The 52,980-nt window shown below is 38.2% G+C and carries 45 protein-coding genes, 1 pseudogene and 3 riboswitches (1 of these 49 cut by a window edge); of the genes and pseudogenes, 12 read left to right on the top strand and 34 right to left on the bottom strand.

Translation table 11 applies throughout. The features are described from left to right. Window positions 1–529 precede the first annotated feature (529 nt). Window positions 530–1,213 (bottom strand): MerR family DNA-binding transcriptional regulator, encoded by a 684-nt coding sequence (locus SAY88_RS10900; RefSeq protein WP_332631760.1) that lies wholly within the window; start codon window positions 1,211–1,213, stop codon window positions 530–532. Between the two features lie 138 nt (window positions 1,214–1,351). On the opposite strand from SAY88_RS10900, the gene SAY88_RS10895 reads away from it, so the two are divergent. Next, complete coding sequence (locus SAY88_RS10895; protein ID WP_332631758.1) at window positions 1,352–1,837, top strand: DUF6022 family protein; 486 nt, start codon at window positions 1,352–1,354, stop codon at window positions 1,835–1,837. A gap of 285 nt (window positions 1,838–2,122) precedes the next feature. Here SAY88_RS10895 and SAY88_RS10890 read toward each other — a convergent pair whose 3' ends face one another. The 8 genes from SAY88_RS10890 to SAY88_RS10855 all read right to left on the bottom strand — a co-directional run bounded on the left by SAY88_RS10890 (window position 2,123) and on the right by SAY88_RS10855 (window position 10,803). Further along, window positions 2,123–3,127 (bottom strand): tRNA dihydrouridine synthase, encoded by a 1,005-nt coding sequence (locus tag SAY88_RS10890; protein WP_332631757.1) that lies wholly within the window; start codon window positions 3,125–3,127, stop codon window positions 2,123–2,125. Between the two features lie 340 nt (window positions 3,128–3,467). After that, window positions 3,468–4,187 carry a DUF421 domain-containing protein gene (locus tag SAY88_RS10885; protein ID WP_332631755.1) on the bottom strand — a complete coding sequence of 240 codons (720 nt, stop codon included), beginning with the start codon at window positions 4,185–4,187 and terminating at the stop codon, window positions 3,468–3,470. A gap of 467 nt (window positions 4,188–4,654) precedes the next feature. Further along, window positions 4,655–5,761, bottom strand: coding sequence for an ABC transporter permease (locus SAY88_RS10880; protein ID WP_332631753.1), 1,107 nt, complete (start codon window positions 5,759–5,761; stop codon window positions 4,655–4,657). Further along, window positions 5,762–7,060 (bottom strand): ABC transporter permease, encoded by a 1,299-nt coding sequence (locus SAY88_RS10875; protein ID WP_332631751.1) that lies wholly within the window; start codon window positions 7,058–7,060, stop codon window positions 5,762–5,764. Window positions 7,061–7,070: 10 nt separating this feature from the next. Beyond that, on the bottom strand, window positions 7,071–8,003 hold the full coding sequence (locus SAY88_RS10870; RefSeq protein ID WP_332631750.1) for an ABC transporter ATP-binding protein: 933 nt from the start codon (window positions 8,001–8,003) through the stop codon (window positions 7,071–7,073). 210 nt (window positions 8,004–8,213) lie between these two features. Next, window positions 8,214–8,849 carry a response regulator transcription factor gene (locus SAY88_RS10865; RefSeq protein ID WP_332631748.1) on the bottom strand — a complete coding sequence of 212 codons (636 nt, stop codon included), beginning with the start codon at window positions 8,847–8,849 and terminating at the stop codon, window positions 8,214–8,216. Beyond that, a complete protein-coding gene (locus SAY88_RS10860) occupies window positions 8,846–9,994 on the bottom strand; it encodes a sensor histidine kinase (RefSeq protein ID WP_332631746.1) in 1,149 nt (382 codons plus the stop codon). Before SAY88_RS10860 ends, SAY88_RS10865 begins: the two co-directional genes overlap by 4 nt. A gap of 509 nt (window positions 9,995–10,503) precedes the next feature. Beyond that, entirely contained in the window at window positions 10,504–10,803 is a 300-nt protein-coding gene (locus SAY88_RS10855; protein WP_332631745.1) for a DUF3055 domain-containing protein, read from the bottom strand. An 88-nt stretch (window positions 10,804–10,891) separates the two neighbouring features. Here SAY88_RS10855 and SAY88_RS10850 point away from each other — a divergent pair. Next, window positions 10,892–11,405, top strand: a pseudogene (locus tag SAY88_RS10850) (ATP-binding protein); the annotation flags it as partial. A 691-nt stretch (window positions 11,406–12,096) separates the two neighbouring features. Here SAY88_RS10850 and SAY88_RS10845 read toward each other — a convergent pair. Both SAY88_RS10845 and SAY88_RS10840 read right to left on the bottom strand, forming a co-directional pair. Further along, window positions 12,097–12,231 carry a hypothetical protein gene (locus tag SAY88_RS10845; RefSeq protein WP_332631743.1) on the bottom strand — a complete coding sequence of 45 codons (135 nt, stop codon included), beginning with the start codon at window positions 12,229–12,231 and terminating at the stop codon, window positions 12,097–12,099. A gap of 147 nt (window positions 12,232–12,378) precedes the next feature. Further along, window positions 12,379–12,750 carry an iron chelate uptake ABC transporter family permease subunit gene (locus SAY88_RS10840; protein ID WP_332631741.1) on the bottom strand — a complete coding sequence of 124 codons (372 nt, stop codon included), beginning with the start codon at window positions 12,748–12,750 and terminating at the stop codon, window positions 12,379–12,381. Between the two features lie 128 nt (window positions 12,751–12,878). Further along, window positions 12,879–12,979: riboswitch (glycine riboswitch) on the top strand. Window positions 12,980–12,981: 2 nt separating this feature from the next. Further along, window positions 12,982–13,040, top strand: a riboswitch (glycine riboswitch). 291 nt (window positions 13,041–13,331) lie between these two features. On the opposite strand from SAY88_RS10840, the gene SAY88_RS10835 reads away from it, so the two are divergent. Continuing rightward, on the top strand, window positions 13,332–14,756 hold the full coding sequence (locus tag SAY88_RS10835; RefSeq protein ID WP_332631740.1) for an alanine/glycine:cation symporter family protein: 1,425 nt from the start codon (window positions 13,332–13,334) through the stop codon (window positions 14,754–14,756). 410 nt (window positions 14,757–15,166) lie between these two features. On the opposite strand, the gene purU is transcribed toward SAY88_RS10835, so the two are convergent. The 15 genes from purU to SAY88_RS10760 form a co-directional block, all read right to left on the bottom strand. After that, window positions 15,167–16,036 carry a formyltetrahydrofolate deformylase gene (gene purU, locus SAY88_RS10830; protein WP_332631739.1) on the bottom strand — a complete coding sequence of 290 codons (870 nt, stop codon included), beginning with the start codon at window positions 16,034–16,036 and terminating at the stop codon, window positions 15,167–15,169. Between the two features lie 90 nt (window positions 16,037–16,126). Then, entirely contained in the window at window positions 16,127–17,527 is a 1,401-nt protein-coding gene (gene lpdA / locus SAY88_RS10825; RefSeq protein ID WP_332631737.1) for a dihydrolipoyl dehydrogenase, read from the bottom strand. Window positions 17,528–17,607: 80 nt separating this feature from the next. Further along, the gene (pdxS, locus tag SAY88_RS10820) at window positions 17,608–18,492 is read right to left on the bottom strand and encodes a pyridoxal 5'-phosphate synthase lyase subunit PdxS (RefSeq protein ID WP_332631735.1); all 885 of its coding nucleotides are present in this window, start codon (window positions 18,490–18,492) and stop codon (window positions 17,608–17,610) included. Window positions 18,493–18,506: 14 nt separating this feature from the next. Then, window positions 18,507–18,812, bottom strand: a complete 306-nt coding sequence (locus SAY88_RS10815) for a HesB/IscA family protein (protein WP_332631734.1) — start codon at window positions 18,810–18,812, stop codon at window positions 18,507–18,509. Between the two features lie 46 nt (window positions 18,813–18,858). Beyond that, the gene (lipA, locus tag SAY88_RS10810; protein ID WP_332631733.1) at window positions 18,859–19,731 is read right to left on the bottom strand and encodes a lipoyl synthase; all 873 of its coding nucleotides are present in this window, start codon (window positions 19,729–19,731) and stop codon (window positions 18,859–18,861) included. Between the two features lie 130 nt (window positions 19,732–19,861). Then, window positions 19,862–21,346, bottom strand: a complete 1,485-nt coding sequence (gene gcvPB, locus SAY88_RS10805; protein WP_332631732.1) for an aminomethyl-transferring glycine dehydrogenase subunit GcvPB — start codon at window positions 21,344–21,346, stop codon at window positions 19,862–19,864. Beyond that, complete coding sequence (gene gcvPA / locus SAY88_RS10800) at window positions 21,333–22,691, bottom strand: aminomethyl-transferring glycine dehydrogenase subunit GcvPA (RefSeq protein WP_332631731.1); 1,359 nt, start codon at window positions 22,689–22,691, stop codon at window positions 21,333–21,335. Before gcvPA ends, gcvPB begins: the two co-directional genes overlap by 14 nt. A 1-nt stretch (window position 22,692) precedes the next feature. Next, window positions 22,693–23,088 carry a glycine cleavage system protein GcvH gene (gene gcvH, locus SAY88_RS10795; protein WP_332631730.1) on the bottom strand — a complete coding sequence of 132 codons (396 nt, stop codon included), beginning with the start codon at window positions 23,086–23,088 and terminating at the stop codon, window positions 22,693–22,695. A 184-nt stretch (window positions 23,089–23,272) separates the two neighbouring features. Continuing rightward, window positions 23,273–24,373, bottom strand: coding sequence for a glycine cleavage system aminomethyltransferase GcvT (gcvT, locus tag SAY88_RS10790; protein WP_332631767.1), 1,101 nt, complete (start codon window positions 24,371–24,373; stop codon window positions 23,273–23,275). 31 nt (window positions 24,374–24,404) lie between these two features. After that, complete coding sequence (gene sdaAA / locus SAY88_RS10785) at window positions 24,405–25,286, bottom strand: L-serine ammonia-lyase, iron-sulfur-dependent, subunit alpha (RefSeq protein ID WP_332631766.1); 882 nt, start codon at window positions 25,284–25,286, stop codon at window positions 24,405–24,407. Further along, the gene (locus SAY88_RS10780) at window positions 25,286–25,807 is read right to left on the bottom strand and encodes a serine dehydratase beta chain (protein ID WP_332631729.1); all 522 of its coding nucleotides are present in this window, start codon (window positions 25,805–25,807) and stop codon (window positions 25,286–25,288) included. Before SAY88_RS10780 ends, sdaAA begins: the two co-directional genes overlap by 1 nt. A gap of 17 nt (window positions 25,808–25,824) precedes the next feature. Then, window positions 25,825–27,075: a serine hydroxymethyltransferase gene (gene glyA, locus SAY88_RS10775; protein ID WP_332631727.1), complete on the bottom strand. Its 1,251-nt coding sequence runs from the start codon at window positions 27,073–27,075 to the stop codon at window positions 25,825–25,827. Between the two features lie 277 nt (window positions 27,076–27,352). Then, window positions 27,353–27,454, bottom strand: a riboswitch (glycine riboswitch). 119 nt (window positions 27,455–27,573) lie between these two features. Next, a complete protein-coding gene (locus SAY88_RS10770) occupies window positions 27,574–28,788 on the bottom strand; it encodes an amidohydrolase (RefSeq protein WP_332631725.1) in 1,215 nt (404 codons plus the stop codon). 114 nt (window positions 28,789–28,902) lie between these two features. Next, window positions 28,903–29,607, bottom strand: a complete 705-nt coding sequence (locus SAY88_RS10765; RefSeq protein ID WP_332631723.1) for a small-conductance mechanosensitive channel — start codon at window positions 29,605–29,607, stop codon at window positions 28,903–28,905. Between the two features lie 17 nt (window positions 29,608–29,624). Further along, a complete protein-coding gene (locus SAY88_RS10760; protein ID WP_332631721.1) occupies window positions 29,625–30,338 on the bottom strand; it encodes a DUF5058 family protein in 714 nt (237 codons plus the stop codon). 560 nt (window positions 30,339–30,898) lie between these two features. On the opposite strand from SAY88_RS10760, the gene SAY88_RS10755 reads away from it, so the two are divergent. Further along, window positions 30,899–33,004 (top strand): helix-turn-helix domain-containing protein, encoded by a 2,106-nt coding sequence (locus SAY88_RS10755; RefSeq protein WP_332631719.1) that lies wholly within the window; start codon window positions 30,899–30,901, stop codon window positions 33,002–33,004. Between the two features lie 374 nt (window positions 33,005–33,378). On the opposite strand, the gene SAY88_RS10750 is transcribed toward SAY88_RS10755, so the two are convergent. Together SAY88_RS10750 and SAY88_RS10745 are read right to left on the bottom strand one after the other, a co-directional pair. After that, the gene (locus tag SAY88_RS10750; RefSeq protein WP_332631717.1) at window positions 33,379–33,873 is read right to left on the bottom strand and encodes a hypothetical protein; all 495 of its coding nucleotides are present in this window, start codon (window positions 33,871–33,873) and stop codon (window positions 33,379–33,381) included. Window positions 33,874–34,028: 155 nt separating this feature from the next. Further along, window positions 34,029–37,220 (bottom strand): DEAD/DEAH box helicase, encoded by a 3,192-nt coding sequence (locus tag SAY88_RS10745; RefSeq protein WP_332631715.1) that lies wholly within the window; start codon window positions 37,218–37,220, stop codon window positions 34,029–34,031. Between the two features lie 255 nt (window positions 37,221–37,475). On the opposite strand from SAY88_RS10745, the gene ilvA reads away from it, so the two are divergent. Next, the gene (gene ilvA, locus SAY88_RS10740; protein ID WP_332631713.1) at window positions 37,476–38,681 is read left to right on the top strand and encodes a threonine ammonia-lyase; all 1,206 of its coding nucleotides are present in this window, start codon (window positions 37,476–37,478) and stop codon (window positions 38,679–38,681) included. Window positions 38,682–38,898: 217 nt separating this feature from the next. On the opposite strand, the gene SAY88_RS10735 is transcribed toward ilvA, so the two are convergent. Beyond that, entirely contained in the window at window positions 38,899–39,153 is a 255-nt protein-coding gene (locus SAY88_RS10735) for a biotin/lipoyl attachment domain-containing protein (protein ID WP_332631711.1), read from the bottom strand. Between the two features lie 595 nt (window positions 39,154–39,748). Here SAY88_RS10735 and SAY88_RS10730 point away from each other — a divergent pair. The 4 genes from SAY88_RS10730 (at window position 39,749) to SAY88_RS10715 (ending at window position 44,163) form a co-directional block, all read left to right on the top strand. After that, the gene (locus SAY88_RS10730; RefSeq protein WP_332631709.1) at window positions 39,749–40,858 is read left to right on the top strand and encodes a spore germination protein; all 1,110 of its coding nucleotides are present in this window, start codon (window positions 39,749–39,751) and stop codon (window positions 40,856–40,858) included. A 218-nt stretch (window positions 40,859–41,076) separates the two neighbouring features. Beyond that, window positions 41,077–41,202, top strand: a complete 126-nt coding sequence (locus SAY88_RS10725) for a hypothetical protein (protein ID WP_332631707.1) — start codon at window positions 41,077–41,079, stop codon at window positions 41,200–41,202. Then, entirely contained in the window at window positions 41,202–42,776 is a 1,575-nt protein-coding gene (locus SAY88_RS10720; protein ID WP_431308857.1) for a spore germination protein, read from the top strand. The genes SAY88_RS10725 and SAY88_RS10720 overlap by 1 nt, the downstream gene beginning before the upstream one ends. Before the next feature lie 169 nt (window positions 42,777–42,945). Further along, window positions 42,946–44,163 carry a Ger(x)C family spore germination protein gene (locus SAY88_RS10715; RefSeq protein WP_332631703.1) on the top strand — a complete coding sequence of 406 codons (1,218 nt, stop codon included), beginning with the start codon at window positions 42,946–42,948 and terminating at the stop codon, window positions 44,161–44,163. A 182-nt stretch (window positions 44,164–44,345) separates the two neighbouring features. On the opposite strand, the gene SAY88_RS10710 is transcribed toward SAY88_RS10715, so the two are convergent. The 3 genes from SAY88_RS10710 to SAY88_RS10700 all read right to left on the bottom strand — a co-directional run bounded on the left by SAY88_RS10710 (window position 44,346) and on the right by SAY88_RS10700 (window position 47,288). Then, entirely contained in the window at window positions 44,346–45,623 is a 1,278-nt protein-coding gene (locus tag SAY88_RS10710) for a Glu/Leu/Phe/Val family dehydrogenase (RefSeq protein WP_332631701.1), read from the bottom strand. Window positions 45,624–45,686: 63 nt separating this feature from the next. Further along, window positions 45,687–46,643 carry a glutaminase gene (locus SAY88_RS10705; RefSeq protein WP_332631764.1) on the bottom strand — a complete coding sequence of 319 codons (957 nt, stop codon included), beginning with the start codon at window positions 46,641–46,643 and terminating at the stop codon, window positions 45,687–45,689. Between the two features lie 306 nt (window positions 46,644–46,949). Next, the gene (locus tag SAY88_RS10700; protein WP_332631699.1) at window positions 46,950–47,288 is read right to left on the bottom strand and encodes a helix-turn-helix domain-containing protein; all 339 of its coding nucleotides are present in this window, start codon (window positions 47,286–47,288) and stop codon (window positions 46,950–46,952) included. A 247-nt stretch (window positions 47,289–47,535) separates the two neighbouring features. On the opposite strand from SAY88_RS10700, the gene SAY88_RS10695 reads away from it, so the two are divergent. Then, window positions 47,536–48,540, top strand: coding sequence for an asparaginase (locus SAY88_RS10695; RefSeq protein WP_332631697.1), 1,005 nt, complete (start codon window positions 47,536–47,538; stop codon window positions 48,538–48,540). 206 nt (window positions 48,541–48,746) lie between these two features. On the opposite strand, the gene SAY88_RS10690 is transcribed toward SAY88_RS10695, so the two are convergent. Further along, entirely contained in the window at window positions 48,747–50,165 is a 1,419-nt protein-coding gene (locus SAY88_RS10690; RefSeq protein WP_332631696.1) for an alanine/glycine:cation symporter family protein, read from the bottom strand. 425 nt (window positions 50,166–50,590) lie between these two features. Here SAY88_RS10690 and SAY88_RS10685 point away from each other — a divergent pair, with 425 nt between their 5' ends. Together SAY88_RS10685 and SAY88_RS10680 are read left to right on the top strand one after the other, a co-directional pair. After that, complete coding sequence (locus tag SAY88_RS10685) at window positions 50,591–51,853, top strand: sensor histidine kinase (protein WP_431308858.1); 1,263 nt, start codon at window positions 50,591–50,593, stop codon at window positions 51,851–51,853. After that, window positions 51,850–52,773, top strand: a complete 924-nt coding sequence (locus tag SAY88_RS10680) for a response regulator (RefSeq protein WP_332631693.1) — start codon at window positions 51,850–51,852, stop codon at window positions 52,771–52,773. The genes SAY88_RS10685 and SAY88_RS10680 overlap by 4 nt, the downstream gene beginning before the upstream one ends. A gap of 57 nt (window positions 52,774–52,830) precedes the next feature. Here SAY88_RS10680 and SAY88_RS10675 read toward each other — a convergent pair whose 3' ends face one another. Beyond that, window positions 52,831–52,980 carry the 3' portion of a TRAP transporter large permease subunit gene (locus SAY88_RS10675; RefSeq protein WP_332631691.1) on the bottom strand. The gene runs 36 nt beyond the window's last position, so only the last 150 of its 186 coding nucleotides appear in the window; its start codon lies beyond the right edge, outside the window; its stop codon occupies window positions 52,831–52,833.

The raw sequence follows: 52,980 nt of genomic DNA, 5'->3' as shown, positions 1-52,980 counted from the left end.
TTAGGGATTTTTTTGATTGTAGTTAAATCAATTTCCAATTTTCTAGTTTTAGGGTGTTGACATATTACCGCTGTGCTTTAAAAAATTGTTAACACTTAACCCCAAAGCTATAATTAAGAAACCTGCTCATTCGTACAATAACTTCAACAGAAAAAGCGCTAACCCTCTATTGGATTAACGCTACCCGTTACTTGAAGATGCTGTTATCTCAACAAGAATAATTCATAGTGGTTTGTATGAAGTACTTTTCTCCATGCTATTTTTGTCTGTTTGGGTCTTCATCGGCTTTATGAAGACTTTTTCCCCTGCTTTTTTATCTGGTTAGGTCTTCATCAGCTTTATGAAGATCTTTTCCCATGCTTTTCTGGACTGGTTTGGCCTTCATTAGAACGAAGATCCCGTGGGACTTGATCCCTTCAAGTAAACTGTTCACCCCCTATTGTAGTGTAAATGGTTGAGCCTGGTTGGAATAAAGGTCCATGTTCCATCATCCAGATAAACTCCAAAGCACTAAAGTAATGCGATCGACTTATTCATATTCAATTACCTCTAAAAGTTTTTCTACAGCAGCCATTGCTTTCAACTGTCTTCTATTTCGGATACCTAGTAGGGTTAGAACCTCCTCGGCAAGTTTTCGGCATGCCGCTGTTCCCTCTGCTCCCCCGAACCTGTCCTTCATCCGTGCATTTTCATCCGTATAAAAACGATGGTTCATCGCTTTAAGGAGACTTATTTTAGCCAATTGAAGAACATCAAAATTACGATAGCCGCTTTCCGGATCCCGTATCGCCCGTATGTACCCTTCTTTATCCCAATACCTGATGGCTGTTCGGGTAACGTTCATTCTTTCTGCGGCTTTCCCTAGGGACCAGAGACTTGATTTTTTCTCCGAGTATTCAATTAGTTCAACGGCTTCCATCACGAACTTCTTTTCCTCTCCTCTACGAATCTGCTCATCGTTAAGAATCCAAAGTGCTCCATCGATTTTCTTATTACCGATGTTTTCCATAACTTTTACTGCTACATCCATTCCAAAACCATCGGATAGCAATTTAATGCATGAAAAATAGACAAGATGAATGTCTGAGTAAACACGGTATCCACTTGCTGTTCGTTTTGGCGAAGGTACCAGTCCTCTTGCTTCATAGTTACGAAGTGTGTTTGTACTTACATTCAGTTTCGCCGCAATGTCGGCAGGTTTAAGATTATCCATTTTATTTTTCTCCTTCAATTAGCTTGCAAAGTTTCCCCTGTAAATCACTCTTTATTACTGAATTTATTATATCAAACTTTTAAATTTGCTCTAAGGTTGTACGATAAGGGTGAACAAAAATAGAAAGGGGACCAGCCAATGACTTTATTTAATCAGAACATGAACATATCTGAACTTGAGAAAACACTGAATGCTTATGTTGAATCAAACTGGAAGAAAATTCTTGAAGACAACCGTGAGGAGCTTGAAACCTTGTTTCCGGAGTATGAAGATGCAACTTACGGTATTTACGCAGAAAAGCTGCTCGTACCCGTCTGGCAACAAGTTGAGGATGCCGGTTTCCATTCAGCAGCCGAAGTAAAAGAGGATGACTTCGTGATTGCCGGATTTCTTTTGTTCCGCCATTCTCTTGAAAAAGAACAGTGGGGCACTCCGTCGAACGAAAAGAGAGTATTTTGGCTTACAATAAAAAATAGACAGCACGAAGAAATCGGTACACTTCTGATGGAGATGTCACATTCTCACGCAAGTTTCTCCATTCCCGCCCCGCCGAAGTTTCTTGCTCTTCAAACAACAAATGGGCGTGAAATCAGGTCCCGGATCCGTTCTATCTATAACAAATAAAGAATTTGAGAGATTTCCCTCAGGTGGCACCAACGGGGAATTATAAGGTGCAAGACGGAAAAACATAGACAAGTTCACACGCTAAATTACACAACTGTCACAAATCCAAATCACAAAATAATTCACAATGAAAAAAGGCCCGAAGAAAAGTTCTTTGGGCTTTTAGTTAGAAAAGACCACATTAAAATTTAATATATGGTCTAATGTAAAATGTTTATCATTTCGTTCATATATTACATAAAGTCCTTTTTGGACAGAGAATTAAATTTAAGTACAATCTTTCACCTAGTTAGTAATTGGGGCACTTCTACTGTCCCCCATTCCATCAAGATTCTTTGAACAAAAGTTATCGAGCAATTCACGCACTTCATCTGTTGACTCTGTGTTCATTAATTGATTTCTTAATTCACTCGCCCCTCGAAATCCTTTGACATATATCTTAAAAAAGCGATGAAGAGCCTTGAACGGACGTAGCTCTAATTCTGAATATTTATCAAGGAGATCTAGATGCAATCGTAAAAGATCAAGTAATTCCTTACTGCTATGATCTTTCGGCTCTTTTTCAAAGGCAAATGGATTATTGAAAATACCACGGCCAATCATAACCCCATCAACACCATATTGGTGGGCAAGCTTCAAGCCAGTTTGTCGATCAGGAATATCCCCATTGATCGTCAAGAGTGTATCTGGTGCCACCTGGTCACGAAGTTTCTTAATCTCCGGGATCAGCTCCCAATGAGCATCCACCTTGCTCATTTCCTTCCTTGTCCGCAGATGAATAGAAAGATTAACAATATCTTGTTTCAATATGTGTGTCAACCAGCCCTGCCATTCGTCTACATCGGTGTAACCAAGCCTTGTCTTTACACTTACAGGCAATCCACCTGCTTTTGCTGCTTGGATTAAATCTGCTGCAACATCTGGGCGACGAATAAGGCCACTTCCCTTCCCATGTTGTGCCACATTAGGTACAGGACAGCCCATATTGATATCCAAACCTCTAAACCCAAGTTTCGCCATACCAATACTCATTTGCCGAAAGTATTCAGGCTTATCCCCCCATATATGGGCTACAATTGGTTGTTCATCCTCTGTAAAAGCCAAACGCCCGCGCACACTTTGCTTTCCCTCTGGGTGACAATAACTATCACTGTTTGCAAACTCTGTAAAAAACACATCAGGCCTAGCTGCCGCGCTTACTACATGACGAAAAACAACATCCGTCACATCTTCCATTGGTGCCAGTATAAAAAAAGGTCGTGGTAAATCACGCCAAAAATTATCTTTCATAATTCAAACCCTCTCAATATGGGATACCAGGTCAAACCCTTATCCCAAAATTAAAAGCAAATGTCCCTGCTTCTTTTACACTTATACCATGCTTAAGCACATTTTATCAAACTGATAGGACATGTTTATTTTAACTTAACAATCTCTATACAACCAAAATAATCTCCTGCTAAAATCCACTCATTAACGAGTCTTCCACTGTTCGAGTTAAAATAAAGCTATGCTAAAAAAGACAGCCAAGAAAATTGAAAGAACTCTGGATTGATTTAATCTACCTTTAAGGATTGGTACTTCTTTATTACTTCAACTAGGAAATAATGATTTCGTAAAGAACCCTTAGTTAGTTGTAAAACGGTGGCATTTGTTGGTGTTCATTTTTTAGGGAAACATGAAGTTCGTTGTCATCATTAATGGAAGCGAAGAAGACGCGATTTACTTGTGCAATCTGTCTTCTTTGTAATTCAGCAACTAACCATTGTCGATTTAAGCCTAAATAGTTTAGTATATCTTCGTAAATTTTCCCTTCTACGATTAAAGGATAAGACAAACTTTTACTTTTCTTTTTTACATTTATATCCTCAATGGTTACTCCCAATTTATTTTCTTTTTTTAACACACTTATTTGTCCATCTGCTTCGATAATTGCAATTTTAACTTCACTTATATCAAAAATATTTTTTTGTCGTAACATTCGCAACACGTTATCGATGGTATACCTAATCCTTTTTAAGTTTTCCACTAAGATTTTCCCATCTTGAATGACTAACGTAGGTTCAAAAGTTATTTTTTCCCCTATTTTTCGATGCGTAATTGATAAGTAGGCAGTTAATCTTTGTATAAGTGGAATTACTATAATAGCTAAATAAGTATAAATATGATCTACCTTTGGGTCAGCAATGTCAGCTCCTACAACATTGGCTAAGGTCATAATAATGAGAAAATCGAAAATAGGCATTTCTCCAATGGAACGTTTGCCCATATAATGTGTTATTAATAAGAATAATGGGAAGATCGTAATAATTCTTGCTAATATAATAGCTGACTCTTTTAAAACCTCCATATGTTTTCACCTATTCCTTTTTTGGAGTACATTAGCAGAAGAAGATTTACTGCATAAGTTTCATGATAGTTATCTCCACGATGTGGAGGAATATTACATTCATTACTTAAACAAATTACAACCTAAAAAAGTCGAATTCTTGTATACTCAAGAACCGACTTTTTTAATTTGGCTTGTTGCTCTAAAGCTATCCGTTACTTGAAGATGCTGTTATCTCCAACAAGAATAATTCATATTGGTTTGTATGAAGTACTTTTTCCCATGCTTTTTGTCTGTTTGGGTCTTCATCGGCTTTATGAAGACTTTTTCCCACGCTATTCAAGGCTGTTTAGATCTTCATCAGCTTTATGAAGACCTTTTCCCATGCTTATCTAAAATGGTTTGGCCTTCATCAGCTTTATGAAGGTTATTAGCCTCTTATTTTTTCCAGTTCTTCACTTTAAGTTTTCTCAAATAAAATCCAACTTCTATGACCGGCGCTCCATCAAATTGATTCCGAGTCCCATGCAGACCACGCCAAACAATAACATAATCGATATGGGCTGCAACAGTTCAGGCAATCCAAGGTTATAGATGGCAACACCTCTTAAGGCATCTAGTCCATAATAAATCGGCATCCCTTTTGCTAAGGCAACCATGATGTCATTTGTTACAATCTCGATTGGCCAATATGCACCACCTAGCATGGCCATCGCCGTAGCGAGAATGGGAATGACTGCCTGCATTTGCTGAGACCTTTTCACTAGCCCCATGACAAGCATCCCGAGGCTCACAATTGCAAACGTGTAGCAAGCAATGACTAATAAAAGAGCGCCATACCGCTGTCCCAAATCAAATCCAAAGATAACTTTGAAAAATAGGAAAGCGACGAGAATTTGAACATACCCAATCAGAAAGCAGTAAAGCAAATGTCCCAAATAGATCTGCCATTTGTGCAGGGGCGAAACAATGAGACGATCCCAGGTTCCCACTCTTTTTTCCTCCGCCACATTCATTAAACTAAACATAATCGTGTATATGGAGAAGAATAGAGTCATCCCAAACAAGACGTGAAGTTGGTCATCATAGATAAATGAACTTTCTTCTCCACTCAGGGATTCAGTTACTACCTTCATGCTAGGTTCATTCAAAGACCGTTCAAATTCTGTACGGAATTCACCCGCGTCTACCTGTGATGCTATTTCCTGTAACCGTAACTCCTCCGAAAAAACCTGATACACATAGTTTTCCACTGTAACACTAGACGGCTCCTGTACTGCGATGAGAATTCGATAATCATCGTTCATCAACTTCAGTGCGAGCCCGGCCTCCCCAGAAGAAACCGCATCACGTGCTTCTGATTCCTCTACCCAACGAAAAGTCATATTCTCCGCTTCATTTAATCGATCTAGCCACTCTACCTTTTTCTCTTCCTCCAAGGAAGGGTCTCCGTAGGTGTAAATCGTAATCTGGCTGTTCGGTCCACCAAATCCTGCTAGAAAAGATACGAACAGAATGGTTAACCCGAGGAATGAAAGAACGAGTATAGGAGCACGGCGTAACCGTTGCCACTGTAATAAAAATACTGATTTCATCTACAACGACCTCCTTTTTGGAAAGATAAGAATACTGCTTATAATCAAAATGGCTGCCAACGCTACGATTCGAATTAAATAAGGGAGAATCGTCGTCATATCAAGCTCCTGCATCCACTTTAAAAATGCAGTTAATGCCGCACCATTTGGTGTCCAATTCCCTATGGTTCCAATAATTTCCGGCATTTCGGATGTTGGGAAGAAGCTTCCGCCAACAAGGGCAAGTAACGTCACAATTCCACCAGAAAAAATATGATTAAGGGCATCATTTTCGTATTTCACCGTTAGCGCTGTTAATAAAGAAGCAAAACCACCTACACAGATTGCAAGAATGATGGCAATGATAGCAATCCCTCCCCAAAACGCCGGTTCATCAAGGGGAAATGTTCGAAAGGCCAAGGTGGATACAAGAAAAAGGATGATCAGTTGGAGAAAAGAAATGACAGATGCCGAAATCATTTTTCCACCTAAATAAACAATCGGATGACGGTTCGAGAGTATGATTCTATTAAATACATGCTGCTTTTTTTCCACATACGCTTTACTTGCAATCGTTGCTCCTACAAATAATACAAACATCACAGCCATACTGACTGTATAATATTGGAAAGATGTGATCGGCTCACGAGCAGAAATGGATTCTACTCCTCCGAACTCCCGTGCCTCCATCACCTCTCCTTCAGCTCGATCTGCCAAAACATCCCCATGGCCCAAATCTATTAACGCCTGAGATATTGCCGTTTCAAAATTCACTGTATTAACATAGCGATTCACAATGCTAAGAAATACATCTGTTCGAATCGAACTATAGTCCTTCACAGTCATTTTCAGTTCACTGCCATCCCCTTCATTTAATAGCATTTTTTTTAGGGAATGGTACGTGAAATCTTCAGGAATCAACAATATTGCGGTGACATCTTCGTTTTTCAATGCTTCCTCTGCTTCGGAAAAATCAAGTTCTTCCACTGTCACCATGTTGCTGACACTTTCATTATTCATTAGGTCTTCCAACATGGTATAAGGTTTTACTTCCTCTACAACTCGTTCCAATTCCATCATCACTTCTGGAGGCATCCCCATCGTTTCCAAATCTTCTATAAAATCAATCACACCCTGCTCTTCATCGTCCTCTATCACAAAAGCAACATCCATATGGAAGTCCGATGTATCCCCACCAAGGATCCCCCTTAAAGCGAAGCTCAGAATAACGATTAATAAAATTGGCATGAGCAGGAGAATCATTAGTTCTGTTCGATCACGAAGCAGAACGAGAAGATCCTTTCTTAAAAAGTTTCCCATCTTCTTCACCTCAATCCCTTAGCTTTCGACCTGTAAGGTGTAAAAACACGTCTTCTAACGATGGTACCTGCACATTAACATTTAAAATTTGTGCCTGATGACGTTCCGCAGCCTGAAAGATACTACCGAGTAACTTGCTTCCCTTTGGTACGATCAACTTCAAGCCCTTCTCCGTTTCAATCGTCTGACGGATTCCATCGTGCGACTGCAAGTCCGTGACCAAGTCTGGATAAGGCCGGTCTAGGTCGATCCAGATCGTCTCCTCACCGGACAAAATGCTCTTTAATTCATCCTTTGTTCCGGATGCAATAATCTGACCGTGATCCATGATGTATACACGGTCACACAGTCGCTCCACTTCCTCCATGTAATGACTTGTATACAGTACGCTTAGGCCCTTCTCTTGGTTAAGATGCCTTACCGTATCCAGGATGTGACTCCTTGATTGGGGGTCAATCCCCACAGTCGGTTCATCCATAATAAGAAGTTCTGGTTCATGAAGCATCGCTGCAGCCATATTAATTCGTCGTTGCATTCCTCCTGAGTAGGTTTTGACAATTTCTTTTTGTCGCTCCTTCAGACCGACAATCTCTAGTACCTCCTGAATTTTCGATTCTAGCTCCTTCCCTTTCAATCCATATATTCTTCCAAAAAACTTCAAATTTTCATAGGCAGTCAGTTCGTTATACAAAGCAATTTCCTGTGGAACAACACCTAAGACATTCCGAATAATCCCTGGATCCTTCAAAACACTTTGGCCCTTCAGCTTCACATCGCCTGAAGTAGGTTTGATGAGGGAGGAAATCATGGAGATGGTTGTAGATTTCCCTGCTCCATTCGGGCCTAATAACCCGACCGATTCCCCTTTATCCATATATAAATTAACACCGTCTACTGCAGGCTTTCCCTTAAAAACTTTTTTCAGCTCTTCTGTTTCAAGCATGCCACTACCTCCTTTTATCGTAAAACGCTTTTTTCATAAGATTAACCCTTGCATTCGCTATTGGTGGACGTTATTTCATGTCTAATATAATTCAAAGTATATACATAAAAAGACAGTGCTCCCACTGTCTTCAGTCATCAGATTTTTCATTTTGCATGACTTAAGTCATTTTATTATTAATAGCTCTCCGACATTGATCCTAATAAAGGCTTAAACAAGGTTATGTCTGATCGCATAAATCGCAATCTGTGTGCGGTCTCTCAGCTCAAGCTTATCGAGGATCGTGGTAATATGATTCTTTATTGTACCAACCGACAAGGCCAGTTCCTCTGAGATTTCTTTGTTACTTCGCCCTTCGCCAATTCGGCGGATAATATCCAACTCTCTCGGTGTGAGAGTTGGATTCACATCTTGTGTTCTCTCTTGTTGTTTGAGGAGACGGGGCATTACTTTTGCTGCTACTTGGTCTTGCAAGGAGAGACCGCCGGCCAAACAACTTCGAATGGCCTTGATGAGTTCCTGTGGTTCCGCATCCTTGAGCATATAACCACTCGCTCCACTCTTTAGAGCTTCCAATGCATATTCGTCGTCATTGAAAGTCGTTAACATGAGTACTTTACGGTTTGGCCAACGGGAGTGGATGATGCGGGCCGCTTCCAATCCATCCATTTCAGGCATTCGGATGTCCATAATAATCACATCAAAATGTTGTTTTTCACAAAGGGAAACAGCTTCCTTACCATGACTCGCTTCCCCTGTTACCTTTATCTCTGAGTCTGTCTCCACCATCATTTTCAATCCTTGTCTAACCATCACCTGATCTTCAGCTAGTAATATTCGAATCACTCCATCTTCCCCCTTTTCGTTGCGAGAAGAGGTAACGTCCCGCGCACGATAAATTGTCCATCATATTGAGCGATTTCAAGTTTCCCGCCAGCATCCTCAATCCGTTCTCTCATCGAAGATAGTCCAAATCCTTCTTTGTACTGCTTTGGCGTTTTCACTGGGTTCGACACTTCAAATCGAAATACCCCTCCAGCAGGTGCTTCAAAGACGACTTCCACTTCACGGCCACCGGAGTGCCGCATCACATTTGTCAGGGCTTCCTGTACTGCACGATACACGGCGATCGCCTGTTCATTTCCTAATGGCGCCGTTAACGCACCATGTCTGATTGAAAACTGAATTCGCATATAACTCTCGGCTTCAAGTTTTCGAACGAGCCTGATAATCGCAGACAATCCACCTATTTCATCTTGTTTCAACGTTTTCACTGCTCGACGTGTTTCCTCAAGACTCTCCTTTGCAAGCTGCTTTAATTCTAGGAGCCGTGAATGAGCTCCTTCATCCGTTTGTTCCATTCGCGCTACTTCCAATTGCATGAGTAATGCCGTTAATTTATGACCGACAGAATCATGGATTTCCTTGGCAATCTGGTTCCTCTCTTCCTGCCTTGCAGCCTGCTCATCGTTTACGAGACGCCGCCTCATTTTTTTATACTCGCTCAATAGCGCTTCGTTCCTAGCTTCGATTTCATCTACCTTAGTTTTCGTTTGGCGATATGTCGCCAACGCAACCCCCACTAACAATGTATAAAGCACAATAAAGACCAGTGAATAACTAGGATACACGAAAAAATGAGGTGCAACCAAACCTACAAGCAGGATGCATCCGATTAGAATACTCTGCCAACCTTTGAGGTAAAACACCGACATCCCTGCTAAGATTGTAAAAACAAGGAGGGTATATGGATTCGTTGTTCCGCTGTTATCCGGCCATAGCGTAAAAACAGCCGATGCTGCCATCAAAGCCGTGATCATCGTAAAAATGAATGGATGCTTTTTAAATAAAGGTAACATAAAAAAAAAGCTAAAGAAGGCTGCACACCCCATGATCCGGTTTGGGATTTCTAAGAAACTCCCCTGATAATGCAATAAGGCAAATAGCCAAGATAGTAAGAGTAAAAATAGCCAAATCCAATATGTATACAAGCCCGTTTCCCACCTGCCTCATTTTGTTTGAGTAAAACCTTGTTATCTATTAGCTAGTCATATCATAGCAAAATAGGTCATACGAAAAAATAAAAATTTGAATAATGAGGCGAAGGTAAGAGATTCAATCGTTTAGTCTCATTTGTAGTAAGGGCTGACGTATCCCCCCATCTCCTCTTTTATATCGGCAGTTACTCCACCAATAAGAAGTGCTTGTTACTTGACGTCAGGTCACGGGCATCCTTGTTAAGTTTATTACCATAAAAAAGACGTAGGGAAACAAAAACTAACCCTTCGTCTTCTTAAGAAGTAACCTAATGGTTCTAGGTATTATTAGATAAATCTACATAATAAATAAAGTCATATCAAAAAACTTGTAGGTCTTACTTTAATCAGAATTGATACGATTCGGCTGGCAAAGGGCGACTAAAAGAATAACCCTGTATTTATATGAATGCTTTAGGGTTTACCCCATGTCGATTCTTCATTTAAGGAACTATAAAAAACAATCAACTATACTGTTCAATATAAAATGAGGTAGAAATGGGATGTTCAAGAAACATTGATAAATCCTCTGCTTCTTTAAGCGAACTAATACGAAATACCGTCTTTAAATACTCAATATTCTTAATATCACTTGAATCCAACAAAGCTGATCTACCTGTTTGCATGCATATGACAAGTGGTTTTCCAAAAAACATATCGGTATAAACTATCCCGAAATCATATCGAAAATGATCCGTTGTAAAACCAAAAAACCTTACATTAGCTTTTTTTTGCTCATCGTATAATTTTTCAAATAGTTCCATACTAACCCCTCCTTATTTATTACTTCTGTATGAAGTTTCCGACTAAGTAGCAGGTGAGATCCACTCAAGCAGAAAACTAAAAAAAGGATTAGGAAAATTGGAGAAGCTTTGTGTTGTAAGGCAAATAGGTACTGTAATCGCTCATAAAATTCGAAATCCTTTAACGACCAGTAAAGGATTTACACAATTACTAAAATCAATGGAAAATGAGAATAAACAGGGTTATACAGATTTGATGTGATCAGAGACCGAGTAAATAGAGAGTATTACAAATGAATTTATAAAGTAGCCACAGGTTGCGATTGAAGCGATGCCAACGGAAGAAGAAATTTTGATTCAAATCGATAACAGTGATTATCCGCACGTATGCATTCGTTTTTATCGGTCAAGGAGATGGATAGGGGATTCGAATGGAACGTATACCATATATAGGAGAACCTTTTTATAGTATACAAGACAAAGAGATCGTCTTAGGATTAATGATCTGTTATAAAATTGGTGAAACACATCAAGGAAAGATAGTGATTAATAGTGAAGTAGATAAACGAACAACTGTTGATGTCATTCTCCCTTTCTATACTTCTCAAAATAGAGATTTTTAAATCAACCCGTTTGTTCATTTTCCTATGCTGAAGCAAGTGAGTAGAAAAGCTATAGAGACTTATCCATATAGTCTAAATTCCTTGTCCCTTAAGGAGTTTTTTTAAGAGTAATAAAATAATTGTTTTTCATTTTTTCATTCATTTTACACCTTTTCGTTTTTATAAGAAAAAATAGGATGTTTCTCATAACTAGCACTTTATAGCTCTTTCAGTGGAGTCTCCTCCTACATGTTCGAATTTTGATTTTTTACTCCATTCTGCAGGAAAGTCATTTCCACATTTTTTACAAAAAACAGATTTCATCTCAGAGATACAGACAACACTTTCACCTTGTTCAAAGTACCGAAAACAGTCATGGCAATACCAAGAATTAGTTTCCATTTCCATTTCACTCCCTTGAAAGAGGATATGAAGCGACCTTATTCATCCTAATTAGAAAAGTCGCTTAATTCGCCTAACTGATTTCATTGAAAATTCATTCAATCTTTTAAGCTTGTCCCATGTACAATTCTGTACACATTACATTTAACTGATTTACTGGTAACTCTCTTTTTCTTCATGGTTCAATTACGTCTCCTAAAATATAGCTATCTATTACCTCCCTTCTGTGTATCTTGTATTATTATAAATGATAACCTAAATATAGTGAACATTCGAAATAGTTAAATAATTTGTAGATTTATATGTTTTTCTAACTATTTCTTTCTTTTCCTATCGATTTCTTATATTTTAAATTTTCCGAATATAGTTTATGAAAATTTAATTGTTGAATAGCTTGGCTGTTAGTAACGTTTCCTTCCCAATCATCTAGAATTACAACCTCCATAACAAACCTCCATTTAGTTTGAAAGTTGTTGGTCAATATATTTTTTCACTAGCTCTTTATCTCCTAAGATTTTTGCTCGTTCTTGATCTTTTATTAATTTTTCTTTGCTCTTTCAAGAATTTCCTCTTCTTCTCATGCTCTCCCTTTTTAAAATTGATTTCGATTCTTTAAAAAAATAAAGAACGACGCTTCGATCCCCGTAGTAAAAATCCCAGCCGGAATGTCTAATGGATAAAAAACCGTCCGGACGACCAGGTGAGCACTAAATACTAGAGCACTACCTATTAAAGAGGAAACGAGAATCAAACTACCAAAAGGGCGTCCTACTAGTTTCCTAGCAATATAAGGGTCGATGAGACCAACAAAACCGATTGTCCCAGCGATAGACACAGCGAAACCTGCCAACAACACACTAAAAAGAAGCAAAAGAAACCGGTACAGCTGAACATGTTTTCCTAATCCGGTTGCAATATCATCCTCTAACTCTTGGAGACTCAGACTTCGAGCTAAAAAAAGCACTAAATTGGGTTATTATATATATCTTAAAATAGACTTAAAGAAATTAATTTACTCCTTAGTAATTTCTGAATATTCAATTGACTTTATCTTTATAATGGAATAAAATGTTATAAAATGCATATAAGCGGATGAATATTGCGGGAGAGACTAAACAATCGTTTAGCACCGAAGGAGCAAGTCCTCAAAAAGTGGACATCAATCTCTCAGGTAAAAGGACCACAATAGGACGCGTCTCTGGAGAGAGCCATGAGCCACCAAAGGAGTTAAACTCTCAGGTAAAAGGACAGAGAAAAATAGGAAACCCCCTATTTTTCTCTGTCTTTTTTTGTGGGGAAAAATAGGAATAACTAAAAAAGGGGGATTTATATAGAATTAATCAAATTTCACAAGCCTTTTCTTTTCAATTACTACTGAGGTCCATGTAGCTGATTGGATGTAAATGGCTACAGAAATCCTTAAAATGACTGTGGGGTCACATGGAACGGACATACCTATCCTGTTTTGCCACCCTCAAAATGTAAGCGCTTCATCATCGAATCGACTAACAGTCTATCAAAATCTAATCTATTAGGAGTGTTGGTATGGAAATATTGGAAATACTAAGTAAAATCAATAACGTATTGTGGGGTCCCCCCAGTCTCATCTTATTATTTGGGACAGGCTTATTTTTAACTTTTGTTTTAAAAGGATTGCAATTTCGCCGTCTCATCTATGCATTTAAGATCGGGTTTGGGAAAGAGGATAGTAATGATGCAACTGCAGAAGGAGATGTTAGTCATTTTAAAGCTCTTATGACGGCACTTGCTGCGACAATAGGGAACGGAAACATTGCTGGTGTTGCCACAGCTATCACACTTGGTGGCCCTGGTGCAATCTTTTGGATGTGGGTTGTTGGTTTACTAGGTATGGCTACAAAATATGGTGAAGCCCTGCTTGCTGTGAAATATCGTGTGAAAAATGATAGTGGCGAATATTCCAGTGGTCCGATGTATTACATCGAACGAGGGCTTGGCAAAAAATATAAACTATTAGCGGTTACCTTTGCCTTATTTGGTGCCTTTGCTGCTTTGGGTATTGGAAATAGTGTACAGTCTAATACCATTGCTGATGTAACAAGCAATAGTTTTGGTATTGTAAACTGGGTAACCGGCTTGATCTTAGTTGTCCTTGTGAGCTTCATTATTTTCGGTGGAATTCAGCGTATTAGTACCGTTGCTAGTTTCTTTGTTCCTATTATGGCGTTCCTTTACATAGGGGGAGCAATCATAATTCTTGCATTAAATTACGAGATGATTATCCCGGCTTTTAAGTTAATCTTTTATTATGCCTTTAACCCTGTGGCGGCGGCCGGTGGTTTCCTAGGTGTTGTTGTAACTGAAGCTATTCGTAACGGGGTTGCTCGTGGAATTTTTTCAAACGAAGCAGGTCTTGGTACAGCTGCTTTAATCGCTGGGAACGCACGTGCAGATCATCCTGTTAAACAAGCGCTCGTTGCCATGACCGGTACATTTATCGTAACGATTGTTGTATGTACAATGACTGGTTTAACACTGCTTATTACAGGGTTTTGGGATGCATCTGGCGGCTTAATTTCCGGTGTAACTCATGATGCAACACTTGAAGGGGGAGCCTTGACCAGCGCAGCGTTTTCTTCTGTTCTAGGTGTAGTTGGTGAATATATTGTTTCATTTTCAGTTATCTTTTTTGGCTTCTCAACAATCGTTGGTTGGTATATATACGGGGAAAAATGCTTTGAGTATTTAGCTGGCTCTAAAGGACTTGCAGGTTATCGTCTTGTTTATATTGCTGCTTGCGGTATTGGGACAGTTGCTAACCTTACAACAGTCTGGGCATTTGCTGATATGGCTAATGCCTTAATGATGATTCCAAACTTAATTGCCCTTCTCCTTCTTTGGAAAGTTATCGTAGCTGAGACAAATGATTACTTCACTAATTTCTACGGTAATGTTAAAGTTGCTCGTTCTGAGGAAAGAGAAATTAGTTAATCGAGTAAGAGGAGTTGATTAATCAAACGATCTCTTCATTACTTTACGTACTGTTTAATATACCGTGGTTCAATTAAATATGAAGTAAATATTCATTCATATAAACTTTTTAACCCTCGATTTCTCCAATAGGAGTTATTGAGGGTTTTGTCTAGGGCTTATCTTTTAGTAAATAGTGATTTAATAATTACCCATTTTTCATTGAGTCCATTATTTTAGCCATACGCCCTATTCTAAACGTTAAATGATAGGAATCTTATACTCCGCTGATCCCCTTTTTTCTCCTGATGTTTTTCCATTAGTATAGAAAAAACAGCCATAACCATCACAAAATTGGTTGGCTGCTATAATATTTTTTGTTATATAAAAAAACAACCTTTTCTCTTAATGCATGACATGATAATACTAACTCACGTAAATACAATCGTTTTATTACCATGAACAATTACTTTATCTTCAACATGCCAGGAAACGGCTTGAGCAAGGACAAGCCTTTCCACATGCCGTCCGGCAACCTTTAATCCTTCTACAGAATAACGATGATTCACACGCTTTACATCTTGCTGAATAATTGGTCCTTCATCAAGATCATTCGTTACATAGTGTGCAGTTGCTCCAATCAATTTCACCCCTCGGTTAAACGCTCTCGCATAAGGGTTTGCTCCAACAAATGCGGGTAAGAACGAATGATGGATGTTTATGATTTGATTGGGATATTGGGCTATAAAAGTAGGAGAAAGAATTTGCATATACCTTGCTAAAACAATAAAGTCTACTTTCCCTTCCAACAGCTCTAGTGCTTTTTTTTCAGCAACCTCTTTCGTTTCAGAAGAGATTGGGATATGATAAAATGGGATTCCATATCCTTCAATTACTTCTTTCAAATCCTCATGATTACTAATAACCATCGGGATGTCTACTTGAATTTCGTTAGATTTCCAACGCCATATTAGCTCCATCAGGCAATGATCAGCTTTAGAAACAAAAATGGCCATCCGCTTTTTCTTTTTCTTACTACTCAACATCCAATCCATTGGATATTCTTCTGCCATCAAATGTAAGTCCTTTTCAAGTAAACTAAACGAAGAGTCAAAGTCTTCTAAGTCAAACTCAATCCTCATAAAAAACATGCCTGATTGTGGATCAGTTGTATGTTGGTCAAATTGGATAATATTTGCTTTGTGTTCTAACAACAAATTAGATATTACTGAGATAATACCCGGTTTTTCTGGACATGTAATTAACAGTATAGCCTGATCAATATTTCTTTCTGTAAGCATTGTTATCCTCCATCCTTTTAGGGTCCGTATGTAAAACTATTAAAAAGTTATAGTTTTTGTTCTATCTCCAACACTTTTTTAGCTCCCTCTCTAAGCATGTATTTCCTGACCGTCTGCTGCTAATGCAGCTTCACTAATCGCTTCAGCTAATGTTGGATGGGGATGAATTGTATGTACAATATCCATAGATGTTGCATCTAATACTTGAGCAAGTCCTATTTCTGTAATCATATCGGTTACATGAGGACCAACCATATGTGCCCCTAACAGCTTATTTGACGTTTCTTCAACGACAAGTTTGACAAAACCATCTGATTCACCAAATACTAGAGCCTTTCCGATTGCCCGAAATGAAAATTTTCCAATTTTCACTTTATACCCTTTCTTTTTTGCCTCTTCTTCTGTAAAACCGACACTAGCTACTTCTGGATTACTGTAGACACATTTTGGAACTAGAGCCGAATCAAGCGGTGAAGGTTGTTTACCTGCTATATGTTCAATTGCGATGATTCCTTCATGTGACGCAACATGGGCAAGTTGAAGTCCCCCAATCACATCACCGATAGCATAAATATGAGGATCACTTGTTTGATAATACTGGTTTGTTTGAATAAATGAACCGCCCATATTAATTTTAAAGTTAGTAAGACCAATTCCACTAACATTCGGTATTCGTCCAACGGATACTAATAGTTTATCTGCAAAAAATAGAGTTTCTTTTCCTTTATGCTCTGCTTTGATCGAAACACCTTCCCCTTTTTCTACCGTTTGCGGAAGTACCTTCGCATCGGTTACGATTTTTACACCTTTTTTCTTCATTAAACGCTTTACTTCCTTTGAGATATCTTTATCCTCTGTCGGTAAAATGCGGTCAGCATATTCAATCACAGTTACTTCTACTCCAAAGTCAACGAGCATTGATGCCCATTCGATCCCAATGACTCCACCGCCAACAATAATAATCGAATTTGGGAGGACTTCCATTTGTAGTGCTTCATCTGAAGTCATTATATAGTTCTCATCCGCTTCTAGACCAGGAAGAGTTCTTGGACGAGAACCTGTTGCAATTAAAATATTTTGGGTTTTTAGTGTAATCTCTTGTTCTTCATCGTTCATTTCAACTAAAACATCTTTAGACTGTAAAATACTTCCTTTCCCCTCGTAAACATCGATTTTTCCTTTTTTCAATAATTGTTGTACCCCTTTAAATAAACGATTTATAATTTCTTCTTTCCGAGACTGTACCTTTGAGAAGTCCAGCCCAACTTCAGGAGCAATAACACCAAACTCTTCTACCTTCTTTGTATTTCTATATACCTCTGCACTCCTTAATAATGCCTTGCTCGGGATACACCCCGCATGTAGACATGTTCCACCGACATTCCCTTTTTCAATCACTGCAGTTTTCAATCCTAATTGAGATGCACGGATGGCAGCGACATATCCGCCCGGTCCCCCACCAATGATGACAACATCATATTCTTTTAACATTGAGTTTCTCCTCCTTTTGCAACTACTTAATATGAAAATACATAACTATAATCCTATGACTCTTCCTTTTCATTTCTACCCTACCAACCACGATCTTGCATTCGTTCAGATATCTGTAAGTTTGAGATTTCAATCCCTTTCATTGCATTACCTAATCCTTTTGATAGATTGGCAATTAATTCATAGTCTTCATAATGGGTAGTTGCCTCAACAATTGCCGTTGCAAATTTTTCTGGATGATCAGATTTAAAGATACCAGACCCAACAAATACACCATCTGCCCCTAATTGCATCATGAGAGCCGCATCAGCAGGGGTTGCGATACCACCTGCAGCAAAGTTTACAACTGGTAGCTTCCCAGTCTCTTTAATTTGAAGTAATAAGTCGAATGCCCCCCCAATATTTTTGGCTTCAGTCATTAACTCATCAGTGGACATAGATGCAACTTTCTTAATTTGTGCTTGTATCATGCGCATATGCCGTACCGCTTCAACGATATTCCCTGTACCAGGCTCACCTTTCGTACGAATCATTGATGCCCCTTCGCCAATACGACGAGCAGCTTCACCCAAATCACGAGCACCACATACAAACGGAACTGTAAAGTCACGCTTATAAAGGTGATATACTTCGTCAGCTGGTGTTAAAACTTCACTTTCATCAAGGTAATCAACACCCATTGCTTCAAGTACTTTTGCTTCAACAATATGGCCAATCCTTGCTTTTGCCATGACCGGAATTGAAACGGCATTCATCACTTCTTCAATAATTCTTGGATCTGCCATACGGGCTACACCACCGGCTGCACGAATGTCAGCCGGTACACGTTCTAGTGCCATAACTGCTACAGCACCTGCTGTTTCTGCAATCTTTGCTTGTTCTGCATTGACAACGTCCATGATCACGCCGCCTTTTTGCATTTCTGCCATACCTCGTTTAACTCGATCTGTTCCCGATTTTTGCATTATATTTTCTCCTCTTACTCAATTTCAATTGAACATGCACTTGATTCAAAGCTTTCCCCAACAAGGAACCCCTGTTCATCTGAATAATCAATTTGTGTCGTTTCATCCAAATAACGTTTTGTGAATTGATCAATATAAAGTTGAATTCCTTCATATTTAATAACTGTATCGTTTCGTCGTGGTTCATCAAAAACAAGTGAAAACTTGATCGACACCCCACACCCTCCAGCTACATCGGCATCAATTCGAGGTGATTGCTCTTTTTTAAATTCTACACCTTTTAACTTGTTTAATGCCGCATCTGTTAAAGTAATAACCATCGATCCCTCTCCTTTCTCACTAATATCCGTCTTCAAGCTTCAACATTTACCTCGCAGCAGCTTGGACCTGTTCATCAGCATGATAAGAAGAGCGAACGAGTGGTCCTGATTCACAATGACTAAAACCTTTCGATAAGGCAATTTCTTTTAATTCATCAAATTCTTGTGGACTCCAATACTTTTGTACTTTTAAATGTTTTTTCGTTGGCTGCAAATATTGACCAATTGTCAAAATGTCAACCTCATTAGCGCGAAGATCTTCCATTGTTTCAATGATTTCTTCTCTCGTTTCTCCAAGACCAATCATAATACTTGACTTTGTTGGAGTAGTTGGGCTAATTTTTTTTGCACGTTGTAAAAACTGAAGGGAACGCTCATATGTTGCACGCGCACGAACTGTTGGAGATAACCGTTTCACTGTTTCAATATTGTGATTTAAAATATCTGGCTTTGCATCCATTAATGTGTGTAAGTTTTCATATTCTCCATTCATATCAGACGGAAGGACTTCAATGCTACAAAATGGATTACGACGTCGTACTGCCCGAATTGTTTCTGCAAATATCTGGGCTCCGCCGTCTTTGAGATCATCACGAGCAACAGCCGTAATAACCGCATGTTTTAATCCCATTTGCTCTACTGATTCGCCAATACGTTCCGGCTCTTCCCAATCAAGCTCAGTCGGAAGTCCAGTTGTAACAGCACAGAATCGACAAGCCCTTGTACATATACTTCCTAGGATCATGAATGTTGCCGTTTTACGTTCAGCCCAACATTCGTGTATGTTAGGGCACTTTGCTTCTTCACAGACTGTATGAAGTTTTTTTTCATTCATCATCTTTTTTATTCCTGTATAATCTGCATTCGTATTTAATTTAATTTTTAGCCATTCAGGTTTACGAGCGTGTTTGATCGTCATATTATCACTCCTATGAATGTAACTTAAATGGAACTATAACCAGTACCTTCACATCCTCATTTTTGGTTTAATTTAAACCACCAGGAGTAAACTTCATTCCCGGTGGTTCATTTTTAACTTTAGAAATAGATTATGATTTTACTAGTTCTTTCTCCGTTGCTTCCACTTTTGTATAACGCAATATTGGTTGTCGTGCTGCTTGAACTTCATCCAATCGGCCAATTACCGTTGTATGTGGTGCATCCAAGACAATGCCTGGATTCTCTTCTACTTCTTTAGCAATTTGAATCATCACATCTGCAAATGCATCCATCGTTTCCTTTGACTCTGTTTCCGTTGGTTCGATCATCAAACACTCCTCTACATTTAAAGGGAAATAGATGGTCGGTGGATGGTATCCGAAATCAAGTAGACGTTTTGCCATATCAAGAGTTCTAACACCTAGTTTTTTCTGTCTTGATCCAGATAAAACAAATTCATGTTTGCAAATTTGTGAATACGGTGCCTCGAAATATGGCTCCAGTTTTTTACGAAGATAGTTTGCATGAAGTACCGCACTTTCAGATACTTGACGCAAGCCTTCAGGACCCATTGTACGAATATACGTATACGCACGAACTAGAATACCGAAGTTTCCATAATACCCTTTGACACGTCCAATCGATTGTGGATGACTCGAGTTTATTACGTATTTACCATTATTATTTTCAATGCGTGGAATTGGTAAATAAGGAATCAACTTTTCTTTTACACCTACCGGACCTGCTCCAGGACCGCCGCCTCCATGAGGGGTTGTAAATGTCTTGTGAAGATTTAAGTGTACAATGTCAAAGCCCATTTTCCCTGGTGTTGTTTTTCCTAAAATCGCATTTGCATTTGCACCATCATAGTACAGTAAGCCCCCTGCTTCATGAACAACTTTGGCAATTTCCACTATTTCTTTTTCAAATAATCCAAGTGTGTTAGGGTTTGTTAGCATCAATGCTGCCGTATCACTATCAACATGTTTCTTTAATTCTTCTAAGTCAACCAATCCATCTTTATTCGATGGTATCGTTACCGTTTTGTAACCAGCAACTGTTGCACTTGCAGGGTTTGTTCCATGCGCTGAGTCTGGAACAAGGACTTTTGTTCTCGTCTCCCCTTTTTGTTCATGATAGGCTCTTACCATCATTAAACCAGTCCATTCCCCTTGAGCTCCTGCAGACGGTTGTAACGTAACAGCATCCATTCCCGTAATTTCGGCTAATTCTTCCTGCAATTCATATAAAAGCTGCAACGCTCCCTGTACAGTTTCACCTGGCTGATATGGATGAATACGACTAAAACCTTCAAAACGTGCTACATCTTCGTTGATTTTGGGGTTGTATTTCATCGTACAAGAACCAAGAGGATAGAAACCGTTATCAATACCATGATTCTTGTTCGAAAGCGCTGTATAATGGCGTACAAGCTGAAGTTCTGAAACCTCTGGAAGATCTGCTGGTATATCACGAATTAAATGTTTAGGAAATTTATCTTGTACATCGACTTTGTCAACGTCACTTTCTGGAAGGCTTGAACCGACACGTCCTGGTTGACTGACTTCAAAGATTAGCTCGCTATACTCTACCATTTACAATCGCCTCCAACACTTCTACAAATTGTTTTATCTCTTCTTTTGTTCGTTGATCTGTTACAGCGATGAGCATACGATTGTCAAAGCCGTAATCATTTCCTAAATCAAACCCACCGATAATCCCCGCATTAAGAAGCTCTGCATTTACTTCCTTGACTGGAAGTGGAAGTTCAACAGTAAACTCATTAAAAAATGGTGATTTATTCAAAATCGTAAATCCTTTTTCTTCTAGAAGTTTAGCCATGTAGTTCGCTTTTTCTAGATTCAGCTGCGCCATATCACGCACCCCTTGCTTTCCAAGTGCTGTCATACAAATGGCAGAAGCAAGTGCATTCAATGCCTGATTTGAACAAATATTTGATGACGATTTGTCTCGACGAATATGCTGCTCACGAGCTTGCAATGTTAAGACAAACCCACGCTTTCCTTGCTCATCTGTTGTTTGCCCTACAATACGTCCCGGCACTTTTCGCATGAATTTTTTAGTGACCGCAAAATAACCGCAATGTGGACCACCAAAGGCCATCGGTATTCCTAGTGGCTGCATATCACCGATGACGATATCTGCACCTAGTTTACCTGGTGCTTGCAGGAGAGCTAATGCTAATGGGTTCGCACTTACGACTAATAGTGCTCCTTTTTCAGCGGCAATTTTCTTAATTTCTCTTAAATCTTCAATAGAACCGAAGAAGTTCGGGTATTGAACAATAACCGCTGCCGTATCCTTTTCAATCTGTTCTTGCAATTTTTCTAAGTCTGTCGTTTCCGTAGCAAGATTTACTTCTTCAACTGTATAACCTTGACCACGTGCTACTGTATCTAATATTGCACGCGATTCAGGATGAACCGCTTTCGATACTAACACTTTGGAACGTCTTGTTGATGCAACAGCAAGTGATGCAGCCTCAGCAAGTGAGGTAAACCCGTCATACATCGAAGAATTAGCAACATCCATTCCTGTTAATTCACAAACCATCGTCTGAAATTCAAAGATCGCTTGTAACTCACCTTGGCTGATTTCTGGTTGATATGGTGTATATGCTGTGTAAAATTCGGAACGAGAAATCATATGATTAACTACGCTAGGAATGTAGTGATCATACGTACCGGCACCAAGAAAAATCGGGTATTGATTTGCATTTTTATTTTTTCCTGCCATCTGATACATTTTTTTCTGAAGAACCGGTTCCGGATCAGCCTTTGGAATGCGTAACTCCCCTTCTAAACGAATGTCAGCGGGAATGTCTTCAAATAAATCATCAACAGAATTAACATTTAATAAAGAGAGCATTTCCTTTTGATCTTGTTTCGTGTCAGGAAGGTATCTGAAAGTAGCTGTCATTTTATTCCTCTCCTTCATTAATAAATGCTTCGTACTCATCTTCATTTAGTAATGCATCTAACTCTTCTGGATTTGATAGATCGACTTCTACTAACCAACCTGACTCATATGGATGCTCGTTAATTGTTTCAGGAGTATCCTCTAAGTCTGCGTTTACACTAACAACTGTACCTGATACAGGAGAGAAGAGTTCAGAAACCGCTTTAACCGACTCGATTGTTCCCATCGATTCATTCGCTATTACTTCATCATCAACTTCTGGATTCTCAACAAAGACAATATCTCCTAATGACTTTTGCGCATAATCAGTAATCCCGATTCTTACGCGATTTCCTTCAAGTTGTAATACCCACTCATGTTCCTTGCTGTATCGTAAGTTTGCTGTTGTAGTTGTCATAATTCTTTCATCCTTTCAAAACAATTCTATTTTTATATTTTCTTAGTTTTTATAAAAAACACTATAATACGATGCGAATACTTGGTTATTTGTTAAAACTTCATCGAAAAACAATAGCAACATCAACAATATGGTCACTTATCTTTTAAAGTTCCATCCATAATGCCAAGTTTCATTTATTAACTTAACCTTTTTTATAAAACGGTGATTTTACTACAACTGCATCAACCTTTTTCTTACGGATCTCAACTTTAAGCTGTGTTCCCAATTTAGCATGCTCCACAGATAGTAGCGCAAGTCCCAAGCTTTTCTTTAAAGATGGTGATTGTGTCCCAGAGGTAATAAAGCCAATTTCCTCTTCATTAGTAGCAGAAAGGACTTTGTAACCGTGACGTGGAATGCCCCTTCCTGTTATTTCAATACCAACTAATTTACGTTTTAATCCTTCTTCTTTTTGTTTTGCTAGAGCATTTTTACCGATAAATTCACTTTCTTTATTCGTTTTTACTGCAAAGCCAATTCCTGCTTCAAGCGGGCTGATTTCGTTAGTAAGTTCCTGACCATACAGTGCAAGACGAGCCTCGAAACGAAGGGTATCACGTGCACCAAGTCCACATGGTTTTAGACCCTCTTTTTTTCCTACTTCTAAAAGCTTATTCCAAAGTGATTCGGCTTTTTCTTCTGGCAAATAAAGCTCAAAGCCGTCCTCCCCAGTGTAACCCGTTCGAGATACGAGGACTTCGTTAATACCATCAATATTTACATTTTGAACAAAGTGGAAAAAGCCAATGTCCGCTAAATCTGTATTAGTTAACTTTTGTAAAATGTTTTCTGCCTTTGGACCTTGGATAGCAAGTTGTGCAATGTCATTTGAAATATTTTGGAGCCTTACCTCTCCTTCAACGTGCTGCTTCATCCAATCGAAATCTTTCTCTATGTTTGCTGCATTAATAACTAGTAAAAATTTTTCATTCTCCAACTTGTAAATTAGCAAGTCATCAACTGTACCACCGTCTGGATAGCACATTGCTGTATACTGTGCTTGATTGATACTAAGCTTTGTTACATCGTTTGTTACAAGGTAGTTAATATAGCTTTCAGCATCTTTCCCTTCAACGAGTACTTCACCCATATGAGAGACATCAAAAAGCCCTGCTTTCTTCCGAACCGTCTCATGTTCTTCTAAAATACTTGAAAACTGTACCGGAAGTGCCCAACCTCCAAAATCAATAACTTTTGCACCATACTTTTCATATGATTCAAAGAGTGGTGTACGGAGTAACATCGTTTCCTTACTCAATTTAATACCCCCAAGATTAAGATTTCTTACTAAATAGACGTTCTTTGACCTTTTTACCTGTTTCTGTCATCGCTAAGCCCCCAAGTGAAGTTTCCTTGAGTACCCGCGGCATATCTTTTCCGACTTTATACATTGCTTCAATCACTTCATCACAGGGAATGCGACTTTCAACACCTGCAAGTGATAAGTCCGCTGCTGAAAATGCGATTGATGTCCCAATTACATTTCGCTTAATACAAGGTACTTCAACAAGTCCTGCAACCGGATCACAAACTAAGCCAAGAAGCGACTTCATTGCAATGGCCGTTGCATTTACCGCTTGCTTTGGTGTACCGCCTTTTAATTCGACAATCGTTCCGGCAGCCATTGCTGTTGCAGAGCCAACCTCCGCCTGACATCCGCCTGCTGCCCCCGAAATAAAAGCACGATTGGCAATGATATAACCAAGTGCACTTGCTGTAAATAACCCCATGACTAAATCCTTGTAGGAGGTGCCATCATTTTTGTGAAGAGAGAACAACACTCCAGGTAAAATACCAGCTGCTCCGGCAGTTGGAGTGGCTACGATAACCCCCATCCTTGCATTGCTCTCAGATGTAGCAAGAGAAAAGGTCATCGCATCACTGATATAATTTCCCGATAACGATTTACCCCGTCTTACATAATCACCCATTTTCATTGCATCCCCTCCCGAAATACCACTCGGTGCAGGTGAGGGATCATTTTTTCCACTATCCACAGCTTCTTTCATTTTAATTAACCGTTCTTCCATCATCTTGATAATTGTTTCTTTATCTCTTCCAGACTTTCTCTCTTCCATCATTAGCATGACTTGGCTAATCGGCTTCTTTTCACGTGTACAGATTTCAATAAGCTCGCTCATTGACTGGATTTCCATCATATAACACCCTTTAGTACTGTCTCTTTCTTCATATCTTGATGATGGCGTGCTACAAGTGTTGATATTTCATCACTTGTACTCAAGCGAATATCTAGTAATTCATCATTAATCATAAAGATTTTTGATAAACCACCCCCTAGAGATGCTCCACCTACTTTCACCTCTATCCCCGCACGTTTCGCTGTTACGATTGTTGTATTTGGATGATCAAAATAAGGGCAGCTATCTTCAAGCTGGAATTTGTAGTTTAGTCCATATTCATAAGTCATCTTGATTGCATGTTTAATCCTAGAATCATCCGTATCCATCCCAAGCAAACCACCAAGAATCGCTTTATCTGTACCATGGCCTTGATGTGTTTCTGTAAAGGAACCGTAAAAAGTAATCTCTGCTTTTTCAGGACATCCACCTACAAGCTCGTGAACAAACTTGCCGATTGATACGACACCTGCTGTATGTGAACTTGAAGGTCCAACCATAATTGGACCAATAATATCAAAGCAACTTTGAAATTCCATAAGTGATTTCTCCTTTCTTACACAGTAATTTGCTGTTGAAATAACGGATAGGCACCACAAATGGCTTTTGTTGTTTCCTTTGCCTTTTTTAAAACAGTTATATCCCCTTTACTTTTCAAAACATCTGCGATTACTTTGGCGATTTTCTCCATTTCATCCTTTTTCATCCCCCGAGTTGTTAATGCTGCAGTCCCCATACGGATTCCACTTGTAACAAATGGGCTTTGAGGATCATATGGGATCGTATTCTTATTAGCCGTAATACCAGCCTCTTCAAGTAACTTCTCCGCTTCCTTTCCTGTTAAGTCCCATGGCCTGACATCTAGTAGTACAATATGATTCTCTGTACCTCCAGAAACAAGGGCTGCTCCTTCTTTCTTTAATGCTTCACCAAGTGTTTCAGCATTATCGATGACTTGTTTGGCATATTCTTTAAAACTTGGCTGTAATGCTTCTTTGAAAGCAACCGCCTTAGCTGCAATAATATGCATCAGTGGCCCGCCTTGAATTCCCGGGAAGACAGCTTTATTAATCTTTTTAATGATTTCTTCGTCATTTGTTAAAATGATACCGCCACGAGGTCCGCGTAATGTTTTATGTGTAGTACTTGTAACAACGTCAGCATAAGGGACTGGTGATGGATGTAATCCTGCTGCAACAAGGCCAGCAATATGTGCCATATCCACCATTAAAATCGCACCAACTTGAGTTGCAATTTCTTTAAATTTGGCAAAATCAATCTTTCTTGGATATGCACTTGTACCTGCAATAATTAATTTTGGTTTTTCTTTTTTCGCTATAACTTCTAGCTCATCATAATCAATCAAATGAGTATCTTCTCTCACCCCATACGACACAACATCAAACCACTTTCCTGACATACTTACTGGGCTTCCATGAGTTAGATGCCCACCGTGTGATAAATTCATTCCCATTACTTTATCACCTGGATTAAGCAAAGCAAAAAATACAGCTGTATTTGCCTGTGCCCCTGAGTGAGGTTGCACGTTTGCAAATTGAGCACCGAATAATTTGGTTAATCGTGCAATTGCTGCTTGTTCCGCTTCATCAACGTATTCACAACCACCATAATAACGTTTCCCTGGATAACCTTCCGCATATTTATTTGTCATCACACTTCCCATTGCTTCTAGTACGTCTGGGCTTACAAAGTTTTCAGATGCAATTAACTCCAATGTACTGTGTTGACGCTTTTTTTCATTTTCAATTGCTTCAAAAATGAATGAATCGTTATGTTTTAAACTCATTCATACCCCTCCTAAAGTTGTTTTTGGATATCTGACTTATAAACTTGCTGCTCCTTTATTAAGGGAGCTGATCCGCTATCTTTTTTTATCCATGAAAAAAAGGACAAAGAAGGTAGCTGGTTTCTCTACCTTCTCTGTCCTTTTTGCAAACAAAAAAGGACAGAAAAAGATAGCACATATTCTCTACCCTTCTCTGTCCTTTTACCTGAGAGTTTAACTTCATTATTAACGAAGCCTACCCCTTTGGTGGCGTTTTATAACGCGCTCTCCAGAGGTGCGTCCTGTTGTAGTTCATCTACCTGAGAGATTGGTCCCAAGGGTCTTTTTGGAACTTGCTCCTTCGGTGGCACTTGCTTTTACACTCTCCTACAACAATCATCCGCAATATATTCAATTATTAATTAAGTTTAGAATAACGGCTAAATTTATATATGTCAACCACCTTTTTCCATTATTTTCACTATTCTAAAAAGTAGTAACATTATAAAAATATATCATTTAAACTGTTTTTTCTAGTTCAGAATGATGACTTTGTTGAAAATAACTACACACCACTTGTCCAACTGATTTAGCTGCAACTAAAAGTGAGTCTTCATCAATATCAAACTTCGGATGATGATTAAAATAAGCTTTCTCTACTACTTTTGGTTTACAGCCAATGAAAAAGAATGTTCCAGGAATTTTTTCTAGATAGTAAGAAAAATCCTCCGAACCTGAAAACTTAGGAAATTCGATCACTTGCTTTATATCTTGGTCATCCATCTTTTCAATACTTGATTTTACAAACTCAGTAATTTCCGGATGATTATATAAAGGCGGGTAATTATTCGTAAACGTAAAGTCACACGTCACCCCAAATTCAATTTCGATCCCTTTCACAATGCGGTGCATTTCTGTTTCAATGATTTGTCTTGCCTCAACTGACATGTAACGAGCATCGCCTTCCAGTTCAATCCGGTCTTTAATGACATTTCTTGCTCCTTTTCCATCAAATGAGCCAACAGTAATCACCCCAACATCAAATGGATTTAACCTGCGACTTATGATAGTTTGGATGGCGGTTACAAAATGTGCACCAGCCACAATTGGATCGTTTGCCAAATGTGGCGATGATCCATGACCTCCATTTCCTTGAATCCCTAACACAAAACGGCTCATCCCAGCCATTGAATACCCGCTGTTAAAGCCTACGGTCCCAGCAGAATCGACTGGCATTAAATGAGTACCAAAAATATGATCCACATCATCAATAATCCCCGAATCCAAAATACTTTTTGCTCCACCCGGTGGCATTTCTTCGGCATGCTGATGAATAATTTTGATTGTACCTGATAACGATGATTTCAATTGAATGAGACAATCAGCAAGTACCATCAAGTAAGCGGTATGCCCATCATGCCCACACGCATGCATCACACCGTCATTTTTAGATTTAAATGGCACATCAGTCTCTTCTTTAATGGCCAGTGCATCAAAGTCCGCTCTTAAAGCAATCGTATTTCCAGGATTCTCACCTTTGATTGTGACCACAATTCCAAACCCATTCCCTACATTACGTTCAATGTCTACATCTTTTCCTTCATAAAATTCAGCAATAAAATTCGCTGTATTTGCCTCTTCAAATGAAAGTTCAGGGTATTGATGTAAATAACGTCTAATGTTAATCATTTCTTCATTTCGTTCTTCCAACATTGTCATTAATTGTTTTCTCATAGAAAAAGTTTCCCCACCCTTGATTACTAGTTATTTTTTATTAGTTTCAAAATGTTTAATAGGAAAGCTTATGTAAATATGATTATGACTGGTAGTACCTTTCCTCTTAAAACGTTATACAGAAGCTTTTGCTTCATTCCTCTTTTCTAAAAAGAGGCAAATAGTTATAGTCAAAATAATACATAGTAACATTTTCATATAGACAACTAGTGCTGTTAGGTTAATCACAAATCCAATCGCGAGTCCAATAACACCATAAGTGGGCTTTTTCATCGCGAACTGAGCCAATACGCCTCCAAAAATAGCTGGTAAAATAAACGGAAACACTTGTTGGATATGCTCTGGTATTTTTGAAACTAGCACGGCTCCTACAAGAATCATCGGAATAAGAAATACTTTATTTACTAATGATGCAGCACCTATTGCAAGGGTCGCTGTTATTTCACCTTTTTTGGTTCCTGGCTCTGCACCAATCGTATTTTGAGCAGCTGCTGCAGCTGGTAAACACATATTTCCAACATTCCCTGTTAGAAAACCAATATAAGTACCTGATACACCTAAAATGGTGTAATACATGATTGGTTCGAGCACCCAGACAACAGCAATAATTCCTGCATAGGCGAGAAATCCGCTCAATATTACACTCCAACCAGGATGATGCCCTAAGAAAAATGAAAGAACTACCGGCAACGATAACGATAAGATAATCGCAGCCCAAACTGTTAGTCGACCCCAAAAATGGGCTCTTGAATGAAACTGTTCTATTGCTGAACTACTAGTATCGCTAACTGTTGTCTTAATTGTATCTTTCAAACCCATAATTTACCCCCCTGTCATTAGACAAAGATAAAGTAACCCACAACTAAGCTAGTAAGAATCGATAGTCCTAGTGACCATTCACGTATCCAGTTCTTCTTTAGCTTGTCCGCTAATGCAGTTAAACCTAACATTGTAATACTCGCTGTTAGTACAGCTACAATATATTCAAATCCCTTAACCATTTCAGCACTTGCTAAATTCCCGAATGCAGCTACCATTGCAGCTGTTGCAATAATCATCATAAGCTTTTTATTTTTTTCATTTTTATTTATGATTTTCTTTTCAATCTTACTCATTGACTTCGTAGCCAATGCAACAAACACTAACCAGCCTACCCCACCTAAACATAATGTCCAAACAACTGCTGTAAATGCTTGGGTATTAAAGCTCGTACTTCCTAATTCAGAACCATAAGCATTTGCACCTAGACTTGCACCAACCGATTCAATCGGAGCAGATCCAATAATTCCAATCCTCATTAACGTCAGGGGCTCCCCCAGAAACGGAATCAAAGATAAAGCAACAATAACAATGGCGAATGAAGGACCAATTGCTGAAATGGCTCCCGTTTTTATTGCGCTATTAAGCTCACCTTTTGTCATACCAATTTCTTTACCTGCATCCTTTGCTAACAGAATAAACTTAACCGCTTGAAAAATGACCACAGCTAAAATCAAGAGTGCAATAACCCAAACTAATAAACCACTAGCTAACCTCATTGCCTCTTCCATCGACAGCACCACCTTTTCTCTTCTTAATTAACACTTACTAGTAACCTCCTATACCTAAAAGCAGTATTAGGGACATTCACCAACACATTGTATTAACCCTTATTTCACACAGAAAGACTCTATTTAGATGGCACTGAAAAAGGTTGATTTGTACCTTTTCAATGCCATTGCTACATTAATCGAGACATTGAAAAAGGTTGGTTTGTACCTTTTTCAGTGGCTTCCTCTATTTATCCCCCCTCTTACTTGATAACGCTTTCAAAACCAACAAAAAAATAATCAGGATATCAAAGCTGCTATAATTCAGGTTAAAAATTAGGAATTAAGTTAGTTTCCTATTCTAGAATGTTTTGATTTTCCGACTTTATCTAGTGATAGTGGTGTGCGTGCTATGGAGGAGTAATTCGTATTTTTCTTTCTATACCGAATCTTAATATTCTGTCTTTTCTTACTACACTTTTTACTATACACTTGAGATGACAATATTACAATGTGATAACATACATAATATCAGCTGTTTAAATGTATATTATTACACATCTATAGAAGGAGCACTATAAATGAATGAAATTGAGTACAGTCTTTTATTTTTAAAAGAGAAATTAGAGAATAGTCCATTTCAAGTGTGGGGATATAATTATTTCAAAAATGATCAGTACTTAATTTATAATAACGGGGAACACGAGCCCCTCCCCCCTTCGATTCTCTATTCAAATGAGGAAGAAAACTCATTAAAGATAGGAAAAGAAAGAAACAGAGTGGTCCTATCTTATTTTTACCCTGAGGGAAATCAACTAAATGTGTGTATTTATTCGCAATCAATACCTTTATCTAAAGAAGAAATTCAGTATTTATATTACTTTTTCTACCTTTTTCACACGAAAGAAATTATCGAAAGAAAAGATAATGAACTATATAATCTCATCAATAGTATTCACTCGATAACCTCTAGTCTTGATCTTGATGAAGTACTGGAAAAGATAATAAGTAATGCTCTTAAAGTAATTCCTGCTGCTGAAGCAGGTTTATTATTTCTTTATGATCAAGCAAGTGAAAAATTAATACCTAAAGCACCGATCGGATTCAATAACACCATTTATAATGTGAAATTTAAAGTTGGGGAATCCATTACTGGTAAAGTATTTGAAGACGGGAAAGGTAGAATATTTAATTCAAAAAAAGACGTATATGAAGAAATGGCTAAATACAATATCTCAACTGTAAACTTTGATTATATTACTGCTGGGAAATCTCCTGAAGCAGCAATGTGTGTGCCTGTCTCAATTGAAGACAAAAGAATTGGTGTCATGATTATTCATCAATGGAAGCAAAAAAAAGTATTCGTCGACCATGACTTACAATTGTTGCAAGGATTTGCCGAACAGGCTGCGATCGCTATTCAAAATGCAAAATATTATACAGTAGCAAATCAAAGGTTAGTAGAGGTTACAGTGTTAAGTAAAGAACTTCAAGAAAAAAACATGCAACTTCAAAAAAGGTACGAGGTACACCAAGCATTAATCAGTATATCTCTGCAAAATCAGGGATTTGAAAAAATTATTTACGAACTCAATCATATGATTAAACCCTCAATATCTTTTTTTAATGCACTTGAGAATAAATTCTGCTCTAGTAAAAGAACACAACCTCCTTTCAGTATTTTTGAAATGAAAATAATGTTTATGGAAAAACGCAATTCATTACATGTTACTGTAAGTGACTATGATAACAATAGTTATTTACTTTACCCAATTTATAACGGTATTGCTTTTCTGGGTTGCTTTATTGTTCATTTATCAGAGCCTTTATCTAAGTCTGACCAAATGACCCTTGAGCAAGGCAGCTCTGTTTTAGCTCTAGAATTAGTCAAAAAACAAACAATTACTGAAATCTTTTATAAAAAAAGACATGAGCAATTTCAAAGTTTACTTAGCTATAAGGATAACGAGCATTTATTACAACAAGCAAATGAAATCGGGATAAACATATCATCCTATTGTTTTATCGCTATTTTTGAGATACCGGTATACTCTGATTTACATCTACTTGAGATTGAAATACATCAACTAGTTTCTAAAATAAAAAATGAACTAGTCATTTCAGATAAATTTATTTATGGATTCCATAATAAAATCACATTACTTGCATCAAGTATAGAGCTTGATGACCTCAATCATATACAAACTAAGATTCATTATATTAAAGAGGAATATAAAAAAAGTAATAACTCTCTCTTTCGAGGTGGGATCAGCAGTACTTATAAAGGGCTAAAAAATGTCAAGAAATGTTACGATGAAGCAACTAAGACTCTATCTTATTTAGCTGATCGTAATAGAAATGATATTATTTGTTACGAAGATATTGGTTTGAATCGTTTATTTTTAAATCAATCCTCTCAAGAAATAGAACAATTTGTACATGATGTCTTATCTCCCTTGTGGTCTGATAACGATAGAAACAAAGATTTAGAAAAAACTCTCCTTTCTTACATCGAATACAATCGTTCTGCTACAAAAACAGCGAATGATCTGCATATTCACATTAATACGCTTTATCAACGCCTTAAAAAAATTGAAGATTTGCTTCAAATTGACTTTCAAAATAATGAGGATGTATTAAAAATACAATTAGCTTGTCACTTAAAAGCAACCTATCACCAATCATAGCGTCAAAAATTACCCAGGAAACTTACTTACTTTTTCTGGGTAATTACAGTCTAGAATCTCTTTTTCTCAATTATACAGTGTACTTATTATGAGGTTGAGAGTGGTATTTAAAATTTGATTGTCACCTGGTTCATCATTAAATGGATTGCCTTTTTTCCGATTCAATTGGATCATATGTAAAAGAAGGGATCGAACTAGCAAAACAATGTGGTTTCAACTATATTTTCTCTTTTGAAAAGAGGAGACCTGTTCCTATTAAGATTTAATAAGATTATTTAAAATCTCCCTGTTCATTCAACACAGTAAGACCAGAAATCTTCGTTCCTCACCAGAAACAAAACAAAGACCTATGCGTAAGTACATAGGCCTTTATTTTATGATGATTGCTTCTCTCTCAGTTCTATCGGATACACAAGAATTTCATCAAAGTAACTAAAATTTGTTTTCTCTAGGATGTAGCTATACATTTCACTTGGGAACTCAGAAGCTGCAAATGGACTATTTTGATACTCATAAAGATAAAGGTAAAGGGCTGCTAAATCGGGTCTATCTTGAAAGAACGCTCGTACATTCTTTTCAATCATCTGTTCAATGTATGCTTCAATTTTTTGTTCATCTTTTTCAAATTTCTTGTATAAATCAATTCGATAATCAAAGAACTCCTCATAGAAATTTCCACTTTCATCTTCTAGAAAGACTTCAATAAAACCTCTATTCATACTAAATGACTCCACATACTCTCGGAAATATTTATTCTCCGAATAAAGCTCTAGGGATTTACTTCTTGCTTCAGCCTCATCACTTGCTTCAACAATGAACGTCTCTTCTTGATCAACATCACTACTAGGAAAAACTAGAAAAGTCGGCATATCTATTTCCTCCTTTTTACAACAAGTACCTAAATGGATATATTTACTTTATCTATTTTTCTAATAGTTGTGGTATAAATGGTAAGAAAATCTTGCTAGGAAAATTGCTTCTTCGTTAAGCTGTATCGTTCTCTGATGCTGACCCCCATGCTTAGTTACCCCATTAATATCTCACGAATATCCTCTTCTGTTAAGGCAACTGACCTTTGCTCTTCTGAATCCACAATCTCCGCAACAAGATCTCTCTTTTTCTCCTGCAGCTCATTCATCTTTTCTTCAATCGTACCACGTGCTACTAGCTTGATCACTTTCACACTTTTTTCCTGCCCCATTCTGTGTGCTCGATCTGCCGCTTGTTCCTCGACGGCAGGATTCCACCATAGATCATATAAGATAACGGTGTCCGCCCCTGTCAGGTTCAGTCCTGTTCCCCCTGCTTTCAAGGAAATCAGGAACAGCTCTCTCTCCCCATCATTGAATCGATGGCAAAGATCCAATCGTTCCTCTGAAGGAGTCTGCCCATCAAGATAGAAATAAGTATGTCCTCTTAATATGAGCTCTCTGCCAATTAGTTCAAGCATTTTCGTGAATTGGGAGAAGATCAGCACTCTTCTACCCGCCTGTCTTGATTCTTCAACGATTTGCAGAAGCTGTTCAAATTTCGCTGAGCTTCCCTTATAGCCATCTACAAACAAAGCGGGATGACAGCAAATTTGGCGCAGCCTGGTTATTCCTGCTAATATTTTTATTCGGTTTTTTCGCAGTGTATCCTTATCAAGGTGCTTTACGGTTTCATGCCTGAGCTTTGCTAAATAAGCCAGATAGAGCTTCTTTTGTTCAGGGAGCAGTTCGGCTGTTACAAGTGATTCCTCTTTCTCAGGTAACTCGGAAAGCACATCCTCTTTTATTCTACGCAGTAAAAACGGGCGAACTCTTGTAGCAATTTGTTTCCTCGTTAGCTGGCTGTATTCTTTTAATCCTTGGAATAGCTGAGGAAAGACGACATGATAAATCGACCAAAGTTCTTCAACTGAATTTTCAACCGGTGTTCCTGTCAGCCCAAAGCAGTGTTCGGTCTTAATTCTTTTAACGGCTCGAGCGGTTTGGGTTACCGGGTTTTTAAACGCCTGAGCTTCGTCAAAGAAAACCGTATGAAACATTTGCTTTTCATACCATTTGATATCCCGCCGGAGTAACGGATATGACGTAATGATGATATCTTCTTTCGGATCCTTTAGAAGCCGTTCTCTTTCTTCTTTCCTTCCATCGATCACAACCGCTTGTAGTTCAGGTGCAAATCTCATGATTTCACGTAACCAGTTATACGTTAAGGAGGATGGACAAACAATTAGCACAGGTTGGCCGCTTTTGCGAATACGCTCAAGCTCTGAAACGATGAAGGTAATGCTTTGCACCGTTTTTCCAAGCCCCATGTCATCGGCTAGAACACCTCCAAAGCCATAGCTTGCGAGTGTCTTCATCCATTGATATCCGCGCTTTTGATAGTCTCGTAATACTGACTCGAAGTTTCTCGGTACCTCATATTCTACATTTCCAGGATTCAGCAGCTGATCAAGAAATTGTCGAAATGATTCCTCTGCCTTAAAAACATCGCTGTCCTCAATGGAATCAAGAAACTTGAGTCCTTGTGTGATAGGCACATTCAAACTAGCATCCCAGTCTTGATCTTGAGGCGGAACGGCATTCAAGAAACGTTGAATTTCTTCCATTTCTCTTGTCTCAAGCGACAGGAGCGACCCATTTTGAAGACGGTAATATTTACGTTTCTCTTCTAATGCCGCTAAAATCTCCTTAATCTCATTGTCTGCTACCCCGTTCATCTCGAATGTAAATGCCAGCCAATTGGTTCTTTCCTTTTGATTGACCTTCACTCTTATTTTCGGAAAAGCGTTCTTTTTAAAGATCCGGTTTCGTACAGCCGTTGTCGCATAGATTCGGACTTGTTGTTTAAGCTTCGGAACGACATGGTATAAAAATTCATATTCAAACAATTCATTTTGCATGAAATAACCGCCATCTGTTTTTGAAAACCCGCTTTGCTCCATTAATTGCAGGATTTCCTCTTCTTTTTCCAAATCTCTGATCACCATCGGGCCTTTGGCAATGTCTCGGCTTTCTAATGGTTGAATCATGATATTTTCATAATGAAATTCTAGTCCTGCAAGCAGTCGGTTTCTCAAACGATCCAAGTATAGCTTGGCAACAAGTGGGGCTTTCAACATCTCCTGAGACAACGCTTTTGAAAGGTGGACCTCACCAATTTTTTTCAGGCCAGGTACGATTTCAGTAAGAAAAAATTCAATTTCCCCTTGTGGAATCGGAACATGATTGTTACTTGGGGACGCTAGCATTTGCTTTAATTCAAATAATCGCTCGCAATCTTTTTCCTCTAGTTGAAACACTTTCCCCTCACACAACACCACACGATAAAGTGGCAAAACACTCATTCGTTCAAAACCTTTGATCGCCAATTGATGATCGGGACCCTCGGTTTCTTCAAGGGTAAACTGGATAGGAGGTGCTCCTTCCACCAGATTAAATTGTTCAAATTCATGTCCATCATGCATAAGCGAAATGAATGGGGCCTTTGAGAATAAAGGGATCAGGTCCTCCCAAGAGGATGGTGGAATCAGTAATATCTGATTCGTATCGGTAACCTCAGGCATTGCTTCGAGAAAGGCTTTTTCATCATGAATGATTCGGATAAGCTGTTGGATAATGGCATCTGTATCCTTTGAAAAACAGTGAATGTTTGGCTCATAAGTACCTACACTAGGCTTTCCTTGTTCCACATTTACTAGAAACTCGCGTATGTATGGTATTTTTGTCTTCTTGATCTCAACTTCTATTCCAAGCAAGGGCTGATTCTTTCCGGTCAAAACAGGTTTAATGATAAACCTGACAGTCAGAACCTCTCTTTCTTCAAAATAACGTTTCTGTCCACTTGATTGTGTTTGTTTTTCTTGAAAAAGAGAGATAAAGTCTTTTGTTAACTCACCATAGGTTGCTGGATTAGAATGAACACTTAAAGGGGATGTTTCTTGTCGTTGCAGATCATAAAGCGAAAGTAAAACTGCTGCGATATGCTGGCAGCTTTTTTGATAGTTGGCTAATGTCGGACAACTACACGTCATCTGAATGTCCCCAGCTTCTCCTTTTTCTATGGTGACATGAAAGTCTTCCTTCCCACTAACGGACGCTTCACAGAAATCAGGTCTATACTCTTGAAATGTCACTTTATTGGAGCGATAAAAAGAGTCCCCTTTTTTATAGGAGACCATACCGCATAATTCTTTAATTATCTTGTGAGTTAGTTTCATCTCCATGACTTCCGCTCTCTTCTTTAATTTGGTCTTACATAAACCCTATCACAATTTTGATAAGCAAAAAAGATTTAAGCTTATGGCACTATTATGAATGAGTCTCTCTATGAGCTTTAGTAACCTTACTTAAGCAGTTAATGACTTGAATCAGACCTTAGCAGAAATGTATCAATATTGTTGCGAATAACCTTTTTCCTCCTGTAAAAACTAACATAATACTAGTTCAACTGATTTAAAGCATAACTAGGAGGGGCACAAATGGTTTCATTAAACGATATTGTAACAGCTCAGGAAAAGATGACGGGAATCGTACATAAAACTCCATTAGACTACTCACTAACCTTTAGTGAATATTCGGATAACGATATTTATTTAAAGCTTGAGAATTTGCAAAAGACAGGTTCCTTTAAAGTACGCGGCTCCTACAATAAAATGATTTCATTGAGAAAAGAAGAATTAAAAAATGGGGTCGTTGCTGCTTCTGCAGGAAATCATGCACAGGGTGTTGCTTATGCCAGTAGGATGCTTGGCATCCCTTCTACCATTATCATGCCAGCAGGGGCTCCATTAAGCAAAGTACAAGCAACAAAAGAATATGGTGCCAACGTTGAATTAAAAGGAGCTGTATTCGATGAAGCCCTTGCCTATGCCCTAGATCTAAAAGATCAATCAGGAGCTGCTTTTGTTCATGCCTTTGATGATGAAGCTGTCATTGCTGGGCAAGGAACGGTTGGACTTGAAATTATGGAACAGATTTCTGAAGTCGATGCTATTGTCTGCCCAATCGGGGGTGGCGGGTTAATTGCTGGACTCGCAGCGGCAGTGAAAGAAAAAAATCCATCTATACAAGTGTACGGAGTAGAAGCAGCGGCTTGTCCGAGTATGGCACAATCGCTTTTGGAAATGGAACCAATCACAGTCGAAGCTAGTCCAACGATGGCAGATGGGATTGCCGTCAAAAGGCCAGGTCAACACACCTTTCCATTAGTTCAACGATACGTGGATGACATGCTCACTGTTGATGAAACAGAAATTGCTCGAACGATGCTTATGCTACTTGAGAGGAACAAACTACTCGTGGAAGGGTCAGGCGCAGTTTCACTAGCTGCCCTGTTAAATCAAAAGCTTCCTATCAAAAACAAGAAAGTTGTACCCGTTATAAGTGGCGGAAACGTGGATGTAAGTTTTATTTCTAGAATTATTGAAAGAGGTATGGTTGAGGCCGGACGTTTTATGCGTTTCAATACCATCCTCAAAGATAAGCCTGGAAACCTTGAAAAAGTGTTACAGGTTGTGACAGAACACCAAGGAAATATATTAGATATCTCCTTTAGCCACATGGGGGATAAAATTTATCCGAGCTATGCCCAATTATCTATTTCTGTTGAAACAAGAGATCGGCACCATATTGAAGAAATCATAAAAGCATTGCAGAAAAAAGGGTACTCAGCGGAATTGATCTAAATTCGAAAAAGGATTGAGACCGCCAGTAGCTGGCATGTACTGGCGGTCTGATCTCGTATAAAGGTGGATCTCTATGATCAGTAAAAGAATCCACCATTTAAAATTATCAGCCAGGTCTAAGGTTCTTTAAAGTGACTGGGGTAGCGGATTATAATAATGCGTTTAAAACCTTTACTAAGAAATCCCTTTATAACCCAAACTTACATATTATAAAACATTAATCACTACCAGTGATCAAAAGATCATCTTTTAATAGAGCTAATATGCTCTCTGTCGATACAGAGTCTCCTTCTTTTATACAAAGAGAGGTAATCGTGCCACTAGCACCTACAGAAATCTCTTCCATATTTCCTTCAGGCGTTTTAATAAAAATTAACTTTTCCCACTCGTAGACGTATGAATCTTCTGTAATTAAAACTTTTTCAATGATCCCTTTACAAGGACTTGTTATCGTATGAGTTTCTTGAATCATTCTAAACACCTTCCAATTTTAATTATATTCATTTCCAACTACTATAGCGTGATTTCTCTTCCATTCTCTATATACCGACATATACGTTGGATTTTTAAAAGTAATTTTAAGCGATGTGCAGCAGGTACAGCAAATATCCCTATTACGATTAACTTCGTAAATTAAATTGAGGTATTTCCCTCCTTATAGTTAAATCGTTTCTAATTACGTTTTTATGCCCTCCCCTTAGTGAACGGTTGTTAGTGTACACAGTGAGAAGGTGTAATTTAATTTAATACTTAAGTTACGGAAAGAAACAAAAAACTACAATTAAAATGAAAATGATTTACTGTTTTCAAAAGCCGACGTCCTTTTAGAAACGAGAATCGGTTTATTTTTATGTGAATTCATAGCTTTGTCTAAGATCTGAGAATTGGAGACAGGATGAATTACATTGTTTCAATTGTTTTCTACTAATGGATAGATTAAGCGCGATTTGCAAAGAATGGATTTAATAAGGTCTACCTGTTTGTTCCAATTTTTTTGGAGTTATGGAAACTCTAAGTTGATTATAACTCTCCTAAGAATAGCTCACTATGAAAAGGAGTGATAAGCAATGATAGTTCGTACAAAAGATAAAATTACCACTCCCCAAGCCATTATTATCGTGATCAATTATATTGTTGCTGTTGGGATCCTTACCCTTCCTAGAACAACTGTGGAGCAAATACAGACACCGGATGCATGGATCGCCGTCATTATAGGCGGATTGATTGCGATGATTGCAGGGGTAATTATTGTAAAAATAAGTCAACGCTTTCCTGAAAAAACTTTTTTTCAATACAGCCAAGAACTTGTTGGGAAATGGCTGGGAATGTTTCTTAGTCTCCTTATTATTGGATATTTCCTTTTAAGTACTGGGAATCAAGTTCGCTCATTAGCGGCAGTAACAGAATTATATCTGCTCAATGAGACCCCGATCTGGGCCATCACTTTGCCCTTTATGTGGATCGGTCTTTATTTGATCATTGGAGGAATCAACCCGCTCACCCGCCTGTTTGAGATTATCTTTCCCATTACGATTATCATCTTTTTATTGGTCACCTCTTTAAGCTTCGGAGTGTTTGAAATTGATAATCTTCGCCCTGTATTAGGGTTGGGCGTTAAACCTGTATTAGATGGCATCAAGACAACGGCTCTTGCGTTTACAGGCTTTGAAATAATGTTCATTATTGTAGCGTTTATGAAACATCCAAATCAAGCTGTAAAAGTTGTATTAGTCGGGATTTCCATACCCTTGTTATTTTACGTCATAACGGTCGTAATGGTCATCGGAGCGTTATCCGTCGATGGGGTTACATTGAGAACGTGGCCGACTCTTGATCTCATGCGGACCTATGAAATTACCGGTTTAATATTTGAACGTTTTGAGTCTTTGTTACTCGTAATATGGATTATGCAAATATTTGCTACTTTTACAATAACCTATTATTCCGCTGCTTTGGGACTATCTCAACTCTTCCAAAAGAACATTCGCCTATTTATGTATGGATTGATGCCTGTCATTTATCTCATTGCTATCATTCCGAAAACTACAAATGATCTATTTAAAATCGGGGATTTAATTGGCAATATCGCATTAGGTTTATTTGGTGTTCTGCCATTACTGCTTCTCATTTTTTTAAGATTAAAGGATGGGAAAAAGAAAATTGATGTTCAGCCGTAAAAAGAATGGCATAGCCTCTAAATTTTCACTCACTAAATGTAAGTACAGCCTTTAGTTTGTGGAAAATTCCGCATATAGCCAAAACAATGAACAAATAATAGTAGAGAATTATGCCGCTTTTTTATAGTAGTTCTATGTCACTTTATCTTTTTGACAAAATAGGCAAATCGCTAGACTTTATTTTCAGCTCTAACTTAGACACGAGAAGGAGGATAAAAATGTGGAAAGCAATTGTTTCCCAACTTCCAGATTGGGTCGTTTACGTACAAGCCTTTTTTGCCTTTTTCATTCCTTATATTATTTCGAAATTATTTGAATGGGTTAATACATCAGAGGAAGAGTGATGAAAATGAAAAGAAGGAAATTAAAGAGGAAACTAAAGGAAACTGCGGTTCAAGATAATACACAAGAATCTAAGCCTTTTCAAGCTACAACAGAGTTTTTTTCTGGTGATCTCACCTCTGATCTAGATCTTGTAAATCAAGTAATCGGCCATAACTCGGATGTGCATTTTCGAAAGTTTCATATAGGACAACTAGTGGTACAGGGTGCAATCATTTTCGTTGAAGGGCTAGCCGATGTTGACCTCATTGACAAACATATCATGAAATCACTAATGCTTGACTTTACCGAAGAACAAGAACAGAACCATCTTTTAAGTGAAGGCAAAATCACATTAGAGTTTATTAAAAATCATATTCTCTCTATTAGCCAATTAAAAGAAGTTGTAAACATAAAAGATGTGGTGTCAGAAGTATTGATAGGTTCAACTGTACTTCTTATTGACGGGTCTCCGAGTGTATTAGTGCTCGGGACTACGAAAGGAAAAACACGTGATATTCAAGAGCCTACTTCAGAGCAAGCGGTTAGAGGGCCACGAATTGGTTTCAATGAAAATTTAATTGACAACACCGCTCTCTTGAGACGCAGTGGTAAAAATGAGAACTTATCCATCGTTAAATTCCAAGTAGGCAAACGAACAAACAAACAGCTTGTTATTACCTATATTCAAGATGTAGCTAATCCGGAGTTAGTTGAAGAGGTCAAAGCACGAATAAAGAAAATCGACATTGATAATGTAATGGACACAGGCTATTTGGAGCAGTTGATTGAAGATAATTACCTCAGCCCCTTTCAGCAAGTACAAAATACAGAGCGCCCTGACCGAGTCATGGCCGCTTTAATGGAAGGACGAGTTGCAATCCTTTTAGACGGGACCCCATTTGCCTTGATTGTTCCGGTTACTTTTAGTATGCTGCTGCAAACACCTGAAGATTACTATGATCGCTGGATTTCAGGCACGGTCATTCGTCTATTGCGTTTTTTTACCACTCTTATTTCGTTATTAGGACCAGCTCTGTACATTTCCTTTATTTCATTTAATCAAGGAATGATCCCTACTGATTTAGCCATTTCCATTGCGGGAACAAGAGAAGGTGTTCCGTTTCCATCCATTATCGAAGCGTTGATTATGGAAGTGGCTATCGAAATTTTACGGGAAGCTGGGCTGCGCTTGCCTAAACCGATTGGCTCTGCGATGGGGATTGTCGGGGGGCTGATTATTGGAGAAGCTGCCGTGCGAGCAGGAATCGTCAGCCCCGTTATGGTAATTGTTGTAGCAGTGACAGCTATTTCCTCCTTCACCATCCCTCAGTATAGTGCTGGGATTACTTTACGCATTCTTCGCTTTTTCGCTATGTTCAGTGCGGCGGTGTTTGGATTGTATGGGGTCATTCTGTTTGTCCTCTTACTTTTATCCCACATGGTGAAGCTTGAAAGTTTTGGTGTACCATATGTCAGTCCAGCTGCTCCTTATCGTGTAAGCGACTGGAACGACTTTATCGTACGTATGCCACTTAAAAAAATGAAACGTCGTCCAAAGTTCTTGCAAACAATTGATTCCGTTCGGAAAGGTTAGCTACCTTATGGAATATTCCTTACTAGAATCTGTCAGATAGACCGTTCATTTCTGTAAAGAGTGTTCACTGTGTTCTCTAATTGCCTAAGCAAAGGTACAATACCCTCGTTCACCAAGGGTAGCTCGGTCATGTCGCATTGCTTTTATTTGATGTACGAGGAGGGAAAGAATGAAGAAAGATGACAACAATGGACGTTTTTTATTCGTTTTACTGTCGGTTCTTTTACTCCTGTTTCTTGCAGGGTGCTGGGATCAGAGAGACATTGAAGAACTATCCTTTAAAGTAGGGGAAGCATTGGATATGGGTGAGCCTACTCAGCTTGAGCAAGAGTTCGAAAAAGAAGATGGCAAATATAAAAAAAGGAATCTGGTCACATTCACCTTGCAAAACGTCGTCCCGCAAGCAACTGGGAAAGGACAACAAGAAATTGGAGGCGGTCAGCAAAAGGCGTACGAAAACATTTCTGTTACAGGAGACTCCATCTATCAATTACTAAAAGAAACAGCGTTACTAGATGAGCACCTCCCCCATGGCTCACACCTAAAAGTAGTGATAATTGGTGAAGAGCTGGCCCGTAACATAAATCTTTCAAATCTAATTAATGAATACTTTCGTTCTCTGGATGTAAGAGAAAGCGTCAATTGGTTTGTTGCCAAAGGGCGAGCCAAAGACACTTTAGAGACAAAAAAAGCGGGAGAGATCCCGTCATTTCGCCTAATTGAACTTGTAGAAAATCGCCCAATCACTACCCGTATTCTGCCTCCTGTTACATTAACAAAGCTCCTTGCCCAACTAGCAGGAGATTCTAGTTTCCTTTTGCAAACAGTGGTCGCAAAAGAAGGAGAGGTAAAACTTGTAGGTGCAGCCGTAATCAATGGCAAAACAAAAAAGCTGCTTGGTTATTTAGATGAAGAGGATTTAGAGGGCATCATATGGATAGCTGGAGAAGGCAAAGGCGGTGTGGTTAAAAGTTTTTATAAAGATACAGACCAACTGGTCGTGTACAAGATTGACTCAATGAAAAGTAAAATTAAAGCTTATGTGAATGAAGAAGACACTATCTCATTTGATGTGAAAATCCAATCAGAAGGAACCTTAATTGAGGATTGGGTTTGGCCGGGAAATGCTTTTGATAACGAATTTCTAAAAGAGGCAGAAAAAGCTATAAAAAAAGAAGTGGAGCGTTTAGTGAGAAATGTATTAGAGAAAATGCAAGATGAATACAAGGTAGATGTTGCTGGGTTCGGAAAACGTTTAAGAATTCAGCATCCTAGAGTTTGGGAAGATATAAAAGAAGATTGGGATAAAACATTTAGTGACGTTGCAATTAACTACGATATAGACATAACCATCACCGATTATTCCATGTTAGGCTCGAAGAAATAAGGTCCTTTAATGACAATGACTGTCCAAAGATATAACGTTATTTATATTGGAAATGACTTTTGAATAGGTTCCTGTCTTGCCGAATTTGCACAATGACAGGAACCTTTACCTTCGTATTCTGTATGTTTTACAAACAATTCAAGCCCCCAAGCACCACTCTCTATTTCTACTTTCCACCAATTCTAAACCCACCCTCTAAAACGAGAGGCTTCTGCCATTCGCCGAACCCCCACCATATAAGCGGCTAGACGCATGTCAACTTGATGTCTTTGTGATAATTGACATATATTTTCAAATGAATGCTTCATAATCGTGCGTAATTTTTTATCAATCTCTTCTTCGTCCCAATAATACCCTTGATTATTTTGAACCCATTCAAAATAGGAAACTGTGACACCACCTGAACTTGCTAATACATCGGGGACTAGAAATTTGCCACGTTCTGTTAATATTTTAGTAGCTTCTAATGTTGTTGGTCCGTTTGCAGCTTCTACGATAATCTCCGCCTTAATCTCATGAGCGTTGTCCACCGTAATTTGGTTGGATATCGCAGCTGGCACAAGAATATCACAATCAGACTTCAACAGCTCTTCATTGCTTATCGTTTGTTTAAATAGATTGGTCACCGTACCAAAGCTATCCCTTTTACTTAACAAATAATCAATATCAAGGCCATCCGGATCATAAAGAGCTCCATAAGCATCGGATATCCCGACTACCTTTGCTCTCATCTCATGCATGAAAGAAGCTAGGAAGCTTCCTGCATTTCCAAATCCTTGTATAATCACACGTGCACCTTGCAATGTAAGACCTTTTTTCTTTACAGCCTCTTCTATACAAATGGTTACACCCCTTGCTGTAGCACTTTCTCTTCCATGTGAACCACCAAGTACAAGTGGCTTTCCTGTAATAAAACCTGGTGAATCAAATTCTCGAATACGACTATATTCATCCATCATCCAAGCCATAATTTGTGAATTTGTAAATACATCCGGTGCCGGAATGTCTTTTGTTGGACCTACAATTTGACTAATGGCTCGTACATATCCCCGGCTTAACCTTTCTAATTCTCTAAAAGACATGCTTCGCGGATCACATACGATCCCACCCTTTCCCCCGCCATACGGAAGATCAACAATTCCACATTTTAAACTCATCCAGATCGATAACGCTTTTACTTCTTCTTCAGTTACTTCAGGATGAAATCGTATTCCTCCTTTTGTTGGTCCGATAGCATCATTATGTTGTGCACGATAACCAGTAAATATCTTAACTTCTCCGTTATCCATACGAACGGGAATACGTACTGTAAGCATTCTGATTGGTTCTTTTAAAAGCTCGAACATTTCATCTTTATAACCTAATTTATGTAACGCTTCTTGTATGACCCTTTGTGTAGATTGGAACAGACTTAACACATTCTTTTTTTCTTCTTTTTTGATTTCCTTTGTAGTGATCATCTTTTATACCACCCTTGCTCTTTTTTTCATCCTCATATCGTTTTTAAATGTTTGATCCAATTGTTAAAAAATACTAAAATCCCATTCATCTGCAAGATTTTTCAAAAGTTCAACTCCCGCTATGCTATTTCCAAACTCATCTATTGCTGGACCATAAATACCGATGCCACACCCCATTTGAAAAGGGATTTTTTGCTCATATCTTGCTGGAACTGAAGCAATAATCCCCCCTGACACTCCACTTTTAGCTGGGACCCCAACAAAAGCTGCAAATTTCCCTGAGGCATTATACATCCCACAAGTCATCATTAAACCTTTAATCAACTTTGCTACCTCCTTAGGAAAGACTTGTCTTTTTTGAATCGGGTCGTATCCATTTTGAGATAAAATTAAACCCATTCGAGCAATATCTTTGGCATTTACTTCAATGGAACATTGTTTTAAATAAACTTCTAACGCATCTTCAACCTCTGATTCTAAGAAACCGCTCTCTTTTAAATAGTAAGCTAATGCTCTATTACGATTCGCCGTTTTCCATTCTGACTGAAAAACTCTTTCGTTAAAAGTTGGTCGTCTCCCAATCATTTTTTCAAGCAATTTATATACCGAATTTAACTTTTGCTCAGGTGATTCCCCATTAAGGAGCGAAGTTATTGTAATAGCCCCTGCATTAATCATTGGGTTAAATGGTCTCCCTGGTTTATTCATTTCCAAGCGGACAATCGAATTAAATGCATCCCCGGTTGGTTCAACATCAACACGTTCTAGCACAAATGAAATTCCACGGTCTAAACAAGCAGCAATAAAACTAATGACTTTTGAGATACTTTGTAGAGTAAAAGGAACGTCCCATTCCCCTGATTTGATCTCATCACCTTCTGGGGTAATGATGCAAATCCCTAAATCTAAGAGATTTGACTCCCCTAGAGCAGGAATGTACTCTGCACAACGTCCTTTCCTACCAAGTGGACGGCACTGTTTTACCCAGCGATCAAGATTTTCTCCCTCAATGATATTCATACTTATCCTTTTTCCCTGCAGTGATTGCATTCGCCTTCCTCCTAAATGTAACCGCTTCCATTATTAAGCTGTCAACTTTCATATTTAGATTAAAATTTAAGCTACGAAAAAGAACAAAACACTACAAAACGATTAAAAAAGTTTTTTTCTTCCTTTACTCGAATGAGTTGAAGGAGACGTCTCAATAGATTACTTTTTTCTCTATTGAGACACCTTCAGGCCAAAGTGAGAGGGCATTGAAAAAGGTAAAGATCGACCTTTTTCAGTGCCCTCCCAAAGTGGTAGACAAAGGACCATACATATTCATCAAAGGTCCTTTTTTAGCTCTCTCTTTACCCTAGTAAAAGCAATAAAATCTCTTAATTCCTCCACAGTTAACGGAGAATGATCAAGTATTAGTACATGTTCCTCTGATGCCAATAGTTCATTAAGTTCAAATTTCAGAAGCTTCTCTACTTCGCGATCCAAAATATAATCAACCGTTGTTTCGTACAAATCAGCAATGTCTGCTAACGCTTGGATAGAAGGCATTCGGTAGCCAGATTCATAGCCCGCATACGTACTTTTTGCAATACCAAGCCGGTCGGCCGTTTCCTGCATTGACCAATTTTTCTTCTTTCTAAGTTCTGATAATCGCTTTAACAACTGGATCCCTGCTTCCGTATTTTTTATAGTTTAATAGTAGAGAAAAAGTAGTTTTCTTCTATGACTAATGTTGAACACGCTCTTATCGTCATAAATTATATAGTATAAGAAAATAACTCATCAAGAAAAATGTTCTCGAAACGAGAACAACATATTGATTTCAGTCTGCTTATATTATAATATAATAAACATTAAGGTCGCGTTATGCAAACACTATTACGATATTGGAAGATAAAGGTGGACAAATATGAAAAAACTATTGTTACTTGCTACTGGTGGGACGATTGCATCAATTGAAGGTGAGGAGGGACTTGTTCCCGGTCTCTCAGCAAAGGATATACTAGATTATTTTAACGACACATCTTTATCTGTTGATGTAACCTATCAAATCCTCATGAACAGAGATAGTACAAATATGCAGCCAGAACATTGGGTTCAAATTGCAGAAGCTGTTCATCAAAACTATGACCTGTATGATGGATTTGTGATCACTCATGGAACTGATACGCTAAGTTTTACGTCCTCTGCATTGTCCTATATGCTGCAAGGATTGCAAAAGCCAGTTGTTGTGACAGGTTCTCAAGTTCCTATCAGCTTTAAACATACAGATGCAAAAAAAAATCTATCAGATGCACTGCTGTTTGCAAGTGAAAACATAGGCGGGGTTTTTGTTGTATTTGATGGGCGTGTCATGATGGGAACAAGGGCTGTTAAAATGAGGACAAAAAGCTACGATGCTTTTGAAAGTATAAACTTACCCTATGTCGCTTTGATAAAAGAAAATCGAATCACCTACTACTGGCAGCCTGAACGTAATGAACTGAAACTTACATTAGATACAAGTTTATGTCCTGATGTATTTGTTTTGAAATTACACCCTGGAACAAAACCGAAGATTTTTGATTTTTTGAAGAAGTTGTATAAAGGGGTAATTATCGAAAGTTATGGAAATGGTGGTGTTCCATTTGAACAAAGAAATCTTTTACCTAAAATAAAAGAGCTAATCGATGAAGGCATAGCCGTCCTCATTTCAACTCAATGTTTAGAAGAAGGAGGAGATTTATATCTATATGAGGTAGGCAGAAAGGTTGCACAGTATGATGTGATTTTATCTGGAGATATGAACAAAGAGGCCATTGTAGCCAAGCTGATGTGGGCACTTGGTAAAACGACTAATATAAAAGAAGTCAAACAAATTATAGAAACTCCACTGGCTTGGGATCTATCTACAACTTGGGATCCTGAGGATTAATAAGGTATATCGGTTTATAGAAACTGCGCCAGATGATATCGAACGAAAAGGAGCTCACATAACGGGGCGACGATGTTATTAATTAAATAACCCCCCTAAAGAGGGCACTGAAAAGGTTGATTTGTACCTTTTCAGTGCCCTCCTACTTTTTTAATTATAACTGTATTTAATCATGTCGCTGTAGACAAGCTTTCCCGTTTATAGCATTAGGCTTCTTTATGCTTCTCATAAATTTCTTCATCTTCCCAGCATTCTACATTTTTTAGGCCTTCAATGCTGCTAGCATAAAATACGGGATCTTTTCCTTCTTTTTTCTGTTTAACATAATCTTTTAAAACTGCAATCGCAATTTTCCCAATTAAAAGAAGAGCAATTAAGTTTGTGATTGCCATTAGCGCCATAAAGAGATCAGCTAGATTCCAAACCATACTTAGACTTGAAACGGACCCAAATAGTACTACCGCTAAGACAGCTAGACGGAAGACAAGGAGCATGGTCTTATTTTCCTTAATAAATTCTAAATTGGATTCACCATAGTAGTAATTTCCAACAATCGAACTAAAACAAAATAACAAAATGGCAATAGCTACAAAAATTGTTGCCCACGAACCAACATGACTAGCTAAGGCAATTTGAGTAAGCTGAATGCCACCCATTCCTTCTCCTTGAACACCCGATAATAAAATAATAAACGCAGTTGCACTACAAATGAATAATGTGTCGATAAACACACCTAATGTCTGAACAAATCCTTGTTTTGCTGGATGACTCACATCGGCGGTTGCTGCTGCAACAGGTGCACTCCCCATTCCAGCTTCATTCGAAAATAATCCGCGCTTGACACCATTCATAATCGCAGCACCAATCCCACCAGCAACCGCTTCGTTGAAACCAAATGCACTAGAGACAATAAGACCAATCATCCCAGGAATTTCGCCAATGTTTCCAATCACTACATATGTAGCTAAAATTAAATAACATAGAGCCATAATCGGAACTACTACCTGAGTCACTTTAGCAATACGCTTCACGCCGCCAAAGATAACCAACCCAGTCAGTACAGTTAAAGCAATGCCGAGGACAAGTCGATTTACGCCAAAGGCTTCCTCAAATGCAGATGTTATCGTATTTGCTTGAACCGAATTAAAAGCCAGTCCAAAACAGAAGGTGATTAATATCGCAAACAATACCCCCATCCATCTAGCACCAAGAGCTTTTTCCATATAAAAGGCTGGGCCACCCTTGTACCCGTTAGATCCTTTAACCTTATACACTTGAGCTAACGTACTTTCAATAAAGCTTAATGCTGCACCAAAAATGGCAACAATCCACATCCAAAAGACAGCACCAGGACCTCCTAAAGTAATCGCAATGGCCACCCCAGCAAGATTACCTGTCCCAATTCTTGATGCAGCACTAATACAGAACGCCCCGAATGATGAAACTTGTTTCTTTCCGCTGTTAGTCGAAGGACTTTCTTTCATTAAACGAAACATTTCTCCAAGATTTCTAATTTGAACAAATTTCGTTCTGAACGTAAAATAAATACCTAACCCAACAAGTAAAATAATTAACACATAGGACCATAAAATCGTATTTCCCCAATCAATGATCGCTTCTACCATAAGAATCACCTCTTTAGTTTTTTATTTATTCGCGTTCAAATCTCACTTTTTAAATCATTGACACCTCCTAAGTGTTGTAAGCGTTTGCAATTTGGTTGCTTACAAATATACATAAGTATAGAAAGAAATCTACAAAAAGAGACCAGATGCTACAAGAAAACACAAAAAAAATCGAGTCTGTTCAAAAAAGTAGTTTTTTCACAGCAATAAGTGGATTCCCGAAGGCACTAAAGCCAATGGAATACCCGTTAACGTGCAGCGTGTGGAGTCATTGCCCCTAATTTATCGCAAATATAGTTGAATAAAAATAACTTTTTATATAGAATTATGCTTAAATCTTTGGTAGTCTTTTTGACAAAGCTCTAGGAGTGACACCTTTGAACCTTTATCCCTTACTAAAAAAAGAACGTACGATTATTATTTTTATGATCCTTTTTGTTCCACTAGCGGGCGAAATTAATTTTTACCCCATTAATGAAACATTTCGTGTTAGTTTAGGCCCACCCGTTCTTTTTCTATTTCTACTATTTTTAAGAAACACCGCTATTATTCCAGGTTTTTTAACTGCTTCTGTAGTTGTCATTTTTCGAATTCTACTAGATTGGCTCATGCTAAACAACTTTAACTGGTTAACATCGTTTGAATCACATTATCCCACTTTTTTCTTTTATTTCACTTATACTTGTCTTTTTTATGTAATGAAAGTTAATCGTTACCATCACCGCCCCTTGATCATTGGCTTATTTGGCATCATCATTGAATTAATATCAGACTTTTCAGAGCTATTCGTGCAATATCTTGTATTTGAAATGACCATTACTTCTACCTCTTTAACGGAAATGGTTATCATAGCTCTTTCTCATAGCTTTATGGTCTTAGGTGTTTTTAGTATGATGAAGTTGTATGAGACCCAATCACGGGAGCGGGAGGTTCGAAAGCAAAATGAACATATGCTCATGCTCGTCTCCAATTTGTATGAGGAATCGATTCACTTGAAAAAATCACTTCAAAACTCCGAGGCAATTACTAGAAAGGCTTACGAGCTATATAGAGGATTAAATCAGGATCAATTTAATAACAGCAATGTCATCAAAAGTACTCGTCAACAACTATTAGAAATCGCTGGTGAGGTACATGACATAAAAAAAGACAATCAAAGAATTTTTGCTGGATTGTCTAAACTTATTACAAATGAAAGTTTCTCAGATTATGTCAATATCACTGAGCTCATTCATATTATTGTTCGAGCCAATGAAAAGTATGCTCGCTTATTAGATAAAGAAGTTAAATTTAGTTATACGATTGAGGGAGTGCACTCTCGTTACCATATCTATACGATTTTATCGATTCTCAATAATGTAGTTGCAAACGCCGTAGAAGCTATTACTGATAAGGGAACTATTAAAATAGAAGTGGTCGCAGAGCAGAATTGGGTTGAATTTAACATTGAAGACGATGGAGTCGGGATTGTTGATAAGCATAAAAAATTAATATTCAAACCTGGCTTCACTTCTAAATTTGACCTTATGGGTAATCCCTCAACAGGCATTGGATTAACCTTTGTAGAGGATATGGTCACAAAACTTAACGGCACCGTCACCTTCCAAAGTAGACCAGGGAATAAAGGAACTGTATTTACAATTAGCTTGCCAGTTGAAAATTTAGTAGAAAAGGAGTGTTCTAGATGAACTTCTATATTACCGATGATGATGAAATCGTTCGTTCTATGCTCGCTCAATTTATAGAGGATGAAGACCTAGGGCAAGTTGTAGGTGAATCTGAAGATGGTGCATTATTGGATGGAGAAACATTAAACATAAAAAAGGTCGATATTTTATTAATTGATTTACTAATGCCTCATCGTGATGGTCTTGAAACGATTCGAGCAATCAAACCTACGTTTAAGGGAAAAATCATTATGATCTCTCAAATAGAATCAAAGGATCTAATTTGTGAAGCGTATTTACTTGGGATAGAGCACTATGTGAATAAACCGATTAATAAAATCGAAGTATTAGCTGTGCTTCAAAAAGTGATGGAGCATATCCGCTTAGAAAAATCGATTTATGACATTCAAAAGTCGTTAAATACCGTCCTTCAGATTGAACCTAAGTGGAAACCTACTGCTTATAAAGAGGGTAATATTAAGACTTATGGTCAATTTCTCTTATCTGAATTAGGTATTTCTGGCGAAAGCGGGTCTAGAGATTTACTAGATATATTAGTATATTTATTTAATTTTGAGAAGAAATATACATTTGATCACGAAATGCCCTCTCTTACAACTATTTATGAGCAGATAGCTGCAAAAAAGCTAGGAGCAACTGCAGATGATGAAGATCTAAGAAAAGAGATTAAAGCGTCTAAACAGCGGGTCCGAAGAACGATTTATCATTCCTTAAATCACTTAGCATCTCTTGGACTTACAGACTTTTCAAATGTGCTTTTTGAAAAGTATGCCTCCCATTTTTTTGATTTTACAGTTGTTCGAAAAAGAATGTTAGAATTAAAAAACGAATCTGGTTCTCCGGTAACTTCTACTCGAGTAAATACAAAAAAATTTATTCAAACATTATATTTTGAAGCCAAACAGATGATGTCCGAGTAGTCAATTTTAGCGGTTATATATAATAGAGTTTATTTAGTAGTAAGAGCTTAAAAGAATTTAGATGTAATAAACCATAGAAAACAGAGTCATAGCTAATTCACCGCGTACATGCCCAAGCCAACGGTCGGCTCCATCAAATAAATCTTTTCCTAATCCACTATAAAAGAGAATCATCCCCATTAAGATAAAAAGAGGCATAACACTTAG

It is taken from the genome of Halalkalibacter flavus, from assembly GCF_036663575.1.
Taxonomy (GTDB): domain Bacteria; phylum Bacillota; class Bacilli; order Bacillales; family Bacillaceae_D; genus Halalkalibacter; species Halalkalibacter flavus.
Note: the sequence above shows the minus strand (reverse complement) of the source record. Positions and strands in the feature narration are given on the sequence as shown.

What these genes read in the sequence shown, in the direction of transcription:
- glyA (WP_332631727.1), bottom strand. Translation starts at nt 27,075, where the DNA reads ATGAGTTTAAAACATAACGATTCATTCATTTTTGAAGCAATTGAAAAT.
- SAY88_RS10770 (WP_332631725.1), bottom strand. Translation starts at nt 28,788, where the DNA reads ATGAGAAAACAATTAATGACAATGTTGGAAGAACGAAATGAAGAAATG.
- ilvA (WP_332631713.1), top strand. Translation starts at nt 37,476, where the DNA reads ATGGTTTCATTAAACGATATTGTAACAGCTCAGGAAAAGATGACGGGA.
- gcvH (WP_332631730.1), bottom strand. Translation starts at nt 23,088, where the DNA reads ATGACAACTACAACAGCAAACTTACGATACAGCAAGGAACATGAGTGG.
- SAY88_RS10735 (WP_332631711.1), bottom strand. Translation starts at nt 39,153, where the DNA reads ATGATTCAAGAAACTCATACGATAACAAGTCCTTGTAAAGGGATCATT.
- SAY88_RS10705 (WP_332631764.1), bottom strand. Translation starts at nt 46,643, where the DNA reads ATGAATATCATTGAGGGAGAAAATCTTGATCGCTGGGTAAAACAGTGC.
- SAY88_RS10835 (WP_332631740.1), top strand. Translation starts at nt 13,332, where the DNA reads ATGGAAATATTGGAAATACTAAGTAAAATCAATAACGTATTGTGGGGT.
- SAY88_RS10680 (WP_332631693.1), top strand. Translation starts at nt 51,850, where the DNA reads ATGAACTTCTATATTACCGATGATGATGAAATCGTTCGTTCTATGCTC.
- lpdA (WP_332631737.1), bottom strand. Translation starts at nt 17,527, where the DNA reads ATGTTAAAAGAATATGATGTTGTCATCATTGGTGGGGGACCGGGCGGA.
- SAY88_RS10765 (WP_332631723.1), bottom strand. Translation starts at nt 29,607, where the DNA reads ATGGGTTTGAAAGATACAATTAAGACAACAGTTAGCGATACTAGTAGT.
- SAY88_RS10875 (WP_332631751.1), bottom strand. Translation starts at nt 7,060, where the DNA reads ATGGGAAACTTTTTAAGAAAGGATCTTCTCGTTCTGCTTCGTGATCGA.
- SAY88_RS10755 (WP_332631719.1), top strand. Translation starts at nt 30,899, where the DNA reads ATGAATGAAATTGAGTACAGTCTTTTATTTTTAAAAGAGAAATTAGAG.
- SAY88_RS10870 (WP_332631750.1), bottom strand. Translation starts at nt 8,003, where the DNA reads ATGCTTGAAACAGAAGAGCTGAAAAAAGTTTTTAAGGGAAAGCCTGCA.
- SAY88_RS10710 (WP_332631701.1), bottom strand. Translation starts at nt 45,623, where the DNA reads ATGATCACTACAAAGGAAATCAAAAAAGAAGAAAAAAAGAATGTGTTA.
- SAY88_RS10880 (WP_332631753.1), bottom strand. Translation starts at nt 5,761, where the DNA reads ATGAAATCAGTATTTTTATTACAGTGGCAACGGTTACGCCGTGCTCCT.
- SAY88_RS10745 (WP_332631715.1), bottom strand. Translation starts at nt 37,220, where the DNA reads ATGGAGATGAAACTAACTCACAAGATAATTAAAGAATTATGCGGTATG.
- SAY88_RS10885 (WP_332631755.1), bottom strand. Translation starts at nt 4,187, where the DNA reads ATGGAGGTTTTAAAAGAGTCAGCTATTATATTAGCAAGAATTATTACG.
- SAY88_RS10890 (WP_332631757.1), bottom strand. Translation starts at nt 3,127, where the DNA reads ATGAAAGATAATTTTTGGCGTGATTTACCACGACCTTTTTTTATACTG.
- pdxS (WP_332631735.1), bottom strand. Translation starts at nt 18,492, where the DNA reads ATGCAAAAATCGGGAACAGATCGAGTTAAACGAGGTATGGCAGAAATG.
- SAY88_RS10725 (WP_332631707.1), top strand. Translation starts at nt 41,077, where the DNA reads ATGTGGAAAGCAATTGTTTCCCAACTTCCAGATTGGGTCGTTTACGTA.
- lipA (WP_332631733.1), bottom strand. Translation starts at nt 19,731, where the DNA reads ATGACGATCAAACACGCTCGTAAACCTGAATGGCTAAAAATTAAATTA.
- gcvPB (WP_332631732.1), bottom strand. Translation starts at nt 21,346, where the DNA reads ATGGTAGAGTATAGCGAGCTAATCTTTGAAGTCAGTCAACCAGGACGT.
- SAY88_RS10720 (WP_431308857.1), top strand. Translation starts at nt 41,202, where the DNA reads ATGAAAATGAAAAGAAGGAAATTAAAGAGGAAACTAAAGGAAACTGCG.
- SAY88_RS10750 (WP_332631717.1), bottom strand. Translation starts at nt 33,873, where the DNA reads ATGCCGACTTTTCTAGTTTTTCCTAGTAGTGATGTTGATCAAGAAGAG.
- SAY88_RS10695 (WP_332631697.1), top strand. Translation starts at nt 47,536, where the DNA reads ATGAAAAAACTATTGTTACTTGCTACTGGTGGGACGATTGCATCAATT.
- SAY88_RS10685 (WP_431308858.1), top strand. Translation starts at nt 50,591, where the DNA reads ATGATCCTTTTTGTTCCACTAGCGGGCGAAATTAATTTTTACCCCATT.
- SAY88_RS10715 (WP_332631703.1), top strand. Translation starts at nt 42,946, where the DNA reads ATGAAGAAAGATGACAACAATGGACGTTTTTTATTCGTTTTACTGTCG.
- SAY88_RS10895 (WP_332631758.1), top strand. Translation starts at nt 1,352, where the DNA reads ATGACTTTATTTAATCAGAACATGAACATATCTGAACTTGAGAAAACA.
- SAY88_RS10845 (WP_332631743.1), bottom strand. Translation starts at nt 12,231, where the DNA reads ATGGAGGTTGTAATTCTAGATGATTGGGAAGGAAACGTTACTAACAGC.
- SAY88_RS10760 (WP_332631721.1), bottom strand. Translation starts at nt 30,338, where the DNA reads ATGGAAGAGGCAATGAGGTTAGCTAGTGGTTTATTAGTTTGGGTTATT.
- SAY88_RS10900 (WP_332631760.1), bottom strand. Translation starts at nt 1,213, where the DNA reads ATGGATAATCTTAAACCTGCCGACATTGCGGCGAAACTGAATGTAAGT.
- purU (WP_332631739.1), bottom strand. Translation starts at nt 16,036, where the DNA reads ATGCTTACAGAAAGAAATATTGATCAGGCTATACTGTTAATTACATGT.
- SAY88_RS10690 (WP_332631696.1), bottom strand. Translation starts at nt 50,165, where the DNA reads ATGGTAGAAGCGATCATTGATTGGGGAAATACGATTTTATGGTCCTAT.
- SAY88_RS10780 (WP_332631729.1), bottom strand. Translation starts at nt 25,807, where the DNA reads ATGGAATTTCAAAGTTGCTTTGATATTATTGGTCCAATTATGGTTGGA.
- gcvPA (WP_332631731.1), bottom strand. Translation starts at nt 22,691, where the DNA reads ATGACAGCTACTTTCAGATACCTTCCTGACACGAAACAAGATCAAAAG.
- SAY88_RS10730 (WP_332631709.1), top strand. Translation starts at nt 39,749, where the DNA reads ATGATAGTTCGTACAAAAGATAAAATTACCACTCCCCAAGCCATTATT.
- SAY88_RS10855 (WP_332631745.1), bottom strand. Translation starts at nt 10,803, where the DNA reads ATGGAACTATTTGAAAAATTATACGATGAGCAAAAAAAAGCTAATGTA.
- sdaAA (WP_332631766.1), bottom strand. Translation starts at nt 25,286, where the DNA reads ATGGAAATCCAGTCAATGAGCGAGCTTATTGAAATCTGTACACGTGAA.
- SAY88_RS10815 (WP_332631734.1), bottom strand. Translation starts at nt 18,812, where the DNA reads ATGGTTATTACTTTAACAGATGCGGCATTAAACAAGTTAAAAGGTGTA.
- gcvT (WP_332631767.1), bottom strand. Translation starts at nt 24,373, where the DNA reads ATGTTACTCCGTACACCACTCTTTGAATCATATGAAAAGTATGGTGCA.